Genomic DNA, 57,671 nt, shown 5'->3' with positions numbered 1-57,671 from the left:
TTTGTCAGCAAGCAGAAAAATACCGTATCCGATTTATTTCTCTGTGTGTTTTTATTTTCTCAATTGGTGCAGTGGGTATGCTGATCTATCACAAAATTCCTTTTGTGGAGATGCCTAAAATTATGCTAGGACTGCTGGTTGCCTTTTCTTTGAGTGCGATGTTTGCTTCTCGGTTTTCAAGGTTATGCAGCATTGAAACCCATGCACGATTTGCGATGAGTATTCGTAGTATGAGTAAAAAAAATCCGTATTGTGCTGAATATTTAGCACAAGTCCGACAACAACAACGTCCATTTACACGTCTGGACTTGGCGGCTATGTCACGGATTTATCTGAGCCATTAGTCATCACTCTGGATTGCTTTTTAGTCTCCATAAAGTTTTAGTCCAAGAACCATTCCATCAATGATTGACAGCCGAAAACAGCATTGATATGTTGCCTGCATTTCTCCTGTTTGAATTGTGTTATGTCCAGTCCTGCTCCTTTTGTGTATTGTCCACCACAAGAACCATTACAAACCGTCTATGAAGATCAAGATTTGCTGGTAATACATAAACCAGCAGGTCTGTTGTCTGTGATGGGGCGATTGCCAGAACATCAGGACAGTGCATATCTACGGGTGCTAAAGCAACATCCACAGGCAAAAGTGACGCATCGACTTGATATGGCGACATCAGGTTTGTTGATTTTTGCAAAGCACCGTGAGGCTGAAGTTGCGGTCAGTAAAATGTTTCAGGCACGCCAGGTGACCAAACACTATATTGCTTTGCTACAGGGGGAAATTCAGCTTGATGGTTCGGTTGATGTGCCACTCATTACCGATTGGCCAAATCGCCCGAGACAAATGGTCAGTTTTGAGCATGGTAAAACAGCAAAAACACTTTTTGAACGCATCAACTACAATGCTGAAACCGATATTAGTCGCGTCAAACTAACACCAATTACAGGTCGTTCCCATCAACTGCGTGTGCATATGGCACATATTGGACATCCAATTATGGGAGATGGTTTATATCATCCTGAACCAAGCCGATTTGCTTTACCGCGGATGGCCCTGCATGCTGCATATTTGGCATTTCAACAACCGTTAACCCAACAGAAAATCGAGCTGGATTTACCCGCGCCATTTTAACTGGGCTGTAAGTGTTGAAAAGCAAGATTGTCGACAATATTTTTTGTTTGACATATCGTCAAACTGCAATAAAAATGAGCTAAGCTGTATTTTATAACAATAGCCAGTACACAATAAGGACACAACAATGACACGCGATTATCAGCAATTCCCAGACGATGAAAACGGCAACTTACTTTGGCAAATGGTTGAAGATGGTAGTGATCTCACTGAGCCTTATGAAGTCGAATTTTCAATGGCTTTTGAACAACAGGAACAGGCAGAGAAATGTGCCTTGCATTTGTTGCATCAAGAGCAAAAAGTATCGTTATATCAAGAAGATCAACATAGTGATCAAGAGAATCTATGGATATTGAATGTGCATATCAATATGATTTTGGAACATCAAGATGTGGTAGATCTAGAAGAATGGTTTACCAAGATCGCTAAAGAATATGATGGAGAATACGATGGTTGGGGTTGTATGAGCTATGTATTCGAATATGAAGAAGACGAAGAGTAATCTGTTTGATTAAAACGTCTAAACTCAGAAAAAAGCCTAAGTTTACTTAAAACTTGGGCTTTTTTATTGAATAATTTTTTATGCACCCAATGATATTTTTAACCTAATTCCCCCATAGTCGAATAGAATTGTCGACAATTTGAGTTCATGATGTGATTCAGATTCATGCAAGGTGAGTCGTTTTTACAATATAGAAGATAGGAAAATAAGGAAATGGCTGCTCAGAAACAAATGACAATTCCCGCAACATATATGCGCGGAGGGACCAGTAAAGGTGTGTTCTTTAACCTGAAGGATCTACCCGAAGCGGCTCAAGTTGCAGGTCATGCGCGGGATCAGATTTTACTGAGAGTCATTGGAAGCCCTGACCCATACGCAAAGCAAATTGATGGCATGGGTGGGGCAACTTCAAGTACCAGTAAAACAGTTATTGTGACGAAAAGCCAAAAGCCTGAGCATGATGTCGATTATTTGTTTGGGCAAATTGCAATTGATCAGCCATTTGTTGACTGGACAGGGAATTGTGGCAATTTATCTGCGGCAGTAGGGCCATATGCGATTCATCAAGGGTTAGTTGATGCTAGCCGAATTCCTGAAAATGGTGTCTGTACAGTTCGTATTTGGCAGGTCAATATTCAGCAAACGATTATTGCACATGTGCCGATTGTTGATGGGCGTGTACAGGAACTGGGTGACTTTGAATTAGATGGTGTGACATTTCCAGCGGCAGAAATTCCGCTGGCATTTTGTGAAGAGGTTGACCCTGAAGCAACTACAGGCATTTTTCCGACAGGAAAACTCAAAGAGCAGCTTGATGTTCCAGATATTGGCTCTTTTGAAGTAACCATGATTCAGGCGGGTATTCCAACGGTCTTTTTACATGCTGAGGATTTGGGTTATACAGGTACAGAACTACAAGAAGCAATTAACAGTGATCCTCAAGCGCTTGTCAAACTTGAAAAAATTCGTGCATATGCTTCACTCAAAATGGGACTGATTTCTGATTTGGCAGAAGCAGTAACTCGTCAACATACCCCTAAAATTGCTTTTGCTGCTCCTGCACAGTCATATGTGAGTTCTAGTGGTAAAGCTGTCGATGCATCTCAAATTGATCTGGTTGTGCGTGCCATGTCGATGGGTAAACTGCATCATGCCATGATGGGAACCGCAGCCATAGCAATTGCAGCGGCAGCTTGTGTACCAGGCACAATTGTTTACGAAAAGCGAAGTTCAAAAACTGGCAATAAAGTCTGTTTTGGTCATCCATCTGGAACATTAACTGTGGGTGCAGAAATGGTCGAACACAATGGTGTTTGGCAAATGCAGCAAGCGATTATGAGTCGTAGTGCCCGTATCTTAATGAAAGGTGAAGTGTATCTCCCTGAGAATACATTCTAATTTGAATAAAAAAACAGCCTCATCATGAGGCTGTTTTTTTTGCTACTTATTGATTGATTTGAGGGGCTTGGTATAAACCATGCTGGATTAAATGCAAACGTAAAATACGGCGTAGTTCAAGCACTGCCTCAGGTGTTTCCTGAATGGAGTGTCCGCCATGAATAATTTTCTCCGATGCAGCACCATCTAAATGTGCACTGCTGTATGGAACGACACCATCTGTAATTTTTGCTGGATCGTTACTTTTGGTGTCATTGCCAATGATTGAATGAAAAATAAAGCCTTTAGGCGGATTTACATTTTTAGTTATCGCAATAAATGCAGATTTATAACTCAAGTCACTTGGCCCATTTTGAATGATGTTCTGGTCAAGTTGCTTTAAGGTACTTTTATTGAGATCACCTTGTAATGTCGTTCCGATAGCACTCACAAATACGCTAGGAACGCGGATGATACGGCGGGCCATTTTGGTGAACCAACGATCAGCAAAAGCTGTTCCTTTATTTGGGGAAGATAAGAAAATTGCTCGATCAAAATTGGTGATAGGCTGGATACGTAGACGTTCTAGTACAATTGGATCATTTCGATGTTTTTTTAGTAAACTTGGGCTTTTTAATGTCTTAAATGCCTGACTGCTAAGATCTGCATGACTAACCAGTAGGCGTGCAATAATTCCACCCATAGAGTGGCCAATCAGAACAGAATCACTATAGGCAGGTGATTTCGGGTCAACCAAAGCAAAGGACTGTTTTAAAAGTGCATAAATCTGAAAACGGCTTTCCATAATCGGCATGTTGGTCGAGTAAAAAACCTGCCAGACCTGATAATGCTCTCGTAAAACAGGATCTCCCATGATGTCATTGGTCAATCGGATCCAAGCCTCAGGGCTGCTGGCAAGACCATGAATCAGGACAATCACTTTTTTGTTCGGGTTAAATGGTTCCAGCATATATAAATGAGGCATCGCCAGATTTTGATCTTTATCGATTAGACTTAAATATGCCGATTTGCCTAAGTTATTTTGTGCAAGCCATAAGCCATAAGGTGCAGAATAGTTTGCCGCTAGTGGATAAGAGTTATTTTCGATGTTGATGCGGTCTGAACGATAGGGATCATGAATTTTAATTACCATCGGAGAGTTGTTTAGCAAATCTTGCAGACTGGTATTTTTTTCAGGTTCAATGGTAATGGTGCTAGAAAGATAACGCGGAGAGCGAATATTAGGATTAACACCATCTTTAAACTGGTAATGTAGTGGATCTAAAATATATTGGTTTTCTTCATCAATATGCTTTTTAGGTAAGATGACAACAAATTCTGAACCAAAACCGTCACGACGGTTAATTGAGCGCAAGCCTGAAAAATTTAAATTGTAACTCGACATATAGCTTTCGATGGGCTGACTGGCCAATTCGGGATAATCACTAAAGTCTAAGCGATAGTTGCTTTCTCCCATTTTAACACTCTGCGGTAAATGCTTTTGTACATCGACCGCTTGGGCTGGATATGCTGAGCCTAGTTTAGCAATCGCTTGATTATAGAAATCTCGAACCTGAACTTGGCGGTTATCAAAAATACGTTGTTGTGGCTCTCGATTTGAGCGGAAGAGATAGGCATAGCTGTAGCGAATACTTTTATCGAGCATTTCACCTTCTTCAGTAATACAGCTCACATGCAGTTGTTGTTGGTGCAGATGTTTTTTAGATGGATTTTTTTCTAGTTTTGGAATGTTCTTACAATCCTTTGAACTTTCAAGTTGTTTTGCTTTTGCTAAATACAACTCACTTGCTGTTGAAAACAATTGTTCTTCTGGAATTTGTGGCATTTTTTGAATGAACTGCAAACAGGCTGCTGGATCGTTGGCACATCCTTTGGCTTCACGTCCTGTCATGGATAAGACATTCAGGCTGGCTTCACTGAGTTTGTCTCGGGTGAGAATACTGTCACGTTCATTTGAAATAGTAATATTCAAGGCTTGTTGTTTGACATTGACAACCTGACATCCTCCTAAAATTAGACTACTGAGCAGAGGAATAAACAGAAATGTAGATTTCAACAGTTTTGCATGCATGGTATCTAATTTCGCAGCAGAGAAGAGATTAAGACAAGCATACGAAAATGTTGCCATTTTTCAATGTGAAAAATATAAAAGGCGACCAAAATAGTCGCCTTTTATGAAATTTATAAGATCTTGGTCAGTTTAGTAGTGACCTTGTTTCATTGCTGTGAGGTTTTCCCAAACATTGGTACGGCCTTGCTTTTCAATTTCCATGACTAAACGATCAACCACTTTACTTTCTTCAGGGTATTTCACTTTATAAGTATGCAATGTAGACAGTGCATTTCTGCGTTGTTCAAGGAATAAGTAATTATTCACTGCAGACAAGTAGGCTTCTTGTACGCCACCTTTAATTGCTTTGTCTAAATAAGGAATTGCTTCACGCTGACCACCCCCTTCAGAGAGTGAAAAACCAAACCAGAAGTTCGTTGTTGGGTCATTCGGACTCATTTTAATGAGGCGCTGAGCGTATTGTAGTGATTTAGTGGTGAACTGCGTACCCATATCAAGGTTACGCGCCATGACGCTCACCTTAAATGCACGAATCAGCACATCATAAGAAGCATTGCGGTTTGCAGCTAGGGCATCAAGCTGAACACTAATCTCTCGTAGCTTGGTCTCAAAACCACGACGTTCGTTGCGGTTTGTGAATTGAGGTGGGTAGTGACGTGCTTTACCTTCAACTAACTGTAAAAAGTCATCAATTTGGGTCACATCAAGTTCATTGTGCCCAGCAGCAGGTGCAAATTTCATATTTGCTTGATTGCTATCTACTGTAGGAACAATTAATTTGTTTGCATGCGCTTGTTTTAAATCAACTTCAAATGCTGGCGGAGCAGCATAGTTAAATGGATTTAATGCATAAAACGGTGGTGTAACCGCAGGTTCAGTGAACACAATCGGCGTATTCTGAGAATTATTATTTTTTACAGCAACGCCGCATGCCGAAAGAAGAGTTGCTGTCATCAGCATCGTTGCTATAGCTTTTAATCTCATTTTGATTTCCAGAATAGTTGAGGGAAAACGATTTGTTCAGCAGTCTAAAAAAAAGCAAAACAGCATACAAGTACAAGCGTGTAACAGTATGCTATTTGGAGCTTTTAGACTTGTGATTGTCGAGTTTGAGATTCACACTCGCGGCGCACTTCCTCAATAATTTTTAACTCTTCTTCGCTGTAAGGTTGCTGTTCAGTTTGTTGCTTTTTGAAGGTTGGATCAAGTAAAGACAGGCGTTGGCAAAGGGTGTTCATACGTTGTTCATTGCTTTGCATACGATCCATTAACACACGAATGCCTTCTAAAATTGGATCGGTCTGGTCTTGAGATGCTGCATAAGGTTGAAAGCCAATTTGCTGTGCGTAGTCTCGACGACGTTCTTCTTCTACATTCTTGTCTTTATCTTTAAAGATATAGCGGGCAGGGTTACCAACAGCTGTCACACCTTCAGGAACTTCTTTGGTAACAACCGCGTTTGAACCGACTTTGGCATTTTTATGCACAGTGAATGGCCCTAAAATTTTGGCACCAGCACCAACAATCACACCATCTTCAAGTGTCGGGTGGCGCTTGCCTTTGTTCCATGTCGTACCGCCAAGCGTAACACCGTGATACAGGGTGACATCATCACCAATTTCAGCAGTTTCACCAATCACCACACCCATACCGTGGTCAATGAAGAAACGCTTACCAATTTTTGCGCCAGGGTGAATTTCAATGCCTGTCACAAAACGGCTAAAGGAGGATAACGCACGTGCACTGCCTTTACAGTTTTTTTTCCAGAGTTCATGAGCCATGCGATGCATAATTAATGCATGGATACCAGGATAAGTGGTCAGGACTTCTAAGGTGTTGCGTGCGGCTGGATCTCGAGCAAAAACAGCATTGATATCTTCTTTGAGCTGCTTAAACATGGGGTTGATCCTCCTTATCTGTTGATTTTTTCCATTTGCCTTGGCTGAGAGCTTGTACACGGGTAAAAATTCCACGTAACAAGTTGTATTCCATACGATCCAGTTGAATTCTGCCGAATAAGCGGCGCAAGCGTAATGGAAGTAGCCTTGGATTATTTAGATCTAAAAACTCAATTTCTTCAAGCATTTTTTCTAAGTGTGGATAAAATTGTTGCATCTGTTCCTGTGTCACCAATGGCTCATCCCAGTGCATATCAATCTGATTATTGACAGGCATGCTTTGTTCATCAGGATTGTCGTGTTGTTCGTATGCTAGCGTTGCCATACGCAGTTCATAACAGATGATTTGAATGGCTTGAGCCACATTCAACACACCATATTCAGTATTGACAGGAATGGTGACGTGGAAGTTCGCCAGCGCGAGTTCTTCATTGGTCAAACCACGATCTTCACGTCCGAAAATAATCGCGATTTCTTGCTGTTGATGAACAACAGCCTGTAATGCTTTCTCACTGGCAGGACGAACATCCAGCAATGGCCAAGGAATGGTACGGCTACGCGCACTGGTACCAAACACCAAATGACAGTCGGCAATCGCATCTTCAAGCGTTTCAACAATTTCAATCTGTTCAATTAGATCTGTTGCACCAGCGGCTAAAGCATCAATATCGGGATGAGGATAGGTCTTTGGTGCAACCAGAACCAGTTTGCTTAAGCCCATGGTCTTCATGGCACGTAAAGCGCTACCAATATTGGCAGGTAAAGTGGTGTTGACCATGACAATACGTACATGGTTTAAATGCGATGACACCATCGCATTATCAAAAGTTTTCATAGTTATTCCAAGATCTTACGAATATTGATTGACTTCAGCTTGATATAAATCAAGAGCTTCGTCCATGCTCATGTCGGCAGGCGGTGGTGGTACATTCACCACTTGAGCTTCTTCAAGGCTAATGGCTTTTGCTGCTTTAGACTTGACGTGGTATTCCACATAAAGGGCATCTTTCCCAAAATAATCCCGCAGTTTACGCAGTGCATCGTCCGTTGGTGCAATTTTCCAGTGATCAGCGAAATGCAGTTCTGCCTGTGCGTAGCTAAAGTCGAGCTTAAGTACCACAGGAATGTGTTGATAGTCTGGCAATTGCTTAAACGGTTGCAATAATTGCTGCAAATCTGTCGATAAGCTTGGGCTAAAGCTGTGCTCGTCGAGCTTGACTTGAATGTTTTGTGCACGTTTTTGACGAACTTCGTTTAAATCAAAGGCTTTGGTTAAACGCGCCATTGGGCGTTCAAAGCCTTCACGTTCATAAATCTCACCTTCAATGATCACCACACGCTCATTTTGAATGACTTCTTTAAAGCGTTGGAAACGTTCGTGGTTACAACTGACTTCAATACGTGCAGTACCGTCATCGAGGGTTATCATCATACGGTTCGGGAAGTTGGCAACATCCATGACTAAACCTGCAAACACGGTGGTTTGACCACGACGAGTTGGGCTGAGTTCACTGATTTTGCTTGGAATAAAGGCTTTTAACTCAGGACGATAGACATCAATCGGGTGACCTGTCAGATACAAACCAAGTGTATCTTTTTCACCTTTGAGACGAACTTCGTCTGACCACGGTTTAACGGGTTTTGCAGGCTTACGTTGAACTTCTTCAACTTCACCAAATAAATCCATAATCCCTGTTTCACGGTTTTGACGAGCCTGTTCAGCCGCTTGTACCGCTTCAGGAAGTTGAGCCATTAGACTCGAACGTTCAATGCCTAGACAATCTAGCGCACCCGCACGAATTAGCGCTTCGAGAGTACGCTTATTGATTTTTTTCAGGTCAATGCGGTGACAGAAATCGAATAAATCCTGATAAGGGCCATCTTTTTCGCGTGAATCAATCACCGATTGCATGGCTTGCTCACCCACACCTTTAATTGCCCCTAGACCATAGACAATGGTGCGTTCAGCACTGGCGTGGAAATGATACAGCGACATATTCACCGATGGTGGTAACACGTCAAGCCCGTTGGTACGGCAGTCGTCAATCAAGAACACCACGTTGTCCGTGTTCTGCATTTCCGATGACATGACCGCTGCCAAGAATTCAGCAGGGTAATGGGCTTTGAGCCATGCAGTATGGTAGGCAACCAGTGCATACGCTGCAGCATGTGATTTGTTGAAACCGTAGCCTGCGAACTTTTCCATATAGTCGAAGATGTGGTTGGCTGTGGCTTCATCAATATCTTTTTTGGCTGCACCTTCAATGAAGATTTGGCGCTGTTTGACCATTTCTTCAGGTTTCTTTTTACCCATCGCACGGCGTAGCAAGTCTGCACCACCGAGGGTATAGCCCGCGCAGTACTGCGCTGCCTGCATTACCTGTTCCTGATACACCATAATGCCATAGGTCGGTTCGAGGACACCTTCTAACAGTGGATGTAAATACTCGAACTCGCCGCCGTGCATACGGTGAATAAAGTCAGGAATCAGATCCATTGGCCCTGGACGATACAACGATACAAAGGCAATAATTTCTTCAAATTTGCTTGGGCGCGCTTCTTTAAGCATGCGCTTCATGCCGACGGATTCAAACTGGAAGACCGCGGTGGTATTGGCTTCAGCAAAGATATCGTAGGCTTTCGGATCATCTAACGCCACATGTGAAATCAGCAACTGATCGTCAGCAGCACGACGCTTGTTAATGTTCTGTACCGCATCTTCAATGACGGTCAGGTTACGTAAACCCAAAAAGTCGAATTTGACCAGACCTGCGGATTCAACATCATCTTTATCGTACTGGGCGACGCGGTTTGTGCCATCGGCATCACAAAGTACCGCAGAGAAGTCGGTAATTTTGGTCGGTGCAATCACCACACCACCCGCATGTTTACCTGTATTTCGGGTAATCCCTTCGAGTTTGAGAGCCATTTCCCAGATTTCTGAGGCATCGTCATAGTCAGGGTTCGATGGGTTGGTCACTACATCCTTGAGTTGTGGTTCCATCTCAATCGCAGTGGCTAGGTCTACACCGAGTGGTTTGGTCGGCACCATTTTGGAAATACGGTCAGCAAGACCATACGATTTTCCTAAAACACGCGCTACGTCACGAATCGCACCTTTAGCCGCCATCGTACCAAAAGTGGCAATTTGCGATACCGCATCACGGCCATAGTGACGGGCAACATAGTCAATGACGCGGTCACGCCCTGCAATACAGAAGTCGACGTCAAAGTCGGGCATCGAAACACGTTCAGGGTTCAAGAAGCGTTCGAATAGCAAATCGTAACGCAGTGGGTCAAGGTCGGTAATTTTCAGACTGAATGCCACAAGGGAACCTGCACCTGAACCCCGTCCTGGGCCAACGGGAACGCCGTTATTTTTCGACCACTGAATGAAGTCCATGACGATCAGGAAGTAACCTGGGAAACCCATTTTGAGAATAATATCGACCTCATAGCGGATACGTTCATCATAAGGTTTACGAATTTCAGGCCAGTCCTCGTCACGTTTGGCACTTGGGTAAAGCTGTTCCAGACGTTCTTCCAAGCCTTCTTTAGATAAGTGCTCAAAGTAAGTGTCGATGGTGAAGCCATCAGGAATTGGGTAGTCAGGCAAGAAGTATTTGCCCAAACGTAAGCTGACATTACAGCGTTTCGCAATCTGAACCGTGTTGTCAATCGCACTAGGAATATCGGCAAACAGTTCAATCATTTGCTCGGCAGTCTTAAAGTACTGCTCTGTGCTATAAAAACGTGGACGGCGATCATCGGCTAAGACATAACCATCGGCAATACATACCCGCGCTTCGTGTGCTTCAAAATCTTCTTCAGTAATAAAGTGCACATCATTGTGAGCGACGACACCGACCTGATATTTGGCAGCCAGTTTAATCGCCTCATTAATAAAATCTTCTTCGTTCGGGCGGTTAGTACGCGTCAGTGCAAAGTAAACCCGATTGCCAAATTTTTCATGCCATTCTTGAAAGAGGGGTTCAGCTTTTTGCGGATTGGATGAGCAGAGTAGTTGACCGACATCACTATGGATACCAAGCAGGACAATAATGCCTTCGTGTTGATTGAGTACCCATTCTTTTTTCACACAAGGAATATCGAGTTGCTGGCCTTCAATAAAACCTTGGGAAACCAGTTCGGTAATGCTACGCCAGCCGTGGTTGTCGATCGCAAGCAAGGTGGCTTTATGGTCGGCATCGTTCAGACGAATCGTGCTGCCTAAAATGGGCTTGATACCTTTGCTTAGGCAGGATTTATAGAACTTGACTGCTGCATGCAGATTTGACAGGTCTGTCAATGCCAAGGCCGGCATTTCTTGTTTTACCGCAGTTTTAATCAGATCAGGTATACGAACAATCGATTCGGTAATCGAAAATTCTGTATGAATACCAAGATGTACAAACTGCTGCATAAAAACGTCCTTCGCGAAAGCAATGGCTATTTTAACATGCTATTTCTACAATTTAAGCCTGTAATTTTTCTTTGTGGAAAATCTATGCAGTTTTTATTAAAAAAATCCCGAAGCCAGAGACTTCGGGATCTATGCATTTGTTTATAAATTAGTATTCATAGAACATGCGTTGGATTTCTTTTGCATCTGTGGTTTTAGTCAGTGCTAAAGCAGTGAGCAGGCGTGTTTTTTGCGGATTTAGATCATGTGCTACGACCCAGCCATACGTATCATCGGGTTGTTCAGCATTACGAATCACAAAACCTTGTGGTACATGGGATGAACGGATGATTTGTACACCTTCCGATTGCAACTTATTTAAAGTGGGTACGATGTAGTCGGCAACAGAGCCATTGCCTGTTCCAGCGTGAATAATCGCTTTTGCACCCGCCTGTTGTAGTACCAGATATGATTGCGGCAACATATTATTTGCACCATACACAATTCCGACTAATGGTAAACTGTCACCTTCAATTGATTCGATATTGAATTCGGAAGAACTGTTATGGCGTTTGGTACTTTCGCGGAACCAGTACGGTTTCCCTTCGACAATAGTACCTAATGCACCCCATTGGCTAACAAAAGCATTGGTATGGATATTAATGATCTTGCTGACATCACGTGCGGCAAAGATTGTATCATTCATCATCACCAAAACCCCTTTTCCTTTTGCAGTATCGGAAGAGGCTAAAGCCACAGCACTATAAAGATTTAATGGGCCGTCGGCTGATAGTGCTGTACCTGGACGCATGGAGCCAACCAAAACAATCGGCTTGTCACTACGGATTACAAGACTTAAGAAGAAAGCTGTTTCTTCCATAGTGTCTGTGCCATGAGTAACCACAATTCCGTTCACATCTGATCTTTTTGCTAAATCGTTTACTTGACGGGCAAGGTTAATCAACTCCTTGTCAGTCATACTCTCTGATGCAATTTGTAAGGCTTGAACCCAACGAATATTGGCTAAATCCTGAACTTGTGGAATGGCGTCAATTAAGGCATCAACAGGAATTTTTGCCGCCGTATAGCTTGCGCTGTTGGTTGAACTTGCGCCAGCACCTGCAATTGTGCCACCAGTAGCGACAACGACAACATTATTTTTTTTATAAGTTGAAGCAGGAGAATCGGCAAGTAAATCGATTGCTAAATTTGAAGTTCTGATTGAGTTGGTCAACATCGAAAAATATCCTTATGAAGTGACAAAGACAAATATTGGGGGTTAAATTGTTGGTTCTTGCTGGGAATTAATCACAACTTGTTCCGGGGTTTCTTCCATTTCTGTCACTTTATCGCCTTCAAGTTTGGCTACTACAGCAGTTGCGATACTATTACCAACAACATTGGTGGCAGTACGTCCCATATCAAGGAAATGATCAATTCCTAGGAGGAGTAAGACACCCGCTTCAGGTAGATGGAACATGGTTAATGTTGCTGAGATCACCACAATTGATGCACGAGAGACGCCAGCAATACCTTTGCTTGTGACCATTAGAGTTAGCAAAATTAAAATTTGCTGTGTGAAGCTAAGATCAATATTGTAGGCTTGAGCAATGAATAGCACTGCAAACGTGGTGTACATCATTGAGCCGTCAAGGTTAAATGAATAGCCTAAAGGCAGTACGAAACTGGTGATTTTCTTTGGTACACCAAATTTGTTCAATGCTTCCATAACTTTCGGGTAGGCTGACTCACTTGAAGCTGTTGCAAAAGCCAGTGTGACAGGTTCACGAATCAGCTTACCTAAGCGAAAAATATCTTTTTTCAGAACAATTGCACCAACAGAGAACAAGACAATCCAGAGTAGGAATAGACCAAAATAGAACTCTGCAATCAGAATGCCGTAATCAACAATCAAACCTAAACCTTGCACAGTAATTGCTGAAGCAACCGCAGCAAATACGGCAATTGGTGCAAATGACATGACATAATCCGTGATACGGAACATGACTTTGCTGAGTTCTTCAGTTAAACGAATAATGACAGATTCTTTACCATGACTGACATAGGCAAGGGCGGAACCAAAGAAGATGGAGAATACAAGGACTTGTAAAATATCATTATTTGCCATCGATTCCGCAATGCTGCGTGGGAAGACATGGGTCATGAATGATTGCAGTGTAAAACCAGATGTTGCTGGAAGTGCTGCGTCTGTGACTTGCTGAGCAGTTGGTAAAGCTAAATGTAATGCCGCACCAGGTTGGAGAAAGTTGGCAAGTCCCATGCCAATAGATAAGGAGACAAATGAAGCGGTAATAAACCACGTCATTGATTTAAGAGTGATACTTCCTATAGATGAAGATTTCCCCATCGATACAATGCCAGAAATAATGGTTGCAAATACCAATGGTGCAATGATCATTTTGATCAGGCGTAAGAAAATATCGGTGACGATATTGAAATAAGATGCAATTTGCTTAAGTTGCTCACCTTCATTGAAGAAGTGATGACAAATCCAGCCAGTCAAAATTCCAAGTAAAATAGCAAGTACAATATACTTGAGCAGTTTCTTTTGATTCATGTGAACCTCTTTCATTTGATTCAATCACAATCTGGTACGATAGAAATGATTGAAGACTTCCCTGATACGTTCAGTCAGTTTTACTGATTACATGTCCTAAATCGGTATTTGGACTGACTGAGTTGAGTGTTGTATTTTTTATTGGGATGAATTGTTGCTCTATTTTGGGGCATTGTGAAATGCAAAAAGATAAAGATGCATGCATTTTTTTCATACTATGGACTGTACATATGGTAAAAGTATCAAGAATTGAAAGGTGTATTTAAAAGAATAAATGCGAGCTAAATTGATTTTTAAAATTAAAAAATATGATGATTTATAAGGGTTTAATTTTTATTTTGAAATTGACAGAAAAATTAATCTGGTTGATTGAGTAAAAATAAAATATGAACTGTTTATAAAAAAGCAGCATCTATATAGACACTGCTTTTTTTATATCGAAGAAAATAAAGTTTAACGTAAAGTAGCTAAATAACGCCCAATTCGAGTAATTGCTTCACGAAGTTCATTTTCTGCTGGCAAGAAAACAACACGGAAATGGTCTGGTGTTGGCCAGTTAAAACCTGTTCCTTGTACCAATAAAACTTTTTCTGCACGTAGCAGATCAAGCATTAGCTTTTCATCATCCTGAATTGGATAGACTGTTGGATCGAGACGAGGGAAGCAGTACATTGCACCTTCAGGCTTAACACAACTTACCCCTGGAATTTCATTGAGCATTTCCCACGCAATGTTACGTTGCTCATACAGGCGACCATTTGGACGAATCAAATCATTAATGGATTGATAACCACCAAGTGCTGTTTGAATCGCATATTGGGCCTGATGGTTGGCACAAAGACGCATTGAAGCCAACATATCTAGGCCTTCAATATAGTCAGTTGCACGTGATTTATCACCTGTAATGACCATCCAGCCTGCACGGAAACCTGCAATACGATACGCTTTAGACAAGCCATTAAATGAAATACAGAGTTGATTGCCTGCAAGCGATGCTAAGGCAACATGTTCAATACCGTCATAAATGATTTTGTCGTAAATCTCATCTGCGAATAAAATCAGGTCATATTTTTTAGCTAAAGCCACGATCTGCTGCAAAATATGACGTGGATAAACCGAACCTGTTGGATTATTCGGATTAATCACCACAATCCCGCGGGTATTTGGAGTAATTTTGCTTTCCATATCGGCAATATCAGGATACCAGCTATTTTCTTCATCACATTTATAGTGAATTGCTGTACCGCCTGATAAGTTCACTGCGGCTGTCCAAAGTGGATAGTCCGGCATTGGAACCAGCATTTCATCACCGTCGTCGAGCAAACCTTGCATTGCCATAACAATCAGTTCAGATACACCATTGCCGACATACACGTCATTGACGTGCATGTTGAGAATGCCTTTTTGTTGGTAATACTGGCAAATCGCTTTACGTGCAGGGAAAATACCGCGAGAGTCTGTATAACCAATCGCATTGGGTAGATTTAAAGCAACATCATTAATAATTTCTTGGGGGGCTTCAAAGCCAAACGGGGCGGGGTTGCCAATATTGAGCTTGATAATCTTATGCCCTTGTTCTTCCATCTCATTGGCCGCTCGTAACACTGGTCCACGAATGTCATAGCAAACATGCTCAAGTTTTGATGACTTTTTAATTTCGCGTGGGGTTTGGATCGTGTTCGTCATTTTGATGGTCTCGGAAGGAGTGGGGTTCACTTTTGCATAACGATATAAATAACTTTTAAATGTTTCAGTTGTTACTAGGTCAAGATCATGTTGATCTCGAAGTAAGCTAACAATTTTTTCATGCGTAAATCCTGCCTGCTGATATTGTTTGATCACAGGCAGCAGGTTTTTAAAAATAACGCTCTTTTTTTGCGACATTTTTTAATCCTAAGCAAGAATGGCTGTAAGAGTAACACTAATACTGCTTACAAAAAAGCATTTCATAAACTAATTTGCTTACTATTATTTTTAAATTTGCTTTCTTTTTGCTTTTTTATAATTTATACATCTTTTGTAATTTGTGAATTTAAGACTAGAAATTTTAGAATGAATGACGTAAATATAGGATTATCCTATTTTAAACAGCAAAATAGACAGGGATAGAATCATGGGAAAACTCAATAAAACACCTAGAGAATGGCAAAGAGAGTTATCGCCAGAAGAATTTAGAATTACACGTCAGAAAGGTACTGAAGCTCCATTTACTGGAAAATATTGGAATACTAAACAGTCTGGGGTTTATACTTGCCGTTGTTGCGGTGAGCCATTGTTTGATTCGGAAACGAAGTTTGACAGTGGTTGTGGTTGGCCAAGTTTTTATAAGCCAATTAATAATAGTGCAATAGAAGAACACGATGATTTGAGCCACGGAATGGCGCGAGTTGAAATTGTGTGTCATCACTGTGATGCACACTTGGGACATGTCTTTGAGGATGGCCCTCAACCAACGGGTTTACGTTACTGTGTGAACTCTGCGTCGTTAGAACTAAAAACACAAGAAAAAAGCGATGAGGAAACTTATCCATGACAAAGATATATCAACTTGAAGCAGAGCGCCTCGATGGTCGTATTCAGTCTATGGCTGATTATGAAGGCAAGGTACTTTTGATTGTAAATACTGCCAGTAAATGTGGTTTTACACCTCAGTTTGCAGGTTTGGAAAAACTCTATAAAAAGTATCAAGATCAAGGTTTTGTGGTTTTAGGTTTTCCTTGTAACCAGTTTGGCGGACAAGATCCTGGTAGTAATGATGAAATTGGTGCTTTCTGTCAGCGCAATTATGGCGTAAGTTTCCCGATGTTTGCCAAAATTGATGTAAAAGGCCCTGAAGCACATGCAATTTTTAGACTATTGACACGCGAAGCCAAAGGTGTGCTTGGCAGTCAAACCATTAAATGGAACTTTACCAAGTTTCTTGTTGGGCGAAATGGTGAAATTCTGAACCGTTATGCACCAACAACTAAACCAGAAAGCTTAGAGCAGGATATTGAACAAGCCCTTGCAGTTACCGAACTCGCTTGAGTTCTGGTCTGACCCTCGCATGCCCTATGTAGAAACACGGCGGGCATGCCAAAGCCGTATTTGCTATAAAGCGCATAGCCATCCCACCTTATCGATTGGTGCTGTTGATGCAGGGCAAAGCCACTTTTATAGCGCCTTCACAGATGAAGTTTCTATTCAACAGGGGAGTCTGGTTGTCATTCCTGCACACATTGAGCATTCCTGCAATCCTTTGCCAGAACAGCACTGGAGTTACCAGATGTTGCATATCGATGCATCTTGGTTAGAGCAACTCTCAATAGAAGCACATACCTCATTGCTTGAAAGCATTGAAATACCACAATTGAGACCTTTCGTGCTAAATGACAAGACACGTTATGATGCTTTTTGTAGAATGAATCAGACACTCTTTGATTCAAACACGCTGATTGTTGAAAAAGAACATGCCTTAATTGTGGGCTTAACTCAGCTCTTATTTCCTTATTTTGATTGGCAACAATTGCCGCAACAGACTTATTTTCAAAAGCATTTAAAAATATTGATGGAATTTTGCCAGCAAGCACAGGGTTTTTTATCTTTGCAACAGCTTGCAGAAAGGATTGGGGTCAGCCGTTACGTGGTGATTCGTTTGTTTAAAGCACATTTGGGTTTAACACCACATTTGTATCAATTGAATCTGAAAATCCATCAGGCACGTCAGCATCTCAAGCAAGGTGCGCCAATTAGCTACTTGGCGACAGATTTGGGGTTTAGTGATCAAAGTCATTTTCATAAAGTCTTTAAAGCACATACAGGCGTTACCCCAAGACAATATCAACATGGCTTTTCCCGCACTTTTATACAATAAATAGAAATCACAATTTTCTAAGCTGCTATCACCTTATTTTTAGAGTGTGATATGAAGTTTTTTATTGCAATTGCGGTGACTCATTTTTTGGCTTTGCTTTCTCCTGGCCCAGATTTTTTCCTGTTATTTACAACCTTGCTGCGCTATTCACGTCAGGCAGCTTATAAAGTTGCATGGGGAATTACCTTGGGAAATGCTCTGATTTTATTGGGGTTGATGCTTGCACTCAGTCAGTTGGGCCAATTGAATGCTCAGGTTTTTATGAGTTTACATTATGTGGGCGCAGCATATTTGCTGTATTTGGCATATTTGTGCATACGCTATGCAAATCAACCCCTTGAACTAACATCATCTCCAGATTCAAAATCTCAAGACATCAGCGGATATTACTTATTGGGATTAGGACTACAATCGAGTTTACTTAATCCTAAAAACTGGATGTTTTATACCAGTCTAATGGTTCTGCTTGCGGAACAGAGTCATTTACTCAGTACATTGGGACTTAGTGTGTGGATGGTTGGCGTGGTGACTATTTGGAATCGGGGTCTAGTAGAATTGCTCACACATCCACGATATTTAAAAAAATTACAGCAATATACACGACATATTCATTATCTTTCAGGGATATGCTTTTTGACTTTTTCTGGAATACTGTTTGCTATATAAGAATAGGAGATCAAGATTGCTTGATCTCCTATATGAATAATTTGGTATTAAGATAGTGCTTTGGATTGGCGTTTTGAGATTGCAATCAGTACAAAAATTACAGCAATCAAAGTGAAAGATGCACCAAAGCGACTTAAATCTAATCCACCATGAGCGATGGGTTTGTCGAGAAAATCTCCTAAAACTGCACCCAGAGGTCGAGTTAGAATAAAGGCACTCCAAAACAAGAATGTATGTGAAATTTTTGTCCAGAAGTAGCAAAGGGTCAATATGAATAAAATGCTGCCAAAAATAATTGCTGAATATAAATAGCCTAAGCCTTGTGTGTCTGCAACCCAATCGCCTAAAGCAGTACCCAATGTTTGAGAAAACATAATGGTCACCCAGTAGAAAATTTCAGATTTGGCGGTTTGAATATTCTCAACGGAAAGCGTGTGCTCACTGTAATACCAAACTGCCAGAGAACTCAACAATAAGGAAAGCAGAATTAGGCTGCCACCAAAATAACCCAGACCTAAGGAGCGGTCGACGAAGTCTGCAATTGTGGTGCCTAGTGTGGTGGTGGTGATAATTGTGAGCCAGTACAAATAAGGATGATATTGTTTGGCTTTAATTTGTAAGCTGACAAAAATGGCAAAAAGCACGAGGAAAATGCCACTACTAATGATGTAGCCCAGATTGAGTGACATTGAAAGTGCATCACCCGCAGTCTCGCCAAGCGTTGTTGCAGCGATTTTAATAATCCAAAAGATTAACGTAACCTGAGGGACTTTGTTGAGCATCTAAATATTCCCATTTCTTGTGAGTAAAAATAGTTTAAAGAGGCTAGATGAAGACTTACTTAGTTGAAGTGTTTTTTTTAAATATTGAAAATCATTATTTATTTTATAGTTTTTTGGTTTTCTTAAACTTTATTATGGATAGCCTACATATAAAAAAACGAGATTTAAATGCTTAAATCTCGTTTTAGGTGTCTTCAACTTAGCAATTAGGCATCTAATTGTTCAAGGACATCATCAGAAAATTCAACGTTGGTATAAACGTTTTGAACGTCATCTAAATCTTCAAACATATCAATCATTTTTACGATTTTTTTCGCTTGATCGATGTCAGAAATTAAAGCTTTTGTTGAAGGGTTCATAACCACTTCAGCATTGTCAGATTTTAAACCTGCTGCTGTTAGCGCATCTTGAATGTCACCAAAAGTTTCTGGTGTGGTGATGACTAAAATTTCATCTTCTGCCACTTCAATATCTTCAGCGCCAGCTTCTAAAGCCACGTCCATGATTTTGTCTTCTAAAGAGACATCTTCAAACGTAATTTCACCGCGTTTAGTAAACATATACGCCACTGAACCAGCAGTCCCTAAGTTACCATCTGTTTTAGAGAAACAATGGCGAACATCAGGTACGGTACGGTTTAAGTTATCTGTCATGGTTTCAACAATAACAGCAACACCGCCAACGCCATAACCTTCGTAAGTCACTTCTTTTAAATCAGCATTTTCTTCGCCACCAACACCGCGCTGAATTGCACGGTTGATCGTATCACGTGTCATATTTGCGACTAATGATTTCTCAACGACAGCACGTAAACGAGGGTTAGATGCAACATCACCACCGCCTAAACGGGCAGCTGTAACGATTTCACGAATAAATTTTGTGAATACTTTAGCGCGGCTCGCATCTTGTTTTGCTTTACGATGCTTAGTATTAGCCCACTTGGAATGACCCGCCATGCAAATATGCTCCTTAAAGATTGGTCTATGCCATATCAAAATGCAGAGATTCTACCACAACGCTATTTTATGAAAAATAGTGATTTCCCAAAACCCGACATTCTATAGGCTTTTTGCTGGAGGAATGACGATATCTAAACCAGTTAGACGCAAATACATCTCCTGAATTTGCTTCATATCTTGGTCAAAGTCATTCGGGTAAATCTTACCAATGATCCCGCCTTGTTTGGTCTTGGCATTGGCATACATCAGCACGATTGGGACATTCGCTGCTTTGGCAATATGCCAAAAACCTGTACGAATGGGTCTGCGGGATTCACCATTTTTAGCACGAGTTCCTTCTGGGGCAATCACTAGATTAAACTTTTCGTGACTTTGGAACTCTTGAACCATTTGCTGAACAAGGTCTTGTTTCGCCTTTCGATCTACTGGAATTGCTCCAAATGCTTTTAGCACAGGAGAAAGCGGGCCTTTAAATAACTCTTTCTTGACGAGCGTGTGAATTTTAATGCCTAAAATTTGAAAAAGTGACCAAGACAATATGCCATCCATGATGGAGGTATGTTCAAAGCCAATCAGTACTTGTTTATCTTCAAGAATGTCATCTTGAATATGATAGGTCCAACCTGAAAGTTTAAAGGTGAGCTTTCCAAGTTGTTTTTTCATGAGATTACCTTGCATCTTGCCTTTTAGGAAAATAGCGACAAGCGCCCAAAAAAAGATGCTGGATTGTATGACTCTAATGAGATTTCGACAAGTTAAATCAGATCGTACTTAGGTATCGTCTGAGTTAAACATACCATCGTCAAATAAATGGTTGGATTCGACAATCTTCTTCGCGATGTAATAGGTTTCACGCATACGAATTAAGATAATTTGCGAATGCAATTCGATTTCACCGAACTCAGAACGCACCTGAACATAGTGTAATTGACCGTACTCATCACGGACCCGTGCTTGAGCAGTACTTTCAGGGCGAGCATTACCATTACAGATGGTCGCAAGTCGACCGATCAGGTTTTTTTGTTTACGTTCGAACTGGGGGCGAATCACCTGATCGAGGCAGTGAATCATAAACACAGTAAAAAATAGTGCAATGACGAGCGTGGGGAGAAGTAAGTAAATAACAGGCGCAAATTGATTTTGATAAGCAAAAAAGAACAGTTGCAGAAAATAACCCGCAAAACTGAAATTAATCAGAAAAAAAACCACGATCAGGATTTTGGAAAACTTAATGTCTAAAAGCGGTGTTTTGATCATATTTGGAATCAGGTGCTTTAAAGTTGTAGATGGACGCCCACCGAGATAAAACCCAACGGTTTCAACTAAACTCAAAATCACCAATGCCATTACACTGGCGTGAAATGGCATCAATTCATAGCTGGTCAAAAAGGCATGAAGACTCGTCATGAACATCTCAGGATAAGTAAATACCGCCATCGGAATGGATTTGAATCCCGACTTTTTGTAGAGATTCACCTAGACAAGGTCCAGAAATACATTCACCAGTTTCGACGTTAAATAATGCACCATGAGTGGAACATTCGATGAACTCACGATCTTGATCTAGAAATTGGTTTTCTAGAAATTCCAGTTCGACTTGCAAGTGTGGGCACAAATTTTTATATGCATAAAACATTCCATCACGTTGCGTAATAAAAATCGGGTTACCTTCAGTGGTATCGAAGGCACGTGATTCACGCTCAGGAATATCTTCGGTCATACAAATTTTTTGGGTCATTATGCAAGATCCAGTTCAATGCTTTGCTGTAGTCTAGCATATTTTTCAATCGCAAGACGTGGTCCAAAATGAGCAACGACTTCACTTGAAATCAAAATGGCAAGCTCTGCTGCTTGTTCTAGGCTTGAACCTTGATGAATTGCGTAAAGGAATGCGCCTGCAAAGGCATCACCAGCACCATTGGTATCAACCGCTTTTACTGGACGACCTTCTACATGGATTTTTTCGCTTTGGCTAGCAACCAAGGCACCTTTTGCACCCAAAGTAATGACCACATTTTGGTTGTTTTCAAGCAAAACTGAGAGTGCAGCATCGATATCTGCTGTTTCAGTGAACATCAATGCTTCTTGTTCATTACAGAACAGTAAATCAACACCATCAGCCAACAATTCTGTTAAACCTGCTCGTGCATATTGCACCATTGCTGGATCAGACAAAGACAATGCAATTTTGACATCATTGGCTTTCGCAATTTGACGTGCTTGAGCAACGGCTTGGCGTGCAGTATCGCTGGTCGATAAATAACCTTCGATATATAGCCATTGAGCCTGCGCTAAAGAACTATAGTCGATTTGATTGACAGAAAGCTCAGCGGTAATTCCTAAATAGGTATGCATGGTACGTTCAGTATCTGGCGTAATCAGTACCATACAAGTACCAGTAACACCTTCACTTACAGACTGCTGAGCAGTGAAAATACCTGCATCATTTAAACCATCTAGATAAACTTGACCAAGTTCATCGTTACCTACGCGGCAACCATAAAATGCACGACCACCTAAAGCACTAAAAGCAACTGTTGTATTGGCCGCAGAACCACCACTTGCTTGACCTTTGTAAACTTGAGATGCTTGTAGGTTCTGATACAGCGCTGCTTGAGTGTCACCATCTGCCAATTGCATGGTGCCTTTTTGCAAGTTTTGTGTAGCTAAGAAATCATCGGAAACCTGAAACTCTTGGTCAATTAGGGCATTACCAAGTGCAAAAAGGGCAATTTTTGACATGTGTGGGCTCATTGCAAGTTTTTAAGGCTGAACATTTTACACTAAGCCTAAACATTACAGTAGATAAGATGAATAAAATTCAGGTTTTTATTCGAAATTTGATTATGAATATATAGGATGAATTGCTGAAGTAATGATCTAAAATAGCCTAAGTTTTTTTGGTGAGCTTTAACACAAAAACGCATTTAGAATATCAAGTCTATTTTATAAATTCCTTTTATTTTCATTATGAGAGAATCACAAAAAGAATTTTTTTTGAAAAATCCGATTGAATGTTTAACACGATTATTGGTTAAAACTGAAAATCAGATTTGATGATATTGAAAGAGTAAGAAAATGAACCGATTTAATCGTAAAGAACTGATTAATTTGATTATACGTATTATGAATGCAGAAGGTTCAGACGCAGAGCTAGATGCTGATATTGAACAGTTAATTCAACTTTCTGAAATGCCAGATGTCACCAATCTGATTTTTTATCCTGAAACTGATGATGTATCAGCAGAGGACATAGCTGATACCATCATCAATTTTAGACCGATACCGCTTGAATAAGGTGTTTAGTCTTAATTTGGATTAATTCGTCCTGAAACCTTAAAGTCTTTTGCTTTCACCCAGCCTTCAGTATCGACACCATTGTTACTGATATACATGACATACAGCCAAAGCTCGTTTTCATTTTTAAATTCTTGGTAAGCAATCACCGAATCTTTTGGAATGATAAAAACATTCTTCATTTTACATTTCTCGGAAGGAGCAGTATGAAAGTAGCTGCGATAACCTTTAGGCCCTTTGACCGTGTAGCTATATTTTGTGCCATAGTTTGCACCATTATCATCAGCAATTTTGGCAAGCTGATCACAGTTTGGGCTTGCATATAAACTGCTTGAAATCAGACAAGAGATTGCGAATAAGTAAGATTTTTTCATTGTCATCTACACTTTGTATTTTTACATTGATTAAATGGATTATTTTCGTTGTAAATTTGATCTGCGCTTGCCTAATATGAACCAAAATACTCAAGTTTTTATATGAAAAGCGACAATATCTATCGCATAATAACAAAATACGATTGAAGATGATTTTTATTTAGGAGAGCACATGACTGTAGATGTCACTGAAACCATTACTCAAACTATTCATCCTGCGTTTCAGCTGTTACGTCAGCATCATGTTGAGGCTTTAGACATCGATGTTTATGAATATAAACACAAAGTGACTGGTGCTGTGCATTATCATCTTGCAAGTGAAAATGATGAAAATGTATTTCTAGTTGCATTCCGTACACAGCCGATGGATTCAAAGGGTGAAGCGCATATTTTAGAGCATACAGCGTTGTGTGGCTCAGAACGTTTTCCTGTGCGTGACCCATTCTTTTTAATGATTCGCCGTTCATTAAATACGTTCATGAACGCATTTACCTCAGCAGACTGGACAGCATATCCATTTGCAACACAAAACAAGAAAGATTTTCAAAACTTGCTCTCAGTTTATTTGGATGCTGCATTTGCTGCGAATCTCAATCCGCTTGATTTTGCTCAAGAAGGGATTCGTGTTGAGCTAGATGAGCAAGGCAAACCTGTATTTAAAGGTGTGGTCTTTAACGAAATGAAAGGTGCGATGAGTTCACCTTCAGATCAGTTGTATCATCAATTGGCACATCATTTATTCCCGACCACAACGTATCACTACAATTCGGGCGGTGAGCCAAAAGACATTCCAGATTTAAGCTATGCTGAACTGCGTGAATTTTATCAAACGCATTATCATCCGAGTAATGCAGTGTTCATGACCTTTGGTAACCAAACGGCGTTTGAATTGCAAGAGCAAATTGAAACTCAGGCATTGCATAAGTTCCAAGCAGGTAAAACTTTACATTCAACTCCTGAGCAACGCTTAGCAGCGCCAATCGAAGTGACTGAAACTTATGCGGTGGATGCTGAAGATCTTAAAGACAAGACTTATCATGTGTTGGCGTGGTTGTTGCCACAAGCCAGCGACATCAAACTGCGTTTAGGTATGCGTTTGGTTGAAGGGATTTTACTCGAAAACTCAGCTTCTCCATTACGTCATTATTTAGAAACCTGTGGTTATGCCGATTCGACTGGTCCATTTATGGGTATAGATGACAGCAACTTCGAAATGACTTTCTACTGTGCAGTCCAAGGTTCAGATCCTGAACATGCAGAAACCTTCAAGAATGGTGTATTGAAAGTTCTACAAGAGGTTGCATCTCAACCTGCTGACTCGGAAGTGGTTGATTCAATTTTACATCAGATTGAGCTGCATCAACGTGAAGTCGGTGGAGATGGAACGCCGTATGGTTTAAGCCTGATTTTAAATGGTTTAAGCAGCGCGATTCACCATAGTGATCCAGTGGATGTTTGGGATGTCGATGCTGCAATTGAATCGGTCAAAGAAGAACTCAAAGACCCAATGTGGTTGTCGAACCTGATTCAGACTTATTTGTTGGATAATGCCCATCGCGTGCAGCTAACGCTTGTTCCAGATGCGAATAAATCAGCAGAAGAACAGCAACAAGAACAGGCACGTTTAGATCAGATTGAGGCGAGCTTAACAGACGCTGACCGTGCTGAAATTATTGCCAATACCGAAGCACTCAACAAGCGTCAGGAAACACCTGATAATTTGGAGCTATTACCAAAAGTTGGTTTGGAAGATATTCCCGCGGAAATCCAGATTGTACAAGGTGAGCTACGCGAGATTATTAGCAATAATTACGACATGCCATTGCATTTGTATCATGCTGGAACCAATGGTTTGTACTATCAACAAGTGATTGTTGAAATCCCAGACGCTGTGGTGCAGTCGCCGTATTTCAACTTGCTGTCGATTTTGGTTGGTGAAGTTGGTGCAGGTGAATATGATTACTTAGCTCTGCAACATGTACAAACTGCGGTAAGCGGTGGCTTGGGCATGGGTGCATCGTTGCGTAGTGGTTTGAACGATAAAAATAAAATCAGTGCATTTTTAACCTTAACCACAAAATCTTTGGCGGATCGCCTAGATGCGATTGGTTTATTGAAACTGGCTTTTGAAAAACTGCGTTTCGATGAAAAAGACCGTATTTTAGAATTATTGCAACAGCGCAAAACACGTTGGCAGTCACGTTTGTCAGGTTCAGGGCATAGCTATGCCATGCAAATCGCATCGCGTCATATGAGTGCCTTGGCTGAGCGTGATTATTTCAATACAGGTTTAGGTGCGCTGAACTGGTTGGCTGAGTTGATTGAGCGTATTCAAAAAGATGAACAAGCCTATGTGGCATTCATCCAAGAGCTTAACAATATTCACCAATTGTTGTTACAAGCACCAAAACAGTTCCTGCTCGTTTGTGAAGATATGCATAGCCAAAGACTGGTTGAGCATGTACAGGATGTATGGAACAAGGTCGAAGTTGAACATCAGCCAATCGAGCTTCAACAAGTAGAGCGTGAAAACTCAGCGCAAGACCAAGCTTGGTTAATTCAAAGTAATGTTCAGTTCTGCTCATCGGCTTATCAAGCGGTTGAAGTGTCACATCCAGATGCGGCTGTGTTTATGGTCTTGGCAGGCTACTTGCGTAATGGTTTCTTGCATAGCGCGATTCGTGAAAAAGGTGGTGCTTATGGTGGTGGTGCAAGCTACGATGGTAATGCCTGTGCATTCCGTTTCTATAGTTACCGTGACCCTCGCTTAACTGAAACTTTCCAAGACTTTGAAGCCAGTTTAAATTGGCTCATGACAGCACCTCAGCAGCCACATCAACTTGAAGAAGCGATTCTTGGTTTAGTGGCAGGTATGGATAAACCAGGCTCTCCGGCAGGTGAAGCGATTAGTGCATGTTATGCTTTATTGCATCAGCGTTCACCAGCATTTAGAACCCAGTTACGTGCTCGTATTTTAGATGTGACTGTGGATGACTTGAAACGAGTGGTTGAACAATATTTATTGAATCATAAGGCAGTCAAAGCAGTCGTTGCGCCATTTGCTAAACGTGAGCAACTCGAACAACTTGGTTTTGAAATTAAACAAGTGAATTAATCGACTTCTTTTGTTTATCGAAAAATGATGATTCATGCTAAATAAAATGAATATTGGATGTTCCTTCTCCCGTTGTGGGGGAGGAACACTGTTCCGCAAGAGATGAGCAGATTTTTCATAATAATGATTTATTATTTAAAAAAATGGACTTATGAAAGAAGTCTAATCTTCTAGGAGTTAGCCTATGTCGTTCACAGTGCTTGAACGTCACTATCAGGCACTGAGATGGATTCCAGTGCTTGGTAGTAGCATATTGAGCTGCTCACTTAGTTTTGCTGTAGAGCCAAATACACCTGCAAGTTTTCAACCTTCAAGTGGACAGGCTTGTGCAGGAATTATTGGCGATGCAGATCGGCTCGCGTGTTATGACAGCTACTTTAAGCCGAAAGCATTATCGGATAATGTGCCTGCTAGTGCTGCTACAGCATTGGCATCTGATAGTCAGCAAACACAAATGAGTTCAGTATCTTCTGTAACAGCAGATGATGCGGCAGGAGTCAGCTTAAAAGACAAGTTTACGCGTTCTTTGCGGTATATTTATTCAAACGATGCACGTCAACCGCTCAACACACAGACCTCTTTACTCGATAGTCGTTGGGAATTATCTGAAAAAAGTAAATTGGGAACGTGGAATATTCGTGCATATAAGCCGATTTATATTTTACCTGTGTTTTGGACCAGCAAGCGCAATGAAATGCCGAGTAGTCCAAACCCAGTCAATACCGTTACACATCCCCAAGATTTAAACTCGACAGAGTCTAAGTTTCAAATCTCCCTGAAAACCAAAGCTTGGGAAAATATCTTTGGAAATAACGGCGACTTGTGGCTTGCCTATACGCAATCATCGCGTTGGCAAGTTTACAATGCTGACAATTCACGACCTTTTCGTGAGACCAACTATGAACCTGAAGCCAGTTTGATGTTTCGGACGAATTACAATCTGTTGGGGCTAGATGGTCGGTTGTTTGGTGTAACGCTGAATCATCAATCTAATGGTCGTGCTGATCCACTTTCAAGAAGCTGGAACCGCGTGATGCTGAATTTTGGCTTTGAGCGTGGAAACTTTGCCATGATGATTCGTCCATGGTATCGGATACCTGAAGCCGCTCAAGATGACAATAACCCTGATATTGAAAATTATATGGGACGTGCTGACATCACGACATTTTACCGTTGGAATGACAATGACTTCTCGTTGATGTTACGCCATTCTTTGCGTACGGGAAGTGCTTCACATGGTGCGATTCAATTTGATTGGACATTCCCCATTAAAGGTAAATTACGCGGGCAACTCCAGTATTTTAACGGTTATGGCGAAAGTATGATTGATTATAATCATCGGGCGAACTACATCGGTGTGGGCGTGTCCCTCATGGATTGGTTTTAGTCAACGCATAAAAAAACCATGCTGAGCATGGTTTTTTTATGATGAACCTTGAAATAGCCTAAGTAAGAATAATAGATTCGTGACTTTAAACTTTGAGAATTCAATTTAAAGTTAGATCATTAACCAATCTGGATTTCAGTTGTCGGATGTTTTAAACGGCTTTTCTTCGGTGTTGCAATTAAATAAGCCAATGTTAGTGGCCCTAAACGTCCTGCATACATTAGTAAACAAAGCAGTGAAAGTGCAGAGGGGCTGAGTTCACTTGTGACACCACGCGATAAGCCAACGGTACATGCAGCAGACATTACTTCAAACAGCAAATCGAGAAAATTTTTGTTTGGCTCTAAAATGAGCATAATAAAAAAGCCGCAGAAAATGAGCATACAAGTGATCAACGTTACAGCGAGTGCTTTAAAGGCTGTTTCATTAGAAATAGAATGTTTAAAGATTTTAATTTCATCACTGCGCCGTAAAAAAGCAACGACACTAAAAGCAAGAACAATAAAAGTGCCGACTTTGATTCCGCCTGCGGTACTTAAAGACCCACCACCAATAAACATAAGTAACATAGTGAGTAGGGTGGTTGAATTGTGCATTTGAGCCAAGTCAATGGTATTAAACCCAGAGGAACGGGGGACGGTAGCGTGTACCCAAGCATTGACAATTTGATCATGCACAGGCATATGACCTAAAGTCAGTGGATTATTGAACTCTAGTAACCAAATCAACAAGAATGCGCAGATATTTAATCCTGCCATAGTCATCAATATTAGTTTGCTGTTCAGGCTAAGTTTTTTCCAGCGGAACTGTTTTTTGAGATCCATTAAAACTAAAAAGCCTAAGCCACCAATCATGTATAAACAGCTAATGGTAAAGCAAATCCAGTAATCCTGATAAAAGTCGACGAGTCCATGCGGGGATAAAGCGAAACCAGCATTATTGAAGGCAGAAATGCTGTAAAAAACAGCAAAGTGCAATGACGTCACGAAAGGGAATTCTTGTAGCCAAAATAGCGTTAGGGTAACGATTCCGATTAACTCAAAAAACACAGTATAAATAAAAACATTTTTTGCGATTAAGATTGCTTTGCTTAAGCTGGTTTGTCCTAAGGTATCTTGTGCCATCAGTTGTTGGCGTAATCCCAAATTGGGCGACAGGCTCATTGCTGCAAGCACTGCAAAAGTTGTAAATCCTAAACCACCAATTTGTATGAGTGTCAGTAAAACAACCTGGCCGAAAGGGGTTAGAGACTGCCCGACATTAATAACAGATAAACCTGTAATGGTCACTGCCGACGTTGCTGTAAAGAGTGCATCCATCCATGACAGCGCGCCGTAATGTGCAAAAGGTAATTTTAGTAATATCGTCCCGATACAAATAAAGCTTAGGAAACCGAGTGCCAGCAGCTTGGGAGGACTTAGATTGACCGTTTTTTTGGGGGGAGGTAGATTATCGATATAAATCATGAGCTGAAACTCTCAGAAAGACGCTGTAAATCGCTTTGTAGGCCTTCAAGAATTAACAAATCGCCTTGCTGTAATGTGGTGAAGTGTACATTTGTTTCATAGTAGGTGCTTTTACCACGTTTAAGCATGAGTACTCTCACAGCACTGCTCTGGCGCATCAGTGCAGGTAAATTTGCGCCATGAAGATGTTCTGGGATAATGATTTTTACAATAAAGCGATCATCTTCAAGAGACATATAACGACTTACAATCGGATAGCTGAGCGTATGTGCAATTCTGATTCCCATATCTTCTTCAGGATGAATAATTTTATCGACACCTAAATGCGACAAGATCATGTGATGAGACTTGGTCTTGGCTTTTACCCAAATTTTTTCCACGCCCAAATTTTTTAAATTGAGTACACATAAAATACTGGCTTCAATATCTTCGCCAATCGCTACAATTGCAGCCTCGCATTTTTGAACATTGAGTTCTTCTAGCACTTTTTCATCTGTTGCATCGGCAATTACGGCATGTGCGATACGATCTGCAACATTTTCAATATTACGTTGCACAGTATCAATGCCGATCACATCATGATTGAGTCGGGTTAATTCGGTTGCAATAGTTTCACCAAAACTACCCAAGCCAATAACAGTAAAAATTGCCATAATCATCCTTTTTATCAAGAGGCTTCGCATTATAAAAATATCTTAATTATTCTGTGGTTGAAGAAAAAGAGAGGGAATGTAATAAATTTATTTTTGAAAGGAGTATAAATTCTTTTAAAATAGTGCTTGATGTTAAATAAATAAAAAAGAGCAAGTATGATTAATCAACTATATTCAGCACTACAGCAAAGTTTTAGTCCACTGCAAGTTGTGAACTTACCTCAACAACAAGATGATTTTAATGAGTTTTGCAATTGGCTGAACCACCATGGTTCGAATTTACAATATGTTGAATTAAAAGAATATTATGATAATGGAATAGAGCAATGTCTTTTACTTCAACAACATCAAGTTGATATAGATGCGCTTCAAAATAAAATTGAAGCTGAAATTGAAGCAGCTTTTCCTGACGAAGCAGATGAAATAGAAAATGTCGAAGATCAATATATCGATTTTTATGATACTGCGTTCGACACCTTATTTGACAATATTAAAGTGGTCGCAGATTCATTGGGATTAAAACTTCTGGTTATAGTGCGTGAAAATCCCTATTGGATGGTTGTTCCGAATCACGAAGAAAATATCCAACAAATCATTCAAGCCTTTAATCATGTTTTCGCCAAAGATGATCTATTTTTGGTTGAACACTAAAATAGATTCGACTTTATCTTATTCGGCTGAAAATAAAAAACCGATGCTAAAGCATCGGTTTTTTATAATGAAAGCACTTATTTTAAGAAGCGTTTATAGCCTAAGTTCTGGCTAATTTCTTCATACGGATAAGTAATTTTTTCTAAAGTTTCAATCAACACATCTGGCTTCTCATCGGCATCGGTTGCTTGTAAGCCAACCAAAACACGTCCTTCAGCGGCACCGTGGTTACGGTAATGGAATAACGTGATGTTGTGTGTTGGGCCTAAGCGTTCAAGGAAGGTCAGTAATGCACCTGGGCGTTCAGGGAATTCAACACGGAATAAACGTTCATTGTCGATATTGGCATGACCACCGATTAAATAGCGAATGTGTAGTTTTGCGACTTCATCGTCAGATAGATCATCAACATCGTAATTGGCTTTTAGTGACTCAAAGATTTCCTTACGCTCAGCCTGACCACCTTTTAAGCTAATACCCACAAAGACTTGTGCAGAATGCTCATCATTACAGCGATAGTTAAATTCAGTAATGTTGCGACCTTGTAAGGCACGGCAGAAGTTAAGGAATGAACCTTTTTCTTCTGGAATTGTGACTGCATAAATGGCTTCGCGGTGTTCACCAAGTTCTGTACGTTCCGCAATATAGCGTAAACGGTCAAAGTTCATGTTGGCGCCACACACGATAGACACCATGTTTTTGCCTTGGATATTGGTTTCAGCAACGAATTTCTTGATTGCAGCGAGTGCCATTGCACCCGATGGTTCAACAATACTGCGTGTTTCGTCATAAGTGTCTTTGATGGCTGCACAAATTTCATCTGTATTTACGGTAATGATTTCAGGCTCAATCACTTTGCCCGAACCATCAGATTTGTCCATACGTAAGATATCAAATGGCAATGCACCAATTTGTGCAACTGCTGTACCGTCAGCAAATAAACCCACGTGAGGAAGAACAACACGCTCATTGGATGCTAGAGCGGCTTTTAAACATGCAGATTCATCATATTCAACACCAACGACTTTGACATGCGGTGCAACTTCACCAAAGTAAGCGGCAATCCCTGAAATCAGACCGCCTCCACCAACAGCAACAAAGATGTAATCGACTTCGCGCCATTGGCGGTGAATTTCGTTGGCAATCGTTCCTTGACCAGCGATCACCATTTCATCGTCATACGGTGGAATGAATGTAAGACCTTCTTCTTGTGCACGTTGCTGTGCGTATTTGTTGGCAGCATCAAAAGCATCGCCGTGTAGCACAACTTGTCCACCCAAGCGTTTTACAGCTTGAACTTTAATATCTGGCGTGGTTTGTGGCATTACAATAATGGCTGGAATATTCAGTTTCGCGCCAGACAAAGCCACACCCTGTGCATGGTTGCCTGCTGAGGCTGTAATTACACCACGCTCTAACTGTTCTTTAGGGAGTTGGCTGATACGGTTATAAGCACCACGCAGCTTGAAAGAAAAAACAGGTTGTAAATCTTCACGCTTCAGACGAATGTTATTGTTAAGTTTTTGACTAATTCGTGGTGCTGCTTCGAGAGGAGATTCAATTGCAACGTCATAGACTGTTGCTTGTAAAATTTGTCTTACCAAGCGAAACAACATGTTCATATTCCATTTAACAGTTTAAAATAGGCTAGCATTGTAACAAACCGCTTGTCTTTTGGGCGGCTAAATTACGCTAAATCTTTCATCATTTGAGATATTGAGTTAAAACCATTATGAGTCTATATGCAACCCAAGATGCTAAAAAACAAGCCGCAGCAGAAGCAGCGTTGAAACATTTGCCAAGAGGCGGCATTTTAGGTGTTGGTACAGGCAGTACCGTCAACTTCTTAATTGATTTATTACCAGAATTACAACTCGAAGCAGCTGTAGCAAGCTCAACAGCAACTGCGGAACGTTTAACTAAACTTGGTATTGAAGTGATCGATATGAACCAAGTGGGTAGCCTCGATGCTTATGTCGATGGTGCAGATGAAATTGACCGTCACTTACACATGATTAAAGGTGGTGGTGCAGCGCTGACTCGTGAAAAAATTGTGGCATCGATTGCCCGTAAATTTGTTTGTATTGTCGATGACTCTAAATGGGTTGAGCAATTAGGTCGTGAGTTCCCACTGCCAGTTGAAGTGATTCCAATGGCACGTTCTGCGGTTGCCCGTAAATTGGTTTCTTTAGGTGGTGATCCAGTATTTCGTATGAATGAAGAAGAACATGCGGTCATGACGGATAATGGCAATGTGATTTTAGATGTTTATAACTTAAATATTCTGGATGCGTTGGAGCTTGAAAAAACCATTAATAACATTCCAGGTGTTGTGACCAATGGTATTTTTGCTTTAAACAAGGCAGATATTGCGATTGTTGCAACCAACAACGGCATCGAAGAACGTTTCGCCGTTTAATATGTCGCAGGTTAACTTACCTGAAGTTAAGATTGTACGTCATGCAAGGGCAACTCAGTTGCGCTTGCGTGTCTATACCCATGAAATTCGTTTAACAGTTCCTCTGCGTTGTCGACCGAAGCAGATTCAACAATTCCTAAAAGACTCGGAATTGTGGTTACAAGAGACTTGGCAAAAAGTACAACAACAAAGCCCCGTTCATTTTCCTGAAAACATATCACTATTACACTATCCTCAAGTCCAGATTGTGCAGCGAGAGCAGCGAGCTGGTTTTAGCTTTAAAGCAGAACAAGCAATTGTTTTTGTGAATCAGCAGGCACCCGAACAAGCTTTGAAAAGTTTTGTGATTGCTTATGCAAAACAAGTTTTACCTGATCTTTTAAAAGAAATCAGCCAACAAATTAGTCTGCCATATCAATCTTGTCAGGTACGATTCGCCAAATCACGTTGGGGAAGTTGCAGTACACAACAGAAAATTATGCTGAATGCCGCACTGGTTTTATTACCTAAAGAAATAATCCGTTATGTTTGTGTGCATGAGCTTGCACATACCCGTTATTTTAATCATAGTGCAGAATTCTGGCAGGAAGTTGCGCGCCATGATCCAAATTTCCAACAGCATCGTCAGACTTTAAAAAATGTACAGTGGTCAAGCTGGTGGCTGACTTGATGTAGTCGTGTTTCTACAATGTCTCATTTTAAAATCTATGCAGTTGATTATGAAATAGGTTTAGAAAAGCTCATCTTCCTGTCATACTAGGCTTATTTTTCAAAAGCACAACATGAGGTAGCACAAAGTGATTTCAGTCGGTATTGTGGGTGGCACGGGTTATACAGGCGTTGAACTATTACGTCTTCTGCTTAAACATACGCAAGTACAAGTGCGAGTGCTTACATCACGAACTGAAGCTGGTAAACGTGTTGCCGATATGTTCCCAAGCTTGCGTGGACATACCGATTTAGAATTTTCCGATTTAGATTTAGACGTCCTTAAACAATGTGATGTGGTGTTCTTTGCTACGCCTCATGGTGTTGCCATGCAGCATGCGCAAGCATTGACCGAAGCAAACACTAAAGTCATTGATTTGGCTGCTGACTTCCGTTTGCAGAATTTAGAACAATTTGAAAAATGGTACGGCATGCAGCATGCTTGTCCTGAATTATTAAAAGATTCTGTTTATGGTTTGTCTGAATTAAACCGTGAGCAAATCAAAAATGCCAATGTAATCGGTAACCCAGGTTGTTACCCAACGACGGTTCAACTTGGTTTGGCTCCAGTCCTGAAAGCTGTTCAAGATTTGATTAAACCTGAAAGTATTATTATTGATGCAAAATCTGGTGTATCTGGTGCGGGTCGTAAAGCAAGCCTTGGCATGATTTACTCAGAAAATGCAGATAACTTTAAAGCCTATGGTGTTGCAGGGCATCGTCACCATCCAGAAATTGTTGAAGCACTTGAAAATATCTCAGGTAAAAAAGGTGTATTTGAACAGATTATTTTTGTTCCGCATCTTGTTCCAATGATTCGTGGCATGTTGAGTACGATTTATGTCGATTTGACAGAAGCAGGTGCAGCAACTGATTTACAGGCGTTATATGAGCAATTCTATGCCAATGAAGCATTTGTTGATGTCATGCCAGCAGGAAGCTCTCCAGAAACACGTAGTGTACGTGGTGCAAACCAATTGCGCATTGCGCTACACAAACCAAGTCCAAATAAACTGATTGTACTTTCTGCACAAGATAATTTGGTGAAAGGTGCAGCAGGTCAAGCCGTGCAAAACATGAATATTATGTTTGGTTTTGCTGAAGACGAAGGCTTGGCTGGTATTGGTTTATTGCCATAATTTTTTAGAAAAAGATGTGCCATCATGGTGATGGCACAGTAAAAACGAGCATTCGAGATGACAGATCAAACTACAGAATCGAATAATCCTTTAGACTCATACACTGAGCCAAAAACTTCCTTTTTACAATCCAATAAATTTTTACTATTGGCTGGCTTTGTACTGCTTTGTGGTGGGGCAATACTCGGATATTCTGTAGGGCACAGACAAGGGTTATCTGTGGTTGGTTACGATGCAGATGCCCAAGAACTGATCGAAGTTCTACAGAAGCAAAAAGATAATCTTAGTAGCCTGAACAAAAGCTATAACATGGCAATTCAGGAACGGGACGTTGCAGTAAGTAACACCAATAATCTGACCGATGCTTTAAATCAGGCACAGAGTGATCTGTCAATTGCACAATCGCAAAGTCAGATTTATCGTCAGGTACTTCGTCAACGTGGTGGTCTAAGTCTTACTGTTCAAAATTTAAATGTAAAACCATTGCCAGAAAATGCTTATGAATATCAGCTAGATTTGGCACAAGTGAGTCCAAACAACAGTCGTGCTGTAGGCTCTATTGAAATTCGTCTCATCCGTGGCTCTGAAGTATTGGCGGTACCTATGGAAGACAGTAATTTTAATTTTGTAGATTTTGAACGACTCACAGGTCGCTGGACAATGCCAAAAGGCTTTGTACCGCAGTTTATTGAAGTGCATTTGAATGGGGCAGTACCCGAAGTGAAGCGTTTTAGCTGGCTACGTGGTGAAGAAGTTGCAAAACCATCGGCTTTTGTTTCTGAAGTTCCACAAGCAGAAGCACGGGCAGAATAATGATGAAACCAGATGTTATGGCAAGAATGAAACGTAAAATTTGTTTAAATGAAGTCAAAGCGACTTTTCAACAGTCGGGGTTGGTAGACTGGCATTTCAATCCAATGATGCATGATTCAACAGAAGAGGGTCATCCAGATTCTGATCTTGCTGTAAAAACGGCACCACCCGAATTAAAGCGTCCACCGTTGTATGCCGTGGTGTTATTGAATGACGATTACACGCCAATGGACTTTGTTATTGAAATTTTACAAGAATTCTTTGCAATGAATCTTGACCAAGCCACTCAAGTAATGCTAACTGTACATTATGAGGGAAAAGGTGTCGCAGGCGTCTACCCTCGAGATATTGCTGAAACCAAAGCAAATCAGGTAAATAATTACGCTCGGTCTCAAGGTCATCCATTACTTTGTCAGATTGAGCCAAAATCATAATAAGGGGGTCACATGCTCAGTCGCCAATTAGAAGTATCATTGCGTTTAGCTGTAAGCATGGCTCGACAAAAGAGACATGAGTTTTTGACGGTTGAACATCTACTCCTTGCATTGCTCGACAATGATTCTGCTGTGAATGCCCTAAAAGCATGTGGAGCAGATGTTGTTACGCTTCGCAAAGAGTTAGAAGAATACGTTGAACAACATACGCCAAAACTCGGTGAAAATAGTGAGCAAGCACCACACCCAACAGAAAGCTTTGACCGCATTTTGCAACGTGCAATTTTCCACGTTCAATCTAGTGGTGGAGATCGTACAGTTGAAGGTGCAGATGTCCTTGTAGCAATGTATTCAGAACGGGATACTTTTGCTGTTTATTTATTAAAACGTCATCAAATTAATCGTTTAACTTTAACTCAATACCTTTCACATGGCGCTCGTAAAGATGAAATTCAGGTTGAAGAAGAATCTGATGACATCGAAGGTGAAACTACAAATACAGCAGCAGGCCCATTAGAACAATATACAACTAACCTGAATGTTGAAGCGGCTAAAGGTAAAACTGATCCGCTGATTGGACGTGAAAAAGAAATTGAACGGACTGCGCAAATTCTTTGCCGTCGCCGTAAAAACAATCCATTACTTGTGGGCGATCCTGGTGTTGGTAAAACCTCAATTGCGGAAGGTTTGGCATGGTTGATTGTAAATGGTAAAGCACCACAACCATTGGCAAAAGCCGAAGTTTATAGTTTAGATATTGGTGCTTTGGTTGCAGGTACAAAATATCGTGGTGATTTTGAAAAACGTTTGAAACAATTGTTGGCTGCGTTGAAGAAAAATCCAAATGCGATCTTATTTATTGATGAAATTCACATGATCATTGGTGCAGGCTCAAGCATGGGCAGCACCATGGATGCATCGAATTTGATTAAACCTGCACTGGCGAATGGTTCTTTACGTTGCATTGGTTCAACAACTTTCCAAGAATACCGTCAAGTATTTGAAAAAGACCATGCATTGTCTCGTCGATTCCAAAAGGTTGATGTCAATGAACCAAGCATTAGTGAAACCATTGAAATTTTGCGTGGTTTAAAAAGCAAATTTGAAGAGTTTCATCATGTTGAATATGATGATAAAGCTTTGGTTTCAGCGGTTGAATTATCTGCAAAATTTATTAACGATCGATTCTTACCAGATAAAGCAATTGATGTAATTGACGAGGCAGGGGCACAACGCCGTTTAAAACCAAAAGATGACATTCTGATTACTGTTGAAAACATTGAAGATATCGTGGCAAAAATTGCACGTATCCCGCCAAAAACAGTGTCTAAAGATGATAAAAGCATCTTGGAAAATCTGGAACGTGACTTGAAACGTGTGGTATTCGGTCAAGATGAAGCGATTACTGCTTTGGCTTCAGCGATTAAACTGTCACGTGCTGGTCTAAAATCTCCAGATAAACCAGTGGGTAGTTTTGTTTTTGCAGGCCCAACAGGGGTAGGTAAAACCGAAGTGACTAAACAATTGGCTAAACTTTTGGGTGTAGAACTGGTTCGTTTCGATATGTCTGAATATATGGAACGTCATGCAGTTTCTCGTTTAATTGGTGCGCCTCCTGGTTATGTTGGTTTTGACCAAGGTGGTCTACTCACCGATGCGATTCATAAAAATCCGCATTGCGTGTTGTTGCTTGATGAAATCGAGAAAGCACATCCTGATGTTTATAATTTGTTATTGCAAATCATGGATCATGGTTCATTGACCGATAACAATGGACGTAAATCAGATTTCCGTAATGTGATTTTGGTGTTGACTACAAATATTGGTGCAGAAAGCATTTCACGTTCTAGCATCGGATTTATGGAACAAGACAACAGCAATGACAATCAGGATGCAATGAAACGCGCATTCTCACCTGAGTTCCGAAATCGTTTAGATAGCGTAATTCAGTTTAAAGCATTGCCAACAGGAGTCATTGATTCAGTTGTTGATAAATTCTTAACTGAATTGCAAGCTCAGCTTGATGACAAAAAAGTGGTGCTTGAGGTTGATCAAAGTGCACGTGATTGGTTAGCAACCAATGGTTATGACCGCTTGATGGGTGCTCGTCCAATGCAACGTCTGATTCAAGAGCATTTGAAAAAACCGCTTGCTGAAATGATCCTGTTTGGTGAACTTGCAGAGTACGGTGGTAATGTCGCTGTAACTGTGAAAAAAGAAGATGGTAAAGATGTTGGTTTGCAATTGACTGTATTTGAGGATCAAACTGCTGAACCTGCATAATCTATGAATGAAACCTTATCGTTAACCCAAATACTTCGTGTATTTGGGTTATTTATTTTAACAGCCATCGCTGAATTATTGGGTTGTTATTTTCCATACCTGATTTTAAATCAGGGAAAATCCGCATGGTTATGGATACCAACGGCAATAAGTCTGATGATCTTTGTCTGGTTGCTGACTTTACATCCAGCAGCATCAGGCAAGATTTATGCAGCTTATGGTGGTGTTTATATTTTCACTGCATTGTTATGGCTGCGTTTTGTCGATCAGGCTGTATTAACTCGGTGGGACATACTAGGCGGTATTATTGTTTTGATTGGTGCAGCAATCATTATATTACAGCCACAAGGTCTAGTTCGTTAATTTCCTATTTGTGATTAAAATAGCCTAAGTAATTTAATAATTAGAACTATTCTAAAAATAAAAAATATATTTAAAGCAAAAATTTTATTCCAATAAAAACTGATTCACATTTCATTCACATCCTTTCTAGTAAAGTCAGAAAAATATAAAGCTAGGCTAGGGGATGGTCATGGCGAAAATAAAATTATTGGCACTGTCTGCGTTGGCAACTTTGGCATTAACAGCCTGTAAAAATGTTGAAAGCTATTCAGATGACTATGCAATCGCCAGTCGAAATCGAGTCGGAATTACATTGACAGATCAACAGGCTGAGCAAATTGCACAACATTTTGTTGCAACATTCAATCAGCTTGGAACACCACAATTTTTAGCAAAAGCTAATGAGTTATATGCAGATTCTTTATATATTAATGATACCTTGTCTCAATTTTCCTCTAAGCCCGAATTGATGAAACATTTTCAAGGAATGAATGCACGTGTGAGTCAAGTTGATGTAAGATTAGTGAGTGTGACACATCAAAAAGACTCAGCATATGTCCACTGGTATATGGCCTATCACTTTAAGATGTTTGGAAAAAGTAAACCGATGGCATCTTATGGAATTAGCCAGATTAAAATAAACCAACAACAACAAATTATTTTCCAACAAGATTTTTGGGACCCTGCTGATGGTTTATATCGGCACTTACCATATATGGGAAGGGTATACGCATGGCTACTACCATTCAAAAAAAGCTAATACAATGCTGCATAGGTTTAATCTGTTTATATAGCCCAGTACTTTGGGCAAATACACTCAATAAATGTAGTACAGCACCTATGGAAGTCACAGGGCAAACAGTCGGCCAAGCCAGTTACTTCGCTCAGAACTGTACTCAGGCATGGCACTCACAGAGTATCCGTCTGGATTTTATTTATTTTCGGTCGATCCCCGAATGGGTACTGAAGCGTGCAGCAAATAACTTGCTGAGTAAAAACTGGGCAGGCTATACGGATGATTCGGTTCTGAATAAGCTGACCCAAATGTTGCGTCCAGTCAAAGCTGGTGATCATTATGCGCTGTTGTACTCAAAAAACACACAAACCTTGACCTTGTTCTTTAATGAACAAGTTTTAGGTAAACTTCAAAATACGCAGGCGAATCAGTATTTTCAGATTTGGTTTGGACCATCGCCATTTAGTGTTAAATTGAAACAACAATTATTAATTAGTCGCTAATACTTAGAATATGAATCATCATTTTATTTTAATTGTTGAAGATCATTATGAATTGGCACAAACCTTGTGCGAGTTTTTAGAAACACATGGTTATGTTGTCGATCATGCAAGGAATCTGGAAGCTGCAAAGCATTTTCTCATCCAGCAGAATTATCATTTGTTGCTGTTAGATATTAATTTGCCAGATGGCTCTGGCTACACTTTGTGCCAATGGCTTAGACAAGAGCGGTCTTTGTCATTGCCTGTGTTAATGCTCACTGCACGGGATCAGTTAGATGATAAATTGCAGGGTTTCGCTGCTGGTACAGATGATTATCTGGTTAAGCCATTCGATTTTCAGGAGCTGGTTGCACGTGTACAGGCACTGATTAAACGTGCTCTAGGTGAAGTTACACAGAAAATTTTACAAGTGCATGATCTGGTCTTGGATCATCAACAAAAAATGGTGATACGGGCTGGACAGCGTATTGAACTTCCACCTATTCAGTTTAAATTGCTCCAAATTTTGATGCGGCATTCACCGAATGTGATGTCTAAACAGGACATGGTCATGGCGCTTTGGGGCGATGAAGAGCCTGAAAGTGATGCTTTGCGCAGTCATATCTATCATTTACGCAAACTTGTGGATAAACCATTCGACGACAAGCTAATTCATACCGTTTCTGGAGTTGGGCTACGTTTGGCTTTTGAGCCTTTAGTTTGAGCCCAAGTATACTAAAACAATCAATCCTGATCGGGTATTCAGACCAAAATCTGGATGATGCTGCGTGTAATATTGCCGATCGAACAACTCTACACGCCAACCCAATTGCTGGCAGAGTTTTTGTACCAACTGTAAGCCAATTCCATGACCTTTGGCATGTTGTTGTAATTGGGGATGGATAGAAAACTCCTGCTGTGAATCGGCATCACTGAGTTGGATGCCAATGCCATTATCCGCAATAATCACCATGTTTTTTTGTAAAATAACTTCGATTTCAGTGCCTTGTGAGTAATTCAAGGCATTGCGTAAAATATTGCCAAAGACCATTTTGCTCATCGAAATATAGAGCGCACGCTGTGGCTCGTGTATGTCACCTGTAAATAAAATCTGAATGCCTTTCGCCTGACTGGTACTTTCCAAATCATCAATCAATTGACGTATTAACTGTGAGATAAAAGTCGGCTCGGTTTGTAATTGTGCAACATGATTACGGGAAATGGCCAACAAGGTGTCAACGAGAAGTTCCATATCTGACAGCGTATTTTGCAGTCGAATTAATGCCCGATCTTCCCCATATTTTGCAATACACAGTTGTAAGTTACCTTTAAAAATCGTCAATGGTGTCCGCAGTTCATGACTGACATCACGACTAAACTCACGTTCACGCAGAATAAACTCACTGAGTACATGATGATATTTTTCTAAAGTTTCCTTGAGATATGCAGCCTCGGTATTACCTTGAGGATCTATATCTTGAAATGGTGACATGGTTTTGGTTTGAGGGTTTTCCCAGTCAATTTGTTCTAAAGCTTTGGCAATACGCGTAATGGGAGAGAAGTAGCGCTTCGCCCGCCGATGTGACCACCACAAAAAACTATACAGAATAAACAGGCTTAACATGAGAGGTGCAAGACCGTAAAACCAAACCAGTTTATTGACGTTACTTTCACCAAATACCAGAAGCACATGTTGCCCATATCGTTCACCATAAACGGTCATACGCTCTTTACCATCGATAAAAATACGATGTACACCTGATTTTAGGGTCAGGTTTTGTAAATGAAGCGGACGATTGTTGTTCCAGCGATAACCGTATAAGTTTTTTGTGTCAGGCAAGTCTGCTTTTGGGTTATGTTCAACACGTTGCCAATAATGAGCCATCTCTTGTTCAAGTGCTGTTTTGAGCAATGAGCCTTTAATGACCCAAGCACTGCATACAATGCCGATAATAATCGACAAAGCAATTAAGGCAATTTGAAACCAATAGTGGCGATTAAAAATTTCGCTAACACGATGGTTTGTGTGTGTAGAACGCATTTTGAGCATGGCAATTCCAGTGTGCCAAAAGCAAATTATGGATTGGCTTTTTTAAAACGAAAATGACCAATCACCCATTCTCGACCTTCATCGTAGCCAAATAGCTCGGCACATGCCATAAAGAAAATACGCCAACGTTGCCACCAAATATCAGCCTGTTTACCATAAATGCTTTTGAAGACAGGTTTAAGTTCGGCAACCTGAGCATCCATATTGTTGAGCCATGCATTGGCCGTACGTTGATAGTGTACACCAGACCATTGCCACTGTTGATCGAGGGATAAATCTTGCTGGAAGTGTAAAAATGTCGTGGTTGCAGGCATTAAACCACCTGTAAAAAAGTATTTAGACATCCAGTCGTATTGGCTACGAACTTCAAAAGGGTAATGTAGAAAACGATGACAAAAGATATGACACCAAAGCAGTCCATTGGGTTTGAGCCAATTGCTAATTTTAGAAAATAACTTTTCATAATTGCGGACATGTTCAAACATTTCTACAGAAACCACACGATCAAATTGCTGTGGATCTAACTCTAAGTCATTAATATCACAGGTAATGATTTTTAGGTTGGTGAGCTGTCTCTTTTTTACCTGGGTTTCAATGTAATGACGTTGTGTAGCTGAATTAGAAACAGCAGTAATTTGGGAAAAGGGGAAATTCTCAGCCATCCATAAACTTAAAGATCCCCAACCACAACCAAGTTCTAAAACATGTTGACCATCTTTAAGTTCTGCACGTTGAGCATACAGGTTCAAACTGATGTCTTCTGCCTGATTGAGTGAAGCATCTTCGCTGGGAAAATAACACGCGCTGTATTTGAGGTGTTTGCCTAAAACAGCTTGAAAAAATGCGGTAGGAAGCTCGTAGTGTTGTTCGTTGGCTTTGTCAGTATCGAGGGCAATCACACTGTGTTTGAGGTCATTTAAAACTTGCATATAACGTTGTGCAGCCCATTCTGGGTCATCACGACCTTCCTCGGCTAAACGCCTTTTACAAAGGGTTCGAATTGCACCTCGAATCATTTGATCGGGAACCATACCGCGTTCAACGGCTTTGAGCGACTGCTGTAAAATAAAATCCATGATTGCCACCTCTTATTATCTTATTGTTTTGGTTTCCATGGAATGAACATGGATGTCCGTTGTTGATAATCTAGATAATTTTGTCCACGATGTTGAATTGCCTGACGTTCATTAAATGGAATGCCTGTCAGGTAATATAAAAATAGCCACATCAGAACAGGATAGATCCAGAGCAGCCATAAGCCGCAGGCACTGGCTAAAATCGGGTAGGTAAACCAATGCAGCCATTCAAAAAAGTAATTAGGATGCCGTGAGTAACGCCATAAGCCTTGATCCATGGTTTTTCCATGATTCTCTGGATCTTGTTTAAAACGATATAGTTGTTGATCTGCAATTGCTTCACCAATCAGTGCACAGCTCATCAACAATGCTGCAAGTAGCGTGAGTGGCACAGTCCATGTATTCCAACGGTCACTAGGTGTTTGCAGTAAAAGCAGCATGGGGAGTGAAAATAAAAATGCCAGTCCTGCCTGAAACATAAAAAAAGCAAAAAATCCCAAATTTTTCCAGCGTCCCATCGCTTGACGCATATTGGCATAACGTCGATCTTCCTGTTTCTCTTTCAGATAACGTCGCAATAGATGCCAACTCAGGCGTAAAAACCAAACACTGCTGCCAAGACCCACCAAGATTTGTACAATGTAAGGTGCTTCGTCAAATAACCAATAGCAAAGCAAAATATTGCAAGCAATACTGATGCTCCATGCGACATCGACAATACCTGCTCGGTGGTTGTACATACAGATAAACCAACATAACAGCATGATGAGCACATCGAGAAAGAATAAAGTGAGCCACATCTTCTTCCTCTCCTATATGAGTTAATAACGAACGAGCTGATTAGCGATAGGGACTTGCTTCAAACAGCATATGGACATCACTAATCACACCTTCTCGAAAACCGCCTTCGCAGTAACACAAATAAAAATCCCACATCCGTATAAAAGCATCATCAAAACCAAGTGCTAAGACTTGCTGACGTGCTGCTAAAAAGCGTTTACGCCAGTGTGCCAAAGTTTCAGCGTAGCTTTGTCCGATGTCATCAAGTTGTTTGAGTCGTAGCTGTTGTTCAGAAGCCTTTAAAGTCAGCACCGAGACGCACGGAATAAAGCTGCCAGGGAAGATGTAACGCTTGATATAGTCAATGCTATGCAGTGCTTTTTCATAGCGGGCATCTTCAATGGTAATGGCTTGTATCAACGCTAAACCATGGGGTTTTAAAAGATGTCTGCATTTTTCGAAGTAGGTTGATAGATACTGTTCACCCACAGCTTCAATCATTTCAATTGAAACCAGCTTGTCAAATTTACCCTCAAGTAAACGATAGTCTTTGAGTAATACTTGTACCCGATGTTGTAAACCTGCTGCGTGAATCCGTTGAATGGCTTCATCGTACTGTGCTTGGGAAATGGTAATGGTTGTGACTTGACAACCGTAGTTTTGTGCGGCATAGATCGCAAAACCACCCCAACCGCTACCAATTTCAACCAGATGATCGACAGGTTTTAATTTGAGCTTTTGACAGATCAGTTCTTTTTTTAAATCTGATGCTTGTTCTAAGGTCATGTCGGGCTGTTGAAACACCGCACTGGAATACATCATGCTGGAATCAAGAAATAATTTAAAGAAATCATTACTCAGATCATAATGTTCAGCGATATTTTGCCGACTACCTTTAAGTGAGTTTTTACGGGTTCTATGCCAGACTTTTAACAGTTGCTGACTCACTTGAGCCAATGGATGTTGGTTCATTTTATCGAGCAGGTGACGGTTACGTGCCAAAATCTGAATGAGCTGAACTAAGTCAGGACTTTGCCAATAACCGCGAATATATCCTTCGGCTGCGCCCAAAACACCATTTTTAAAAATCAGATCCAGTAAAGCTGTATCGAGGACTTCAACAGTCGCAGTTAAACCCGAATTTTCGCCAATCGTGCCATTCCACATGCCTTGAAAGCAGATCTGACCATGGCGCAATTTGACCAGACTACGTAGCACAAACGGCAACTGATCTTGTCGATTAGAAATCATTGTTTTCATAGCGCTCCTTGCGATGTTTTGCATTTTTAGGATGTGGATGAAACCGAATGCCTTTACACCATAGACAAAATGCTTGCCAGTAAATCGCGCTGAGCATTTTGATGGGTGCGATTGCATTGGTTAAAGCATAACGATATTGCTGTGAAGGAAGTGTGATGTGTTCTAGCTGGAAACGCATCGTTGCGTCAAAAATCAGTTTTTGATTGTCAAACAGTTGCATATGAATGAAATACTGCTGCTGTTCAGACAAATGAAAATGCCAGCGATACTGCAAGTTCATCGGCATAAAAGGGGAAACGTGAAAGTCTTTAACAAAATCAAAATGCAGACCGTGCAACTTATCGGTACTTTGCCATTGGGACTGGCAATCATGGACATAGACATGTCGTTCATTCCAAGGCGTATTGGTAATTTCACTGAGAATACAATAGAGATTTTGCTGTACATCAAACACGTAGTAGAACACCACGGAGTTAAAACGTAAGCCTAAGCAACGCGGCAAAGCCAAAACAAAAATCTGATGTTCAACATCAAGCTGAAGCGTACTTTGAGAGGTCAAGGCTTGGGCAACTTTCTCACGAAGAGTGCCTGTGTATTGAGTAAGAAAATCATCAGGATTGAGCGTCAGCACATTCCAGTTTCGACTCGACCATAATGCTGAATTTTGAGTGATTGAGTCGATCTGATCGGCATCGAACCATAAATAATCGAGACGAGCCAAGAACTCATGTGCTTTTGGCACATAACGCCGATGACGAATCTTGGCAGATGCGATTGCAAGCGTATGAAGTTGCATAGACCCTCAACTTGATTCAGATGAATCAGACAGTGTTCGTAAATGCTCGACTACACGTGCTGCGCTACGAGCGCCGTCTTCGTGAAAGCCCCAGCCCCAATACGCTCCACAAAAGGAGCTGCGTTGTTGTCCATTGATTCGCGCCCAGTTTTGTTGTGCTTCAATGGCTTTAGCATCAAATACAGGATGTCGATAATGACGTTTTACCAAGACTTTACTTGGATCAATCTTAAAATTAGGATTCAAACTGGCAAAAATCTGGGTTTTGCACGGCAAATTTTGCAACTGATTCATCCAGTAGCTAAAACTATAATGTGGTGTGGAATTGGTAGCTGATGTTGCTGTAACATGGACATGCCAACTGGCCCAAAGCGCACGCCGTTTCGGCATGATGGAACTATCATGATGCACTACCATCATATTGTCTTGATAACTAAACTGAGAAAGCACCTGTTTCTCAATTTCACTCGGTTGAGCTAAAAGCTGCAAAGTATCATCGGCATGTGTCGCAAAAATTACCCAGTCAAATGTCTGCCGCTCGATCGTCGTTTCTACAGTTACCTCATTTTCATTGCGCTCAACAGATATAACGCCTTGTTGATGCCAGTAAATTTGTGAGCATTGTTGTCGAATTGCTCGAATATACTGCGATGAACCGCCTTGTACGGTTTGCCACAAAGGACGTTGTCTGAGTTGTAACATACGATGATGCTGAAAAAAACTCACCACAAACTTATAAGGAATCTGCGCCACTTGCTCAATCGGACTAGACCACAGTGCGCCACACATCGGATACAAATGTTCTTCACGGAAAGCTTTGGAATAACCGTGTTGATCAAGATATTGCTCAATGGTGAGATCACTCTCACATGCTTGTACATTAATTCCCTGATTCCGCCGATAAAAGCGCAATAGATCACGTAGCATTTGGCGGAAATTGGCATTTAAAAAATTCTGAGGTTTTGCCAGCAATGACCATTTTTGAGAAGGATTATATTGCAAACCTGTCACCTGATTATTTACCGAAAAGCTCATATCACTTTGTTCTGAGCCTACTCCAAGCTGTTGCAGCATTTCGGTAAATAATGGGTAATTGTGCTGATTAAATACAATAAACCCGCTGTCTACAACAACCTGCTGTCCATCAATCATTAGATGATGAGTATCGGTATGACCACCAAAATATTGATTTTTTTCAAAGATATGAATTTCATGCTGCTTTGAAAGTTGCCACGCTGCATACAGCCCTGAAATTCCTGAACCAATGATTGCAATTTTCATGGCGAATTTCCTCGTGGCTGATCTGTTATCGGATTGGAACTTTGCTGTTTATGCGCAATGTACACGCGCTCAGGCACAGGTTTTAATCCCCAAACCAAGCCTAAATAGGACATCATTTTTAATCCATAATACGTTAAATCTAGTTGCCACCAGTAAAAGCCTTGTCGTGCACTTCCTGCATAGTAGTGATGATTGTTGTGCCAGCCTTCACCCAAAGTAATCAGTGCCAGCCAAAGATTATTTTTGCTGTCATCTCGTGTTGCAAAATCACGCCGTCCAAATAGATGAGCAAGCGAGTTAATACATAAAGTTGCATGAATGACGAGAATGGTGGATATACAAAAGCCCCAAATCAACAGTTGCAGACCATTGGTATGCAGTTGTGGCGCATAGTGGGCGAGGGCTTCACCTAATCCAAAAATACTGGCTGCGGTCATCAGCACAATCGGCAAACTAAAGCGGTCAAGCCAGATTAATTCAGGATATTTCAGCCAGTCTTTCACCATTTCCTGACGAATGACAAAATTTTGCTGATTGAGAAACCAGCCAATATGGCTATACCAAAACCCATATTGGGACGAGTGGGGGTCTTGGGTGGTATCTGCATAACGATGATGATTTCGGTGATGTGCAGCCCACCAAAGCGGCCCACGCTGTGCGCTCATCGTGCCGATTAGCAAAAATAAGAATTGAACAGGACGAGAAGTTTGAAAAGTTTTATGTGATAAATAGCGATGAAAAAAACCTGTAATCGCAAACATGCGAATCAGATAAAAAAACAGCATGAAGCCAACAGCAAACCATGAGATTCCTACCCAAAAAATTGCCAAGCAGGAGAGGTGCAAAATAATAAATGGTAGAATACGAAACCATTGAATTTTATTATCTTTTATATCATTTTGAGCATCAGTCAATTCAACAGAATTGACTGACCAGCTATCTATCCATCGCCACATTATTCTAAGCATAGGTTTGTCCCGATTTAACCTGACTTATCAGCAGTTAAAATCAGTCTAAACAAGCCTGCATGAATTTTGTGTGAATTTTTTAAGCCAAGATCCGATCGATCAGGGCTTAAAAATACTTATTAAAATAGCCTAAGTAAATCTGAGAATTTAAAATCAAACGTGCTTCAATTCACTTTCATCATAACGAATGCCTTCAAAATCATAAATCTGGCGAATCGTCTCAAAAAGTCCATAAATATAGCTACTGTCATCCATATTTCGAACCGTAATAAAAATAGGGCTTAAAGCATTTGGATCAAGTAAAGGGATGTAATTTAACTGTGCCATCTGAATACTATTGCTACTCTCAGGCACAATACAAATCCCTTCACCCGCAGCAACTAACCCCAGCGCTAACTGAATTTCACGAACTTCCGTTAAGTTTTGTGGGTCTAAGCCATGCTCAGAGAAAATGGAAAGAACATGCGTAGAAAAGTTAGGTTTGGTTGTATTGGGATAAAGCAAAATATTTTCATCAATTAAATCGGCTAAATATACGCCTTGGGTTTTGCTTTGATTAAATGGATGACTGGCATGTGTTGCGACCATCAGTTTTTCATTTCTGAGTAAAACACGCTTAATGGCTGGATCACTCATGCGAAGTCGGCCAAACCCTGCATCAATTCGCCCATCCTTTAATGCTTCAACCTGAGCTTGTGTGCCCATTTCAATCAGTTCAATTTTAAGTTGAGGATGTTTTTGCCGATATAAATAAATAATTCTCGGCAATAACCCAAATAAAAGTGAGCTGACAAAGCCAATTCGAATGGTGGTTTGGACGGCATTAATACGCTGAGTCATGGACACCATCTGTTCAGCATTCGACAAAAGTTTGAGGGCATGTTGATAGAAAAATTGTCCAACTTGCGTGGTTTTTACAGGTCGGCTACCACGTTCAAGTAGTTGTACACCCAATTCTTCCTCAAGATTTTGAATGGTACGACTCAAAGGTGGTTGAGCAATAAAGAGTTTTTCTGCTGCTTTGGTAAAACTTTGTTCTTCCACAACAGCAACAAAGTATCTGAGATGTCTGAGTTCCATATATACCTTTTTGGTATTTTAGTATGCCAATAATGTCTTTGAAAATATTTAACCATTCTTTTAAAGTATAAACAAGTAAAGTTCTAACAGAAGATGTGAAGGATGTATAAATCTGTAGAAACCCTGCTTGTGGACATTCCGACCATTCGCCCACACAAGCTTTCGGTTGCAACCATGCAAAAACAAACTTTGGTGTTGGTGAAAATCACAACTGCCGATGGATTTGTTGGATGGGGTGAAGCCACAACGATTGGTGGATTAAGCTACGCGGGTGAAAGCCCTGAAAGTGTCAAAACCAATATTGATACTTATTTTGCTCCTTTGCTCAAATCTGTAAAAAATTTGAACGTGGCGCAAACCCTGCAATTGATCCGTAAAACCATCAATGACAACCGTTTTGCCAAATGTGCGATTCAAACGGCATTGCTCGATATTCAGGCGAAACGCTTAGGTTTGCCAATCAGTGAATTACTGGGTGGCCGTTTACGTGATCATCTATCGGTACTTTGGGTATTGGCATCGGGTGATACTGAAAAAGATATCGCAGAAGCAAAGAAAATGATTGAGGCAAAACGCCATAATATTTTCAAACTCAAAATTGGTTCACATCCAGTTCAGCAAGATGTTGAGCATGTGATTGCGATTAAAAAAGCATTAGGGCCAGACATTAGTATCCGTGTAGATGTAAACCGTGCATGGTCAGAAACTCAGGCAATTTATGGTATCCAACAACTGCAAGATGGTGGGATTGACCTGATCGAGCAGCCATGTGGAATTGAAAATATTGACACCTTGGCACGTTTAACTGAGCGTTTTGATGTCGCGATTATGGCAGATGAAGTTCTGACAGGCCCAGCAAGTGCCTATCGAATTGCGAAACGCCATGCGGCTGATGTGTTTGCAGTGAAAATCGAACAGTCAGGTGGTTTGATTGAAGCTTGTGAAGTCGCAACGATTGCCAAACTGGCAGGCGTGGATTTGTATGGCGGCACGATGCTTGAAGGCCCTGTTGGCACAATCGCTTCTGCACATGCATTTTCAACTTTTGAAAATCTAGCATTTGGTACAGAGCTGTTTGCACCGTTGTTACTCACTGAGCAAATTTTAAAAACACCGTTGCAGTATGAAAACTTTCAATTGGCTGTGCCAAAAGCCGCAGGCTTAGGCATCGAAATTGATGAAGACAAAATTGAACAATTGCGCCGACATTAAAACAAGGAGCCGAGATGTTATTTCAAGTTCGCATGGATGTGCATATACCTCTTGATATGCCTAAAGAAATTGCTGATCAGATTAAAGCCACTGAAAAGGCTTATTCACAAAATTTACAGCAGCAAGGTAAATGGCGCCATATCTGGCGGATTACAGGACAGTATTCCAACATCAGTATTTTTGATGTCGAGAGCAATGAAGAATTGCATCAGATTTTGCAAGGTTTGCCGTTGTATCCCTACATGAATATTGAAGTGATGGCGCTCAATCGACATCCATCATCCATTCGTGAAGATGACCGTTAATCTGGATTGATACGGGTCAAATAGGATTTTTTTTAAACAAGGACGTGGTTAGCTATATTTGCCAGCATTTAGGATGAGCTCGCCACAATAATTAGCCAGCATTCATACCCAAGGAGACAGTGTATGAACCATCAGGAAATTAACCAACTCGTAAAACAAATGAACGTTGATACTGCAACAGGAGAAGTGGATCAACGTATTCAAGACATCGTGGTACGTCTTGTCAGTGATTTGTTTAAAGCAATTGAAGACTTGGATATTCAACCAAGCGAAGTATGGAAAGGGATTGAATATTTTACCGATGCAGGTAAAGCCAATGAACTCGGCTTACTCGCTGCGGGTCTAGGTCTAGAACATTATCTTGATGTTCGTGCCGATGAAGCAGATGCAAAAGCAGGTGTTGCAGCAGGCGGTACGCCACGTACCATTGAAGGTCCACTTTATGTGGCAGGTGCGCCAGAGTCAGTTGGTTTTGCCCGTATGGATGACGGTTCTGAATCTGACCATGTCGATACCTTAATTATTGAAGGAACGGTAAAAGATACGGAAGGCAACATCATTCCAAACGCGAAAGTTGAAGTTTGGCATGCCAACAGCATGGGGAATTATTCATTCTTTGACAAAACTCAGTCGCACTTTAACTTACGCCGCACGATTTTCACGGACACTGTCGGTCACTACACAGCATTAACAACGATGCCTGTTGGTTATGGCTGCCCACCTGAAGGTACGACTCAAGCGTTGTTGAACAAGTTAGGTCGTCATGGTAACCGTCCATCACACGTGCATTACTTTGTTTCTGCACCAGGTTTCCGTAAGTTAACGACTCAATTCAACATTGAAGGCGACAAATACCTGTGGGATGACTTTGCCTTCGCAACACGTGATGGTCTGGTCGCAACTGCGGTAGATGTCAATGATGCAGCAGAAATCGCTCGTCGTAGTTTAGACAAACCATTCAAACACATTGATTTTAATATTGTACTTGTCAAAGAAGCTGATGCTGAAGCAGCACCAAGTACTGAAGTTGATCGTCGTCGCGCAAGCGCTTAATCGTTGTGGTACCCGAGATCGGTTTGATCAAGATCTCGGTATCTCTTGAGTTTTTGGAGATTCTTTTATGGCGCGTATATCTGTACTCAATGCGACTCATCTTGATCAGATTGATGACTTGCTTGTCGATGATTTTGAAACGGGTGAATTCAAGCTACATCGCTCTGTATTCACCGATCCAACGCTGTTTGAGTTGGAAATGAAATACATTTTTGAAGGTAATTGGGTATTTTTGGCACACGAAAGCCAAATCCCAGATAACAACGATTTTTACACCACATATATCGGTCGTCAGCCAATTATCATCGCACGTAATCGTAACGGTGAGTTGAATGCGATGATCAATGCCTGTTCACACCGTGGCGCACAGCTTTGCCGCCATAAGCGTGGTAACAAGGCAACCTATACCTGCCCATTCCACGGTTGGACATTCAATAACTCAGGAAAATTACTGAAAGTTAAAGACCCAAGCGATGCAGGTTATTCAGACTGCTTCAACAAAGAAGGCTCGCATGACCTGAAAAAGGTGGCGCGCTTTGAAAATTACAAAGGCTTCTTGTTTGGCAGTTTAAATCCTGATGTGCCTTCTCTAGAAGAATTCTTAGGCGAAGCAGCAAAAATTATCGACATGATTGTAGATCAATCTGCCGATGGTCTAGAAGTTCTCCGCGGTTCTTCGACCTATACCTACGAAGGCAATTGGAAACTGACCGCTGAAAATGGTGCAGATGGCTACCATGTGTCGGCTGTACACTGGAACTATGCAGCAACTACGCAGCACCGTAAAGAAAAACAGGCAGATGACAAAATTCGTGCCATGAGTGCAGGTGGTTGGGGCAAACAAGGTGGCGGTTCATACGGTTTTGAACATGGACACATGTTACTTTGGACACAATGGGCAAACCCAGAAGACCGTCCAAACTACCCAAAATATGCTGAATATACGGAACAATACGGTTCAGCGATGGCGAAATGGATGATTGAGCGTTCGCGTAACCTCTGTCTTTACCCAAATGTTTACCTGATGGATCAGTTTGGTTCGCAAATCCGTATTTTACGTCCGATCAGTGTCGATAAAACCGAAGTCACGATTTACTGTATCGCACCAAAAAATGAATCAGCTGAATCACGTGCCCGTCGTATTCGTCAGTATGAAGATTTCTTTAATGCTTCAGGCATGGCAACACCAGATGACTTGGAAGAATTCCGTGCATGTCAGGCGGGTTATGCAGGCATTGCCCTTGAATGGAACGACATGTGTCGCGGCTCAAAACACTGGATTCAGGGTGCAGACGATGCAGCCAATGAAATTGGTTTAAAACCATTGCTCAGCGGTATTAAAACTGAAGATGAAGGTTTGTATTTGGCACAGCACCAATACTGGCTCAAAACCATGAAACATGCCATTCAACAGGAAAAACTGGCGGAACAGGCAGAGCAAGGAGCATTGGCATGAATGCAGTACAACATGTAAATGCAGAAATCAGTTTAGAAAAAGTTGCTCAGTTTTTATATCGCGAAGCACGCTTTTTAGATGATGAGCAATGGGATGACTGGTTGGAATGTTATGCACCTGAAGCATCTTTCTGGATGCCTGCATGGGACGATAATGACACTCTAACAGAAGATCCACAATCTGAGATTTCTCTGATTTATTACCCAGACCGTCAGGGTTTGGAAGACCGCGTGTTTCGTATTAAAACTGAGCGTTCTTCAGCCACCATGCCAGATACACGCACCAGCCACAACATCAACAATGTTGAAATTGAACAGGTGGATGGTTCGCAAGTCACTGTACGCTTTAACTGGCATACCTTAAGTTTCCGCTACAAAACCAACTACAGTTATTTTGGTATGTCGCGCTACGTAATTGATTTTTCAGGTGAACAGCCAAAAATCCTCAGCAAATATGTGGTCTTGAAAAATGACTATATCAACCAAGTGATTGATATTTACCATCTTTAAGACACATTTCATTTGCAACTCTCAGCCAAGGAGTTTGGCTGAGAATCTGTAACACTTTTAAGGGATTCTCGCTATGTCGAATCACAATATCGCACTTCAGTTTGAAGATGGCGTCACTCGTTTTATTACAGTTCATCAGGGCGAAACCCTGTCCGATGCAGCTTACCGCCAACAAGTCAACATTCCACTCGATTGCCGTGAAGGTGCATGTGGGACTTGTCGCGCATTTTGTGAGTCGGGTCAGTATGATATGCCTGAAGAAACCTATATTGAAGATGCTTTAACCCCAGAAGAAGCTCAGGAAGGTTATGTGCTGGCTTGTCAGTGCCGCCCAACGTCCGATGCTGTTTTTCAAATCAAAGCATCTTCTGATGTCTGTAAAACCAAAGTACATACGTTCCAAGGTAGCCTTGCACAGGTCAACAATATTTCTGAATCCACCATCCAGTTTGAAATCCAACTCGATGAAGGTCAGCCAGATATTCATTTCTTGGCTGGACAATATGTCAATGTCCGCATTCCAAATAGCGATGAAACCCGTTCATATTCATTTAGCTCAAAACCAGGTAATCGTTTAACAGGTTTTGTGGTGCGTAATGTGCCAAATGGCAAAATGAGTAGCTTTTTAAGCCAAACTGCGCAAGCAGGTGAACAAATGCAGTTCACTGGGCCTTTTGGTAGTTTTTATTTGCGAGATGTACAGCGTCCAGTCTTGATGCTGGCGGGTGGTACAGGTATCGCACCATTCTTGTCGATGCTTTCTGTGTTGGCAGAAAAGTCGGTGCCACAACCTGTTAACTTGGTCTTTGGTGTCACCAATGATTTTGACTTGGTTGCCATTGATGAATTAGAAGCCTTTAAAGCAACACATGACTGGTTTGATTATCGAACTGTTGTTGCCCATACAGACAGCCAGCATGAACGTAAAGGCTATGTCACTGCACACATTGATGCTGACTGGCTCAATGCTGGTGATGTCGATATTTACCTGTGTGGGCCTGTCGCGATGGTCGATGCTGTGCGTACATGGTTAGATCATGAAAATGTAAAACCAAAGAACTTCTATTTCGAAAAATTTTCAGCCAACTAACGGGAGTTAACGATGTCACAAAGCTCTCGTTTTCAGGGAAAAGTTGCCATTGTTACAGGTAGTGCACAAGGAATTGGCCGCGGGGTGGCATTACGCCTCGCTGCAGAAGGTGCAAAACTGGTACTGGCAGATCAATCTGAACTGGTGAATGACGTTGCAGCAGAGATTCGTCAATATACCGATCAAGTCACCACCATATTGGCAGATTTAGAAACTTTTGCAGGTGCACAAGCTGTTACGCAACTTGCCATGCAAACCTATGATCGAATTGATATTCTGATTAATAATGTTGGCGGTGCTATTTGGATGAAACCCTTTCAGGAATTTTCTGAACAGGAAATTATCAAAGAAATTCATCGCTCATTATTTCCAACATTATGGTGTTGTCATGCCGTACTGCCCACCATGATTGCCCAGCAATCGGGTGTGATTGTGAACGTTTCTTCTGTCGCGACGCGTGGAATCAACCGTATTCCATACTCTGCGGCAAAAGGTGGTGTCAATGGATTAACAGCATCACTGGCATTTGAACATGCGCAAGATGGCATTCGTGTCAATGCAGTCGCAACAGGCGGAACAGAAGCTCCACCACGCAAAATTCCACGGAACGGTGCAGCAATGTCGGATCAGGACAAAGCTTGGATGCAAGATGTGGTTGATCAAACCGTAGATCGTAGTTTCATGAAACGCTACGGCACAATCGATGAACAGGTCAATGCCATTACTTTTTTGGCATCGGATGAAGCATCTTACATTACAGGTACCGTGTTGCCTGTAGGTGGTGGTGATCAAGGATAATCACAGGGATAGATAAGGGGGCTAGGATGCTCAGTCTATTGCAACAATTGAAACGTGATTGGTCAATTTCAGCCACAATCGCAGGTTTTCTGGCCGTCCTGATTTCATATTCAGGGCCGCTGATTATCTTTTTCCAAGCTGCTCAACATGCTCAAGTCGATGCTCACATGCTGAGTTCATGGATTTGGGGCATTTCGATCGGCGCTGCTGTTTCTGGCATATTTCTTTCGATTCGCTATAAAGTTCCGATCATTACCGCATGGTCTGCACCTGGAACAGCCTTACTGGTGACCTTGTTTCCGCATATCAGTTTAAATGAGGTTGTTGCAGCCTATATCACGGCAGCCGTAGTGATGCTCATCATTGGGGTGAGTGGTTCATTTGATACCTTACTGCGCTGGATTCCATCTGGTATTGCCGCAGGCATGATGGCAGGAATTTTATTTCAATTTGGTTTAGGCGTATTTCAAGCCAGTAATCATATGCCACTGATTATATTCATTATGTTAGTGGTTTATCTGTGTGCTAAACGTTTTAACCCGCGTTATAGCATGCTGTGGGTTTTATCGACAGGGATTGTGCTCAGTCTGTTTTGGGGACAATTGCGCCCAGTGTCATTGAATTTTGCATTGACCATTCCTGAATGGATTAGCCCGCACTGGACATGGTCATCGACATTGAACTTTGCGTTACCGCTGATTCTGGTGAGTTTGTCTGGACAGTTTTTACCGGGTATGGCGCTGTTTAAACTGAATGACTACCAAGTTTCTGGACGAACCATTATTGGAACGACCAGTTTGGTGTCTCTTTTTGTCGCTTTCACTGGCGGTATTAGCATTGTTCTCGCATCAATTACTGCATCGTTGTGTATGGGTGAAGATTGTCATGAAAACCCGAAACGCCGCTATATCGCAGGCATCACCAATGGCTTGTTTTATCTACTTGGTGGCTTGTTTTCAGGCAGCATCGTGCTGCTGTTTAGTCTGTTTCCAAAAGAGCTGGTTGCTGCTTTGGCAGGCTTAGCCTTGATTAGTGCCATTACCTACAATCTCAATATTGCACTTAGCAACGAACAGCAGCGTGAATCGGCTGTCATCACCTTTCTTGCCAGCGTTTCAGGCATGCATTTTCTCGGTTTAAGTTCGGTGTTTTGGGGCATCTGTATTGGCATGCTGGCGCATTTAATTTTAAGTTTCAAACCCAACCGTTCAGTTGAAAATGAAAACCAAACATAGTCAAATTTGATGAGGACTTTTTATGATTGATAAAAGCTCAGGCAGTCTTCGTGCCGTGATTGAACAGATTCAAGATGGATCAACCATTATGATTGGTGGCTTTGGCACCGCAGGACAACCTGCTGAACTCATTGACGGCTTGATTGATTTGGGCATCAAAGACCTCACCATCGTCAGCAACA

The 57,671-nt window shown here is 41.2% G+C and carries 57 protein-coding genes (1 of these 57 running past the window's edge); 31 read left to right on the top strand and 26 right to left on the bottom strand.

Translation table 11 applies throughout. From position 1 onward, the window contains the following. The 4 genes from C1A47_RS00285 to prpF all read left to right on the top strand — a co-directional run. Positions 1-344, top strand: the 3' portion of a protein-coding gene (locus tag C1A47_RS00285) for a hypothetical protein (protein ID WP_162625902.1). Its footprint begins 82 nt before the window's first position; only the last 344 of its 426 coding nucleotides appear in the window; its start codon lies beyond the left edge, outside the window; the stop codon is at positions 342-344. Positions 345-466: 122 nt separating this feature from the next. Continuing rightward, positions 467-1,132, top strand: a complete 666-nt coding sequence (locus C1A47_RS00280) for an RluA family pseudouridine synthase (protein WP_111891272.1) — start codon at positions 467-469, stop codon at positions 1,130-1,132. 127 nt (positions 1,133-1,259) lie between these two features. Next, complete coding sequence (locus tag C1A47_RS00275; RefSeq protein WP_111891270.1) at positions 1,260-1,634, top strand: ribonuclease E inhibitor RraB; 375 nt, start codon at positions 1,260-1,262, stop codon at positions 1,632-1,634. A 213-nt stretch (positions 1,635-1,847) separates the two neighbouring features. Then, positions 1,848-3,032, top strand: a complete 1,185-nt coding sequence (gene prpF, locus C1A47_RS00270) for a 2-methylaconitate cis-trans isomerase PrpF (RefSeq protein WP_111891268.1) — start codon at positions 1,848-1,850, stop codon at positions 3,030-3,032. Between the two features lie 46 nt (positions 3,033-3,078). Here the strand turns inward: prpF and C1A47_RS00265 are convergent, their stop codons facing one another. The 8 genes from C1A47_RS00265 to C1A47_RS00230 all read right to left on the bottom strand — a co-directional run bounded on the left by C1A47_RS00265 (position 3,079) and on the right by C1A47_RS00230 (position 15,865). Continuing rightward, on the bottom strand, positions 3,079-5,103 hold the full coding sequence (locus C1A47_RS00265) for an esterase/lipase family protein (RefSeq protein WP_111892157.1): 2,025 nt from the start codon (positions 5,101-5,103) through the stop codon (positions 3,079-3,081). A 129-nt stretch (positions 5,104-5,232) separates the two neighbouring features. Continuing rightward, complete coding sequence (locus tag C1A47_RS00260; protein ID WP_111891266.1) at positions 5,233-6,087, bottom strand: ABUW_2363 family tetratricopeptide repeat lipoprotein; 855 nt, start codon at positions 6,085-6,087, stop codon at positions 5,233-5,235. 104 nt (positions 6,088-6,191) lie between these two features. Next, positions 6,192-7,001, bottom strand: a complete 810-nt coding sequence (cysE, locus tag C1A47_RS00255; protein WP_111891264.1) for a serine O-acetyltransferase — start codon at positions 6,999-7,001, stop codon at positions 6,192-6,194. Beyond that, positions 6,994-7,836: an RNA methyltransferase gene (locus C1A47_RS00250; RefSeq protein ID WP_111891262.1), complete on the bottom strand. Its 843-nt coding sequence runs from the start codon at positions 7,834-7,836 to the stop codon at positions 6,994-6,996. The genes cysE and C1A47_RS00250 overlap by 8 nt, the downstream gene beginning before the upstream one ends. 15 nt (positions 7,837-7,851) lie before the next feature. Next, the gene (gene dnaE / locus C1A47_RS00245) at positions 7,852-11,424 is read right to left on the bottom strand and encodes a DNA polymerase III subunit alpha (RefSeq protein WP_111891260.1); all 3,573 of its coding nucleotides are present in this window, start codon (positions 11,422-11,424) and stop codon (positions 7,852-7,854) included. Between the two features lie 148 nt (positions 11,425-11,572). Continuing rightward, positions 11,573-12,640, bottom strand: a complete 1,068-nt coding sequence (locus C1A47_RS00240) for an asparaginase (RefSeq protein WP_111891258.1) — start codon at positions 12,638-12,640, stop codon at positions 11,573-11,575. A 42-nt stretch (positions 12,641-12,682) separates the two neighbouring features. Next, complete coding sequence (locus tag C1A47_RS00235) at positions 12,683-13,981, bottom strand: dicarboxylate/amino acid:cation symporter (RefSeq protein WP_111891256.1); 1,299 nt, start codon at positions 13,979-13,981, stop codon at positions 12,683-12,685. A 453-nt stretch (positions 13,982-14,434) separates the two neighbouring features. Continuing rightward, on the bottom strand, positions 14,435-15,865 hold the full coding sequence (locus C1A47_RS00230; RefSeq protein WP_111891254.1) for a pyridoxal phosphate-dependent aminotransferase: 1,431 nt from the start codon (positions 15,863-15,865) through the stop codon (positions 14,435-14,437). A 229-nt stretch (positions 15,866-16,094) separates the two neighbouring features. Here C1A47_RS00230 and msrB point away from each other — a divergent pair, with 229 nt between their 5' ends. From msrB to C1A47_RS00210, 4 genes are read left to right on the top strand one after another with little or no spacing between them, the layout of a single operon-like run. Next, on the top strand, positions 16,095-16,514 hold the full coding sequence (gene msrB / locus C1A47_RS00225) for a peptide-methionine (R)-S-oxide reductase MsrB (RefSeq protein WP_111891252.1): 420 nt from the start codon (positions 16,095-16,097) through the stop codon (positions 16,512-16,514). After that, entirely contained in the window at positions 16,511-17,008 is a 498-nt protein-coding gene (locus C1A47_RS00220) for a glutathione peroxidase (RefSeq protein ID WP_111891250.1), read from the top strand. The genes msrB and C1A47_RS00220 overlap by 4 nt, the downstream gene beginning before the upstream one ends. Before the next feature lie 19 nt (positions 17,009-17,027). After that, the gene (locus C1A47_RS00215; protein WP_171294318.1) at positions 17,028-17,834 is read left to right on the top strand and encodes an AraC family transcriptional regulator; all 807 of its coding nucleotides are present in this window, start codon (positions 17,028-17,030) and stop codon (positions 17,832-17,834) included. Between the two features lie 51 nt (positions 17,835-17,885). Further along, positions 17,886-18,500, top strand: coding sequence for a LysE family translocator (locus C1A47_RS00210; protein ID WP_111891246.1), 615 nt, complete (start codon positions 17,886-17,888; stop codon positions 18,498-18,500). 47 nt (positions 18,501-18,547) lie between these two features. On the opposite strand, the gene C1A47_RS00205 is transcribed toward C1A47_RS00210, so the two are convergent. From C1A47_RS00205 to C1A47_RS00180, 6 genes are all read right to left on the bottom strand, one after another. Further along, a complete protein-coding gene (locus C1A47_RS00205; RefSeq protein WP_111891244.1) occupies positions 18,548-19,282 on the bottom strand; it encodes a hypothetical protein in 735 nt (244 codons plus the stop codon). Positions 19,283-19,488: 206 nt separating this feature from the next. Continuing rightward, positions 19,489-20,238: a YebC/PmpR family DNA-binding transcriptional regulator gene (locus tag C1A47_RS00200; protein WP_111891242.1), complete on the bottom strand. Its 750-nt coding sequence runs from the start codon at positions 20,236-20,238 to the stop codon at positions 19,489-19,491. Between the two features lie 102 nt (positions 20,239-20,340). Further along, a complete protein-coding gene (locus C1A47_RS00195; protein ID WP_111892155.1) occupies positions 20,341-20,904 on the bottom strand; it encodes a 1-acyl-sn-glycerol-3-phosphate acyltransferase in 564 nt (187 codons plus the stop codon). A gap of 108 nt (positions 20,905-21,012) precedes the next feature. Next, positions 21,013-21,648 carry an OB-fold-containig protein gene (locus C1A47_RS00190; RefSeq protein ID WP_111892153.1) on the bottom strand — a complete coding sequence of 212 codons (636 nt, stop codon included), beginning with the start codon at positions 21,646-21,648 and terminating at the stop codon, positions 21,013-21,015. 7 nt (positions 21,649-21,655) lie between these two features. Beyond that, positions 21,656-21,961, bottom strand: coding sequence for a Rieske (2Fe-2S) protein (locus C1A47_RS00185; protein ID WP_162625909.1), 306 nt, complete (start codon positions 21,959-21,961; stop codon positions 21,656-21,658). Between the two features lie 17 nt (positions 21,962-21,978). Further along, positions 21,979-22,983, bottom strand: a complete 1,005-nt coding sequence (locus C1A47_RS00180; RefSeq protein ID WP_111891238.1) for an adenosine kinase — start codon at positions 22,981-22,983, stop codon at positions 21,979-21,981. A 336-nt stretch (positions 22,984-23,319) separates the two neighbouring features. Between C1A47_RS00180 and C1A47_RS00175 the strand changes: the two genes are divergently transcribed. Continuing rightward, the gene (locus C1A47_RS00175; RefSeq protein ID WP_111891236.1) at positions 23,320-23,538 is read left to right on the top strand and encodes a bacteriocin immunity protein; all 219 of its coding nucleotides are present in this window, start codon (positions 23,320-23,322) and stop codon (positions 23,536-23,538) included. An 11-nt stretch (positions 23,539-23,549) separates the two neighbouring features. On the opposite strand, the gene C1A47_RS00170 is transcribed toward C1A47_RS00175, so the two are convergent. Continuing rightward, positions 23,550-23,912: a hypothetical protein gene (locus C1A47_RS00170; protein WP_111891234.1), complete on the bottom strand. Its 363-nt coding sequence runs from the start codon at positions 23,910-23,912 to the stop codon at positions 23,550-23,552. Between the two features lie 172 nt (positions 23,913-24,084). Here C1A47_RS00170 and C1A47_RS00165 point away from each other — a divergent pair, with 172 nt between their 5' ends. Together C1A47_RS00165 and C1A47_RS00160 are read left to right on the top strand one after the other, a co-directional pair. Continuing rightward, on the top strand, positions 24,085-27,027 hold the full coding sequence (locus tag C1A47_RS00165; protein WP_111891232.1) for an insulinase family protein: 2,943 nt from the start codon (positions 24,085-24,087) through the stop codon (positions 27,025-27,027). A 184-nt stretch (positions 27,028-27,211) separates the two neighbouring features. Next, positions 27,212-28,414: a phospholipase A gene (locus C1A47_RS00160; protein ID WP_111891230.1), complete on the top strand. Its 1,203-nt coding sequence runs from the start codon at positions 27,212-27,214 to the stop codon at positions 28,412-28,414. A 119-nt stretch (positions 28,415-28,533) separates the two neighbouring features. Here the strand turns inward: C1A47_RS00160 and C1A47_RS00155 are convergent, their stop codons facing one another. Both C1A47_RS00155 and C1A47_RS00150 read right to left on the bottom strand, forming a co-directional pair. Further along, positions 28,534-29,880 (bottom strand): potassium transporter TrkG, encoded by a 1,347-nt coding sequence (locus tag C1A47_RS00155; RefSeq protein ID WP_111891228.1) that lies wholly within the window; start codon positions 29,878-29,880, stop codon positions 28,534-28,536. Further along, positions 29,877-30,533, bottom strand: a complete 657-nt coding sequence (locus C1A47_RS00150; RefSeq protein ID WP_111892151.1) for a potassium channel family protein — start codon at positions 30,531-30,533, stop codon at positions 29,877-29,879. Before C1A47_RS00150 ends, C1A47_RS00155 begins: the two co-directional genes overlap by 4 nt. A 156-nt stretch (positions 30,534-30,689) precedes the next feature. Here C1A47_RS00150 and C1A47_RS00145 point away from each other — a divergent pair, with 156 nt between their 5' ends. After that, positions 30,690-31,184: a hypothetical protein gene (locus C1A47_RS00145; protein WP_111891226.1), complete on the top strand. Its 495-nt coding sequence runs from the start codon at positions 30,690-30,692 to the stop codon at positions 31,182-31,184. A gap of 77 nt (positions 31,185-31,261) precedes the next feature. Here C1A47_RS00145 and ilvA read toward each other — a convergent pair whose 3' ends face one another. Continuing rightward, complete coding sequence (gene ilvA, locus C1A47_RS00140; protein WP_171294310.1) at positions 31,262-32,806, bottom strand: threonine ammonia-lyase, biosynthetic; 1,545 nt, start codon at positions 32,804-32,806, stop codon at positions 31,262-31,264. 110 nt (positions 32,807-32,916) lie between these two features. Here ilvA and rpiA point away from each other — a divergent pair, with 110 nt between their 5' ends. The 10 genes from rpiA to C1A47_RS00090 all read left to right on the top strand — a co-directional run bounded on the left by rpiA (position 32,917) and on the right by C1A47_RS00090 (position 41,264). Then, positions 32,917-33,603, top strand: a complete 687-nt coding sequence (gene rpiA / locus C1A47_RS00135) for a ribose-5-phosphate isomerase RpiA (RefSeq protein ID WP_111891222.1) — start codon at positions 32,917-32,919, stop codon at positions 33,601-33,603. A 1-nt stretch (position 33,604) separates the two neighbouring features. Continuing rightward, the gene (locus tag C1A47_RS00130) at positions 33,605-34,273 is read left to right on the top strand and encodes a M48 family metallopeptidase (RefSeq protein WP_111891220.1); all 669 of its coding nucleotides are present in this window, start codon (positions 33,605-33,607) and stop codon (positions 34,271-34,273) included. 127 nt (positions 34,274-34,400) lie between these two features. Next, positions 34,401-35,450 carry an N-acetyl-gamma-glutamyl-phosphate reductase gene (gene argC, locus C1A47_RS00125; protein WP_111891218.1) on the top strand — a complete coding sequence of 350 codons (1,050 nt, stop codon included), beginning with the start codon at positions 34,401-34,403 and terminating at the stop codon, positions 35,448-35,450. A 57-nt stretch (positions 35,451-35,507) separates the two neighbouring features. Beyond that, entirely contained in the window at positions 35,508-36,263 is a 756-nt protein-coding gene (locus C1A47_RS00120) for a DUF6776 family protein (RefSeq protein WP_111891216.1), read from the top strand. A gap of 17 nt (positions 36,264-36,280) precedes the next feature. Further along, on the top strand, positions 36,281-36,697 hold the full coding sequence (clpS, locus tag C1A47_RS00115; protein WP_111892149.1) for an ATP-dependent Clp protease adapter ClpS: 417 nt from the start codon (positions 36,281-36,283) through the stop codon (positions 36,695-36,697). A gap of 12 nt (positions 36,698-36,709) precedes the next feature. Further along, positions 36,710-38,980 (top strand): ATP-dependent Clp protease ATP-binding subunit ClpA, encoded by a 2,271-nt coding sequence (gene clpA, locus C1A47_RS00110; protein WP_111891214.1) that lies wholly within the window; start codon positions 36,710-36,712, stop codon positions 38,978-38,980. A gap of 3 nt (positions 38,981-38,983) precedes the next feature. After that, positions 38,984-39,343 carry a YnfA family protein gene (locus C1A47_RS00105; protein ID WP_111891212.1) on the top strand — a complete coding sequence of 120 codons (360 nt, stop codon included), beginning with the start codon at positions 38,984-38,986 and terminating at the stop codon, positions 39,341-39,343. Positions 39,344-39,512: 169 nt separating this feature from the next. Further along, positions 39,513-40,082, top strand: a complete 570-nt coding sequence (locus C1A47_RS00100; protein ID WP_111892147.1) for a nuclear transport factor 2 family protein — start codon at positions 39,513-39,515, stop codon at positions 40,080-40,082. Continuing rightward, on the top strand, positions 40,055-40,561 hold the full coding sequence (locus C1A47_RS00095) for a chalcone isomerase family protein (protein ID WP_111891210.1): 507 nt from the start codon (positions 40,055-40,057) through the stop codon (positions 40,559-40,561). Before C1A47_RS00100 ends, C1A47_RS00095 begins: the two co-directional genes overlap by 28 nt. Positions 40,562-40,571: 10 nt before the next feature. Beyond that, on the top strand, positions 40,572-41,264 hold the full coding sequence (locus C1A47_RS00090; RefSeq protein WP_111891208.1) for a response regulator transcription factor: 693 nt from the start codon (positions 40,572-40,574) through the stop codon (positions 41,262-41,264). Here the strand turns inward: C1A47_RS00090 and C1A47_RS00085 are convergent. From C1A47_RS00085 to C1A47_RS00050, 8 genes are all read right to left on the bottom strand, one after another. Continuing rightward, a complete protein-coding gene (locus C1A47_RS00085; RefSeq protein WP_111891206.1) occupies positions 41,256-42,590 on the bottom strand; it encodes a sensor histidine kinase in 1,335 nt (444 codons plus the stop codon). The genes C1A47_RS00090 and C1A47_RS00085 overlap by 9 nt on opposite strands. A gap of 26 nt (positions 42,591-42,616) precedes the next feature. Then, entirely contained in the window at positions 42,617-43,666 is a 1,050-nt protein-coding gene (locus C1A47_RS00080; RefSeq protein WP_111891204.1) for an SAM-dependent methyltransferase, read from the bottom strand. Positions 43,667-43,686: 20 nt separating this feature from the next. Further along, on the bottom strand, positions 43,687-44,466 hold the full coding sequence (locus tag C1A47_RS00075; protein ID WP_111891202.1) for a DUF1295 domain-containing protein: 780 nt from the start codon (positions 44,464-44,466) through the stop codon (positions 43,687-43,689). Between the two features lie 40 nt (positions 44,467-44,506). Next, the gene (locus C1A47_RS00070; protein ID WP_111891200.1) at positions 44,507-45,706 is read right to left on the bottom strand and encodes an SAM-dependent methyltransferase; all 1,200 of its coding nucleotides are present in this window, start codon (positions 45,704-45,706) and stop codon (positions 44,507-44,509) included. After that, positions 45,687-46,502, bottom strand: a complete 816-nt coding sequence (locus C1A47_RS00065) for a DUF1365 domain-containing protein (RefSeq protein ID WP_111891198.1) — start codon at positions 46,500-46,502, stop codon at positions 45,687-45,689. The genes C1A47_RS00070 and C1A47_RS00065 overlap by 20 nt, the downstream gene beginning before the upstream one ends. Positions 46,503-46,508: 6 nt before the next feature. Further along, positions 46,509-47,783 carry an NAD(P)/FAD-dependent oxidoreductase gene (locus C1A47_RS00060; protein ID WP_111891196.1) on the bottom strand — a complete coding sequence of 425 codons (1,275 nt, stop codon included), beginning with the start codon at positions 47,781-47,783 and terminating at the stop codon, positions 46,509-46,511. Then, positions 47,780-48,751, bottom strand: coding sequence for an acyl-CoA desaturase (locus C1A47_RS00055; protein WP_111891194.1), 972 nt, complete (start codon positions 48,749-48,751; stop codon positions 47,780-47,782). Before C1A47_RS00055 ends, C1A47_RS00060 begins: the two co-directional genes overlap by 4 nt. Positions 48,752-48,904: 153 nt before the next feature. Beyond that, complete coding sequence (locus C1A47_RS00050; protein ID WP_111891192.1) at positions 48,905-49,831, bottom strand: LysR family transcriptional regulator; 927 nt, start codon at positions 49,829-49,831, stop codon at positions 48,905-48,907. Between the two features lie 102 nt (positions 49,832-49,933). Here C1A47_RS00050 and C1A47_RS00045 point away from each other — a divergent pair, with 102 nt between their 5' ends. The 9 genes from C1A47_RS00045 to C1A47_RS00005 all read left to right on the top strand — a co-directional run. Continuing rightward, entirely contained in the window at positions 49,934-51,043 is a 1,110-nt protein-coding gene (locus C1A47_RS00045; RefSeq protein WP_111891190.1) for a muconate/chloromuconate family cycloisomerase, read from the top strand. A 14-nt stretch (positions 51,044-51,057) separates the two neighbouring features. Then, positions 51,058-51,348 (top strand): muconolactone Delta-isomerase, encoded by a 291-nt coding sequence (catC, locus tag C1A47_RS00040; RefSeq protein WP_111891188.1) that lies wholly within the window; start codon positions 51,058-51,060, stop codon positions 51,346-51,348. A 123-nt stretch (positions 51,349-51,471) separates the two neighbouring features. Continuing rightward, a complete protein-coding gene (catA, locus tag C1A47_RS00035) occupies positions 51,472-52,401 on the top strand; it encodes a catechol 1,2-dioxygenase (RefSeq protein WP_111891186.1) in 930 nt (309 codons plus the stop codon). A 67-nt stretch (positions 52,402-52,468) separates the two neighbouring features. Continuing rightward, positions 52,469-53,857, top strand: a complete 1,389-nt coding sequence (gene benA / locus C1A47_RS00030) for a benzoate 1,2-dioxygenase large subunit (RefSeq protein WP_111891184.1) — start codon at positions 52,469-52,471, stop codon at positions 53,855-53,857. Then, positions 53,854-54,366 carry a benzoate 1,2-dioxygenase small subunit gene (gene benB, locus C1A47_RS00025; RefSeq protein WP_111891182.1) on the top strand — a complete coding sequence of 171 codons (513 nt, stop codon included), beginning with the start codon at positions 53,854-53,856 and terminating at the stop codon, positions 54,364-54,366. The genes benA and benB overlap by 4 nt, the downstream gene beginning before the upstream one ends. 73 nt (positions 54,367-54,439) lie before the next feature. Further along, on the top strand, positions 54,440-55,456 hold the full coding sequence (gene benC, locus C1A47_RS00020; RefSeq protein ID WP_111891180.1) for a benzoate 1,2-dioxygenase electron transfer component BenC: 1,017 nt from the start codon (positions 54,440-54,442) through the stop codon (positions 55,454-55,456). 12 nt (positions 55,457-55,468) lie between these two features. Beyond that, complete coding sequence (locus C1A47_RS00015; protein ID WP_111891178.1) at positions 55,469-56,254, top strand: 1,6-dihydroxycyclohexa-2,4-diene-1-carboxylate dehydrogenase; 786 nt, start codon at positions 55,469-55,471, stop codon at positions 56,252-56,254. A 26-nt stretch (positions 56,255-56,280) separates the two neighbouring features. Next, a complete protein-coding gene (locus tag C1A47_RS00010) occupies positions 56,281-57,489 on the top strand; it encodes a benzoate/H(+) symporter BenE family transporter (protein WP_111891176.1) in 1,209 nt (402 codons plus the stop codon). A 22-nt stretch (positions 57,490-57,511) separates the two neighbouring features. Then, a partial coding sequence (locus tag C1A47_RS00005) for a CoA-transferase (RefSeq protein ID WP_319921963.1) occupies positions 57,512-57,671 on the top strand: 160 nt, incomplete at its 3' end.

The organism is Acinetobacter sp. MB5, from assembly GCF_003261585.1.
GTDB lineage: Bacteria > Pseudomonadota > Gammaproteobacteria > Pseudomonadales > Moraxellaceae > Acinetobacter.
Note: the sequence above shows the minus strand (reverse complement) of the source record. Positions and strands in the feature narration are given on the sequence as shown.

What these genes read in the sequence shown, in the direction of transcription:
- C1A47_RS00280 (WP_111891272.1), top strand. Translation starts at nt 467, where the DNA reads ATGTCCAGTCCTGCTCCTTTTGTGTATTGTCCACCACAAGAACCATTA.
- C1A47_RS00275 (WP_111891270.1), top strand. Translation starts at nt 1,260, where the DNA reads ATGACACGCGATTATCAGCAATTCCCAGACGATGAAAACGGCAACTTA.
- prpF (WP_111891268.1), top strand. Translation starts at nt 1,848, where the DNA reads ATGGCTGCTCAGAAACAAATGACAATTCCCGCAACATATATGCGCGGA.
- C1A47_RS00265 (WP_111892157.1), bottom strand. Translation starts at nt 5,103, where the DNA reads ATGCATGCAAAACTGTTGAAATCTACATTTCTGTTTATTCCTCTGCTC.
- C1A47_RS00260 (WP_111891266.1), bottom strand. Translation starts at nt 6,087, where the DNA reads ATGAGATTAAAAGCTATAGCAACGATGCTGATGACAGCAACTCTTCTT.
- cysE (WP_111891264.1), bottom strand. Translation starts at nt 7,001, where the DNA reads ATGTTTAAGCAGCTCAAAGAAGATATCAATGCTGTTTTTGCTCGAGAT.
- C1A47_RS00250 (WP_111891262.1), bottom strand. Translation starts at nt 7,836, where the DNA reads ATGAAAACTTTTGATAATGCGATGGTGTCATCGCATTTAAACCATGTA.
- dnaE (WP_111891260.1), bottom strand. Translation starts at nt 11,424, where the DNA reads ATGCAGCAGTTTGTACATCTTGGTATTCATACAGAATTTTCGATTACC.
- C1A47_RS00240 (WP_111891258.1), bottom strand. Translation starts at nt 12,640, where the DNA reads ATGTTGACCAACTCAATCAGAACTTCAAATTTAGCAATCGATTTACTT.
- C1A47_RS00235 (WP_111891256.1), bottom strand. Translation starts at nt 13,981, where the DNA reads ATGAATCAAAAGAAACTGCTCAAGTATATTGTACTTGCTATTTTACTT.
- C1A47_RS00230 (WP_111891254.1), bottom strand. Translation starts at nt 15,865, where the DNA reads ATGTCGCAAAAAAAGAGCGTTATTTTTAAAAACCTGCTGCCTGTGATC.
- msrB (WP_111891252.1), top strand. Translation starts at nt 16,095, where the DNA reads ATGGGAAAACTCAATAAAACACCTAGAGAATGGCAAAGAGAGTTATCG.
- C1A47_RS00220 (WP_111891250.1), top strand. Translation starts at nt 16,511, where the DNA reads ATGACAAAGATATATCAACTTGAAGCAGAGCGCCTCGATGGTCGTATT.
- C1A47_RS00215 (WP_171294318.1), top strand. Translation starts at nt 17,028, where the DNA reads ATGCCCTATGTAGAAACACGGCGGGCATGCCAAAGCCGTATTTGCTAT.
- C1A47_RS00210 (WP_111891246.1), top strand. Translation starts at nt 17,886, where the DNA reads ATGAAGTTTTTTATTGCAATTGCGGTGACTCATTTTTTGGCTTTGCTT.
- C1A47_RS00205 (WP_111891244.1), bottom strand. Translation starts at nt 19,282, where the DNA reads ATGCTCAACAAAGTCCCTCAGGTTACGTTAATCTTTTGGATTATTAAA.
- C1A47_RS00200 (WP_111891242.1), bottom strand. Translation starts at nt 20,238, where the DNA reads ATGGCGGGTCATTCCAAGTGGGCTAATACTAAGCATCGTAAAGCAAAA.
- C1A47_RS00195 (WP_111892155.1), bottom strand. Translation starts at nt 20,904, where the DNA reads ATGAAAAAACAACTTGGAAAGCTCACCTTTAAACTTTCAGGTTGGACC.
- C1A47_RS00190 (WP_111892153.1), bottom strand. Translation starts at nt 21,648, where the DNA reads ATGACGAGTCTTCATGCCTTTTTGACCAGCTATGAATTGATGCCATTT.
- C1A47_RS00185 (WP_162625909.1), bottom strand. Translation starts at nt 21,961, where the DNA reads ATGACCGAAGATATTCCTGAGCGTGAATCACGTGCCTTCGATACCACT.
- C1A47_RS00180 (WP_111891238.1), bottom strand. Translation starts at nt 22,983, where the DNA reads ATGTCAAAAATTGCCCTTTTTGCACTTGGTAATGCCCTAATTGACCAA.
- C1A47_RS00175 (WP_111891236.1), top strand. Translation starts at nt 23,320, where the DNA reads ATGAACCGATTTAATCGTAAAGAACTGATTAATTTGATTATACGTATT.
- C1A47_RS00170 (WP_111891234.1), bottom strand. Translation starts at nt 23,912, where the DNA reads ATGAAAAAATCTTACTTATTCGCAATCTCTTGTCTGATTTCAAGCAGT.
- C1A47_RS00165 (WP_111891232.1), top strand. Translation starts at nt 24,085, where the DNA reads ATGACTGTAGATGTCACTGAAACCATTACTCAAACTATTCATCCTGCG.
- C1A47_RS00160 (WP_111891230.1), top strand. Translation starts at nt 27,212, where the DNA reads ATGTCGTTCACAGTGCTTGAACGTCACTATCAGGCACTGAGATGGATT.
- C1A47_RS00155 (WP_111891228.1), bottom strand. Translation starts at nt 29,880, where the DNA reads ATGATTTATATCGATAATCTACCTCCCCCCAAAAAAACGGTCAATCTA.
- C1A47_RS00150 (WP_111892151.1), bottom strand. Translation starts at nt 30,533, where the DNA reads ATGGCAATTTTTACTGTTATTGGCTTGGGTAGTTTTGGTGAAACTATT.
- C1A47_RS00145 (WP_111891226.1), top strand. Translation starts at nt 30,690, where the DNA reads ATGATTAATCAACTATATTCAGCACTACAGCAAAGTTTTAGTCCACTG.
- ilvA (WP_171294310.1), bottom strand. Translation starts at nt 32,806, where the DNA reads ATGAACATGTTGTTTCGCTTGGTAAGACAAATTTTACAAGCAACAGTC.
- rpiA (WP_111891222.1), top strand. Translation starts at nt 32,917, where the DNA reads ATGAGTCTATATGCAACCCAAGATGCTAAAAAACAAGCCGCAGCAGAA.
- C1A47_RS00130 (WP_111891220.1), top strand. Translation starts at nt 33,605, where the DNA reads ATGTCGCAGGTTAACTTACCTGAAGTTAAGATTGTACGTCATGCAAGG.
- C1A47_RS00120 (WP_111891216.1), top strand. Translation starts at nt 35,508, where the DNA reads ATGACAGATCAAACTACAGAATCGAATAATCCTTTAGACTCATACACT.
- clpS (WP_111892149.1), top strand. Translation starts at nt 36,281, where the DNA reads ATGGCAAGAATGAAACGTAAAATTTGTTTAAATGAAGTCAAAGCGACT.
- clpA (WP_111891214.1), top strand. Translation starts at nt 36,710, where the DNA reads ATGCTCAGTCGCCAATTAGAAGTATCATTGCGTTTAGCTGTAAGCATG.
- C1A47_RS00105 (WP_111891212.1), top strand. Translation starts at nt 38,984, where the DNA reads ATGAATGAAACCTTATCGTTAACCCAAATACTTCGTGTATTTGGGTTA.
- C1A47_RS00100 (WP_111892147.1), top strand. Translation starts at nt 39,513, where the DNA reads ATGGCGAAAATAAAATTATTGGCACTGTCTGCGTTGGCAACTTTGGCA.
- C1A47_RS00095 (WP_111891210.1), top strand. Translation starts at nt 40,055, where the DNA reads ATGGCTACTACCATTCAAAAAAAGCTAATACAATGCTGCATAGGTTTA.
- C1A47_RS00090 (WP_111891208.1), top strand. Translation starts at nt 40,572, where the DNA reads ATGAATCATCATTTTATTTTAATTGTTGAAGATCATTATGAATTGGCA.
- C1A47_RS00085 (WP_111891206.1), bottom strand. Translation starts at nt 42,590, where the DNA reads ATGCTCAAAATGCGTTCTACACACACAAACCATCGTGTTAGCGAAATT.
- C1A47_RS00080 (WP_111891204.1), bottom strand. Translation starts at nt 43,666, where the DNA reads ATGGATTTTATTTTACAGCAGTCGCTCAAAGCCGTTGAACGCGGTATG.
- C1A47_RS00075 (WP_111891202.1), bottom strand. Translation starts at nt 44,466, where the DNA reads ATGTGGCTCACTTTATTCTTTCTCGATGTGCTCATCATGCTGTTATGT.
- C1A47_RS00070 (WP_111891200.1), bottom strand. Translation starts at nt 45,706, where the DNA reads ATGAAAACAATGATTTCTAATCGACAAGATCAGTTGCCGTTTGTGCTA.
- C1A47_RS00065 (WP_111891198.1), bottom strand. Translation starts at nt 46,502, where the DNA reads ATGCAACTTCATACGCTTGCAATCGCATCTGCCAAGATTCGTCATCGG.
- C1A47_RS00060 (WP_111891196.1), bottom strand. Translation starts at nt 47,783, where the DNA reads ATGAAAATTGCAATCATTGGTTCAGGAATTTCAGGGCTGTATGCAGCG.
- C1A47_RS00055 (WP_111891194.1), bottom strand. Translation starts at nt 48,751, where the DNA reads ATGCTTAGAATAATGTGGCGATGGATAGATAGCTGGTCAGTCAATTCT.
- C1A47_RS00050 (WP_111891192.1), bottom strand. Translation starts at nt 49,831, where the DNA reads ATGGAACTCAGACATCTCAGATACTTTGTTGCTGTTGTGGAAGAACAA.
- C1A47_RS00045 (WP_111891190.1), top strand. Translation starts at nt 49,934, where the DNA reads ATGTATAAATCTGTAGAAACCCTGCTTGTGGACATTCCGACCATTCGC.
- catC (WP_111891188.1), top strand. Translation starts at nt 51,058, where the DNA reads ATGTTATTTCAAGTTCGCATGGATGTGCATATACCTCTTGATATGCCT.
- catA (WP_111891186.1), top strand. Translation starts at nt 51,472, where the DNA reads ATGAACCATCAGGAAATTAACCAACTCGTAAAACAAATGAACGTTGAT.
- benA (WP_111891184.1), top strand. Translation starts at nt 52,469, where the DNA reads ATGGCGCGTATATCTGTACTCAATGCGACTCATCTTGATCAGATTGAT.
- benB (WP_111891182.1), top strand. Translation starts at nt 53,854, where the DNA reads ATGAATGCAGTACAACATGTAAATGCAGAAATCAGTTTAGAAAAAGTT.
- benC (WP_111891180.1), top strand. Translation starts at nt 54,440, where the DNA reads ATGTCGAATCACAATATCGCACTTCAGTTTGAAGATGGCGTCACTCGT.
- C1A47_RS00015 (WP_111891178.1), top strand. Translation starts at nt 55,469, where the DNA reads ATGTCACAAAGCTCTCGTTTTCAGGGAAAAGTTGCCATTGTTACAGGT.
- C1A47_RS00010 (WP_111891176.1), top strand. Translation starts at nt 56,281, where the DNA reads ATGCTCAGTCTATTGCAACAATTGAAACGTGATTGGTCAATTTCAGCC.